The 40,936-nt window shown below is 48.1% G+C and carries 29 protein-coding genes and 1 tRNA gene (1 of these 30 cut by a window edge); 10 read left to right on the top strand and 20 right to left on the bottom strand.

Going from position 1 to position 40,936, the window contains the following annotated elements; translation table 11 throughout:
• From WCK19_RS01020 to WCK19_RS01075, 12 genes are all read right to left on the bottom strand, one after another.
• Positions 1 to 447, bottom strand: partial view of a PH domain-containing protein gene (locus tag WCK19_RS01020; RefSeq protein ID WP_342395483.1) — the beginning only. It extends 1,086 nt beyond the left edge of the window; 447 of the gene's 1,533 nt are visible here — the first part of the coding sequence; its start codon is at positions 445 to 447; the stop codon falls past the left edge of the window.
• Positions 444 to 1,091: a CDP-diacylglycerol--glycerol-3-phosphate 3-phosphatidyltransferase gene (gene pgsA / locus WCK19_RS01025; protein WP_342395484.1), complete on the bottom strand. Its 648-nt coding sequence runs from the start codon at positions 1,089 to 1,091 to the stop codon at positions 444 to 446. Before pgsA ends, WCK19_RS01020 begins: the two co-directional genes overlap by 4 nt.
• Positions 1,092 to 1,093: 2 nt before the next feature.
• Positions 1,094 to 2,485, bottom strand: coding sequence for a 30S ribosomal protein S12 methylthiotransferase RimO (gene rimO / locus WCK19_RS01030; RefSeq protein ID WP_342395485.1), 1,392 nt, complete (start codon positions 2,483 to 2,485; stop codon positions 1,094 to 1,096).
• 35 nt (positions 2,486 to 2,520) lie between these two features.
• Positions 2,521 to 3,012 carry a YajQ family cyclic di-GMP-binding protein gene (locus tag WCK19_RS01035; protein ID WP_342395486.1) on the bottom strand — a complete coding sequence of 164 codons (492 nt, stop codon included), beginning with the start codon at positions 3,010 to 3,012 and terminating at the stop codon, positions 2,521 to 2,523.
• Between the two features lie 143 nt (positions 3,013 to 3,155).
• Positions 3,156 to 4,475, bottom strand: a complete 1,320-nt coding sequence (locus WCK19_RS01040; protein ID WP_342395487.1) for a RodZ domain-containing protein — start codon at positions 4,473 to 4,475, stop codon at positions 3,156 to 3,158.
• Positions 4,476 to 4,764: 289 nt separating this feature from the next.
• Positions 4,765 to 5,781 carry an ATP-binding protein gene (locus WCK19_RS01045; RefSeq protein ID WP_342395488.1) on the bottom strand — a complete coding sequence of 339 codons (1,017 nt, stop codon included), beginning with the start codon at positions 5,779 to 5,781 and terminating at the stop codon, positions 4,765 to 4,767.
• 136 nt (positions 5,782 to 5,917) lie between these two features.
• Positions 5,918 to 7,579, bottom strand: a complete 1,662-nt coding sequence (locus WCK19_RS01050; RefSeq protein WP_342395489.1) for a glycosyl hydrolase family 18 protein — start codon at positions 7,577 to 7,579, stop codon at positions 5,918 to 5,920.
• A gap of 100 nt (positions 7,580 to 7,679) precedes the next feature.
• The gene (locus WCK19_RS01055) at positions 7,680 to 9,701 is read right to left on the bottom strand and encodes a glucosyl-3-phosphoglycerate synthase (protein WP_342395490.1); all 2,022 of its coding nucleotides are present in this window, start codon (positions 9,699 to 9,701) and stop codon (positions 7,680 to 7,682) included.
• A gap of 4 nt (positions 9,702 to 9,705) precedes the next feature.
• Positions 9,706 to 10,968, bottom strand: coding sequence for a glycosyltransferase family 4 protein (locus tag WCK19_RS01060; protein ID WP_342395491.1), 1,263 nt, complete (start codon positions 10,966 to 10,968; stop codon positions 9,706 to 9,708).
• A gap of 465 nt (positions 10,969 to 11,433) precedes the next feature.
• Positions 11,434 to 12,612, bottom strand: coding sequence for a class I SAM-dependent methyltransferase (locus WCK19_RS01065; RefSeq protein WP_342395492.1), 1,179 nt, complete (start codon positions 12,610 to 12,612; stop codon positions 11,434 to 11,436).
• Positions 12,609 to 13,694, bottom strand: a complete 1,086-nt coding sequence (locus WCK19_RS01070; protein ID WP_342395493.1) for a hypothetical protein — start codon at positions 13,692 to 13,694, stop codon at positions 12,609 to 12,611. The genes WCK19_RS01065 and WCK19_RS01070 overlap by 4 nt, the downstream gene beginning before the upstream one ends.
• Positions 13,691 to 15,151 (bottom strand): glycogen/starch synthase, encoded by a 1,461-nt coding sequence (locus WCK19_RS01075; RefSeq protein WP_342395494.1) that lies wholly within the window; start codon positions 15,149 to 15,151, stop codon positions 13,691 to 13,693. Before WCK19_RS01075 ends, WCK19_RS01070 begins: the two co-directional genes overlap by 4 nt.
• Before the next feature lie 246 nt (positions 15,152 to 15,397).
• On the opposite strand from WCK19_RS01075, the gene WCK19_RS01080 reads away from it, so the two are divergent.
• Positions 15,398 to 16,612, top strand: a complete 1,215-nt coding sequence (locus WCK19_RS01080) for a glycosyltransferase family 4 protein (RefSeq protein WP_342395495.1) — start codon at positions 15,398 to 15,400, stop codon at positions 16,610 to 16,612.
• Here WCK19_RS01080 and abc-f read toward each other — a convergent pair.
• Complete coding sequence (gene abc-f, locus WCK19_RS01085; protein WP_342395496.1) at positions 16,588 to 18,246, bottom strand: ABC-F type ribosomal protection protein; 1,659 nt, start codon at positions 18,244 to 18,246, stop codon at positions 16,588 to 16,590. The two genes, WCK19_RS01080 and abc-f, sit on opposite strands and share 25 nt — an antisense overlap.
• 257 nt (positions 18,247 to 18,503) lie before the next feature.
• Here abc-f and WCK19_RS01090 point away from each other — a divergent pair, with 257 nt between their 5' ends.
• The 5 genes from WCK19_RS01090 (at position 18,504) to WCK19_RS01110 (ending at position 25,216) form a co-directional block, all read left to right on the top strand.
• Positions 18,504 to 19,121 (top strand): hypothetical protein, encoded by a 618-nt coding sequence (locus WCK19_RS01090; protein ID WP_342395497.1) that lies wholly within the window; start codon positions 18,504 to 18,506, stop codon positions 19,119 to 19,121.
• 97 nt (positions 19,122 to 19,218) lie between these two features.
• Complete coding sequence (locus WCK19_RS01095; protein WP_342395498.1) at positions 19,219 to 20,109, top strand: dolichyl-phosphate beta-glucosyltransferase; 891 nt, start codon at positions 19,219 to 19,221, stop codon at positions 20,107 to 20,109.
• On the top strand, positions 20,099 to 21,886 hold the full coding sequence (gene metG / locus WCK19_RS01100) for a methionine--tRNA ligase (RefSeq protein ID WP_342395499.1): 1,788 nt from the start codon (positions 20,099 to 20,101) through the stop codon (positions 21,884 to 21,886). Before WCK19_RS01095 ends, metG begins: the two co-directional genes overlap by 11 nt.
• 63 nt (positions 21,887 to 21,949) lie before the next feature.
• Positions 21,950 to 23,278 (top strand): hypothetical protein, encoded by a 1,329-nt coding sequence (locus WCK19_RS01105; RefSeq protein ID WP_342395500.1) that lies wholly within the window; start codon positions 21,950 to 21,952, stop codon positions 23,276 to 23,278.
• Positions 23,279 to 23,380: 102 nt separating this feature from the next.
• Complete coding sequence (locus WCK19_RS01110; protein WP_342395501.1) at positions 23,381 to 25,216, top strand: DnaJ domain-containing protein; 1,836 nt, start codon at positions 23,381 to 23,383, stop codon at positions 25,214 to 25,216.
• Between the two features lie 56 nt (positions 25,217 to 25,272).
• On the opposite strand, the gene WCK19_RS01115 is transcribed toward WCK19_RS01110, so the two are convergent.
• Positions 25,273 to 27,819: a penicillin acylase family protein gene (locus WCK19_RS01115; RefSeq protein ID WP_342395502.1), complete on the bottom strand. Its 2,547-nt coding sequence runs from the start codon at positions 27,817 to 27,819 to the stop codon at positions 25,273 to 25,275.
• Between the two features lie 24 nt (positions 27,820 to 27,843).
• Complete coding sequence (locus WCK19_RS01120) at positions 27,844 to 30,705, bottom strand: hypothetical protein (protein ID WP_342395503.1); 2,862 nt, start codon at positions 30,703 to 30,705, stop codon at positions 27,844 to 27,846.
• Positions 30,706 to 30,880: 175 nt separating this feature from the next.
• Here WCK19_RS01120 and WCK19_RS01125 point away from each other — a divergent pair, with 175 nt between their 5' ends.
• Positions 30,881 to 31,510 carry a hypothetical protein gene (locus WCK19_RS01125; protein WP_342395504.1) on the top strand — a complete coding sequence of 210 codons (630 nt, stop codon included), beginning with the start codon at positions 30,881 to 30,883 and terminating at the stop codon, positions 31,508 to 31,510.
• Between the two features lie 2 nt (positions 31,511 to 31,512).
• Positions 31,513 to 33,186 carry an ATP-binding protein gene (locus WCK19_RS01130; protein ID WP_342395505.1) on the top strand — a complete coding sequence of 558 codons (1,674 nt, stop codon included), beginning with the start codon at positions 31,513 to 31,515 and terminating at the stop codon, positions 33,184 to 33,186.
• Between the two features lie 52 nt (positions 33,187 to 33,238).
• Here WCK19_RS01130 and WCK19_RS01135 read toward each other — a convergent pair whose 3' ends face one another.
• The 5 genes from WCK19_RS01135 to WCK19_RS01155 all read right to left on the bottom strand — a co-directional run bounded on the left by WCK19_RS01135 (position 33,239) and on the right by WCK19_RS01155 (position 39,951).
• Positions 33,239 to 33,460, bottom strand: a complete 222-nt coding sequence (locus tag WCK19_RS01135; RefSeq protein ID WP_342395506.1) for an Os1348 family NHLP clan protein — start codon at positions 33,458 to 33,460, stop codon at positions 33,239 to 33,241.
• Between the two features lie 104 nt (positions 33,461 to 33,564).
• Positions 33,565 to 33,786, bottom strand: coding sequence for a Nif11-like leader peptide family RiPP precursor (locus WCK19_RS01140; RefSeq protein ID WP_342395507.1), 222 nt, complete (start codon positions 33,784 to 33,786; stop codon positions 33,565 to 33,567).
• A gap of 112 nt (positions 33,787 to 33,898) precedes the next feature.
• Positions 33,899 to 37,585, bottom strand: a complete 3,687-nt coding sequence (locus WCK19_RS01145) for a tetratricopeptide repeat protein (protein WP_342395508.1) — start codon at positions 37,583 to 37,585, stop codon at positions 33,899 to 33,901.
• Positions 37,586 to 37,616: 31 nt separating this feature from the next.
• Positions 37,617 to 38,069: a response regulator gene (locus tag WCK19_RS01150; protein WP_342395509.1), complete on the bottom strand. Its 453-nt coding sequence runs from the start codon at positions 38,067 to 38,069 to the stop codon at positions 37,617 to 37,619.
• 121 nt (positions 38,070 to 38,190) lie between these two features.
• Entirely contained in the window at positions 38,191 to 39,951 is a 1,761-nt protein-coding gene (locus WCK19_RS01155) for an ATP-binding protein (RefSeq protein ID WP_342395510.1), read from the bottom strand.
• Between the two features lie 105 nt (positions 39,952 to 40,056).
• On the opposite strand from WCK19_RS01155, the gene WCK19_RS01160 reads away from it, so the two are divergent.
• Together WCK19_RS01160 and WCK19_RS01165 are read left to right on the top strand one after the other, a co-directional pair.
• Positions 40,057 to 40,815: a phosphatidylserine decarboxylase gene (locus WCK19_RS01160; protein ID WP_342395511.1), complete on the top strand. Its 759-nt coding sequence runs from the start codon at positions 40,057 to 40,059 to the stop codon at positions 40,813 to 40,815.
• Between the two features lie 46 nt (positions 40,816 to 40,861).
• A tRNA-Arg gene (locus WCK19_RS01165) sits at positions 40,862 to 40,934 on the top strand.
• Positions 40,935 to 40,936 lie beyond the last annotated feature (2 nt).

Consider the following 40,936-nt stretch of genomic DNA (forward strand, 5'->3'; position numbering starts at 1 on the left):
CAGCACCAGCAATACAAAAAGAATAATGAAGATGATGCTTTTGAGAGCCAACAGGAAAGCAAATCCGAGGAAAATTAACAAGGGTATGCCTAGCAACGGCAGCCATGCTAGATGCAGAAAATGTGTCCAATGGCGGTAATAGACCGTTCTGATTTCCTCATTACTCATCAGACCGCCTAGATATTCGGTGACTTCAACCGGGTCAAAAACGTTGTTACGCCGAACAGGGTTTTTTTCTTTGCTTCGCCAACTTCGTTTGGCTTTTGGGGGCTTTAAGTCAACCGCAACCGGTTCTTCAATATATTCTTCAAGGTTTGCTTCTTGTTCAGCCACACCTTTTTGAGATGCACCTTTAGCATGGGGAGTACCCCAGTGGTTTCGCGGTTTTCTCTTGTTATACGAATCCGAATGTTGCGCCTGTTGGCGAGAATATTCAAAAGGATTCATAAAATTCCTTCAGTTTTTTTTCCGGAAGCGCTCGCTGGTGGTTCTGTTCTTCTCTTTTGTAATTTGAGAAAGTCGCGAATATAAATGTAACCGCTATACAGGGTTAACCATGTAACCCAATATATCCAGAGCCAAGCAATTTGGAGGAACAGCCCTGCCGGCTGTATATCTGATATTTTCCATTCGTAAAGGCTATGAAGAATCCCGTTAGGATTCACACCGTCTGCCCATAAGATTAGCCAAGTCAAGGCGATAGCAGTAAAAACGGTTTTCAGCTTACCCGCTTTTCCTGCCGGAATTACGATACCGTTTGAGGCAGCGTAACTTCGCAAGCCCGTTATCAGAAATTCGCGCCCGATAATGATAATCGCGATCCATGCAGAAAGTATATTCTGCTGAACCAGCATTATCAAAACGCTGGAAATCATTAGCTTATCGGCAGTCAAATCAAGGAAGATTCCCAGATTTGAGACTGTCTTGTGTCGCCGCGCAAAATAGCCATCCAAAATATCGGTAATCTGTGCCAGTACAAACAGTACGGCAGCAATAAGATAGGAAGGAGACCAATCTCGCAACGCCAGCAGCACCAAAACAACCGGAGTAGCGGCAATACGTGACCCGCTCAGGAGATTAGCCAAAGGCATAGTTACACCAGTTTACCCCATAAATCGTATTCAGTAGCATCAGTAATACGGATACGAGCGATAGCCGGACGCACACCCTCTGGAAACAGGCGGCCTTTGGGCGGTTTAATAAACACCATCCCATCTACCTCCGGTGCGCTACGATAACTTCTGCCCACCCAGATTGGGCGGCTGTCTCGTGGGCTATAATCTACCGTTCCGCTACCTTCTACTATAACATCAAGTTCACTGCCAATCAATGATTTATTTTTATGTAGAGATACTTTTTGTTGTAAAGTCATCAAACGCTCGTAACGCTCCTGCTTGACCTCTTCCGCGATTTGCTCAGGCAACAGCGCGGCAGGGCTGGTAGCTTGGGGCGAGTATTTGAATGCGCCCACATTATCAAACTTCATTTCTTCCAGAAAGTTCAACAAGTATTCAAATTCTTCTTCGGTTTCGCCCGGATAGCCCACAATAAAGGTGGTGCGAATGGCAATATCAGGCATTGCCTCGCGCAGTCGCGCAATTGTGACGATAGTTTCGCTTTGGTCGCTAGGGCGGCGCATTCGGCGCAAGGTAGCTTTATGGGCGTGCTGTAGCGGCATATCAATATAATGCGCTACCCGGGGCAATCGCGCCATAGTTTCCACCAATTTCGGGCTTACGAAACGTGGGTAAGCATACATCAACCTGAACCACATGATTTCGGGCGCAGCCTCGCAAAGCTGTTCTAACAAAGCTGCTGTGCCTTCCTTCTCATCCAAATCACGCCCGTAGAAGGTTGTATCCTGCCCTACCAACACAACCTCTTTTACCCCAGCCGTGGCTAGTTCGCGCACTTCGCGCAGAAGAGTATCGCTAGGTCGGCTCAGGTGTTTGCCCTTCATTTGGGGAATTATGCAGAAAGCGCATCCAGCATCACACCCATCCGAAATTTTTAGGTACGCGCTTGTGCCTTGCTTCTTCTTGCGCCTGAGCAAGCCGTAGCTAAGGGCGTTGCTTGTATCCAGTTCAATTCCCAGATTAGAGAGCATCGGTGCGAATTCATCCCATTTCAACGCGCCTACCACACCATCGACTCCCGCCACTTCTGCTTTTATCAATTCAGATGCGCGGTTTATCAGACAACCCGCTGCCAGCAACTTTTGCTCTGTTTGTTTGCCTGCTGCAAGTTGGCGTAAAGAGTCGAGCGATTGTTTAGTGGCAGAGTCGATGAAACCGCAGGTATTTACAATCAGCAATTGGGCTTTTTCAGGTTTTAGGGTTTCTCGCATCCCATAGCCTTTTAAAAGTTGTCCCATCGCTTCGCTATCTACGGTATTTTTATCGCAACCAAGCGTGAGAATGTAAAAAGATTTGCTCTCTATATTTGTCCGCTGAACTGGTACATTTAGCCTAAAATTGCGCTTCATTTCTGTCCTTCCGGCAAACAGGTGCTACTTTTCGTTTACTGCCTGTAATTGGTAAACTGCAATGCTAACGGAAAATCCTTGCCTTTTAGCAATTGCATAATACCTTGCAACTCGTCCTTGCTTTTGCTGGTAACACGCACCGCGTCTCCCTGTATCTGGGGTATCGCTTTGGAGTTATCACGGATAAGTTTGCTGATTTCTTTAGCCAATTCTTGATTTAAGCCTTTTTTAAGCTTGATAACAATGCGCTTTCGCATACCGGAAGCGTCTTCGAGCTTGCCGTAATCGAATATTTTAAGCGAAAGATTACGCCGCACCGCTTTGGTTTCCATGATGTCTTTAATCGCATCCCATGACATTTCGCTGGCGGTATTTATCTCTATTTGTTCTTTTTCCAGTTCGATTTCGGTTTTACTATCTTTCAGGTCGTAACGGGTTGAAACATCGCGTTTAGTCTGATCAATCACGTTAACCATTTCCTGATAGTCGAAATCTGATACTACATCAAACGAAAAGCTCGAAGCCATAGCTATATCTCCTCGATTGTTGCTGTTAAAAAAAATCCCCTTCTAAAACAAGGGATAATATACCATATCTGTAAAAATAACTATAGGGATACGGTGTTCGCATCCCTACAAAAAATCTATTAGCTCTTTTTTTATGGAAGCTCTTAGCGGTTTACGATTTCCTCAGAGCCGTCTGATTTGAAGGCTTTTACTACCGTACCGGAGTTGGCAGGAGCATACTGTTTCTCTTGCCCATTGACCAGTAGTTTAACCGATACGGGTCTGCCGAGAACTATTTCTATCTTGTCCTTACCTTCAAAAGATATGGTTTTGCCTTTCACCAATTCATTCATAGTAGATTTATCATCTACCCACACTTGCACCCAGCTACCGTCATTATCTACTACCACTTCCAACTTTACTGGCGGTTTGGTTGGAGCAGTTACTGCGATTGTAGCGGCTTCAGTTGTAGTAGGCGCTGCCGAGCCTAACACTATTCTGGCAACTACCGTTGGATTAGGCACTATCGTCGTTGTCACTGCAATAGCGGTAGGTTTTACCATCTGGGTGTTACTAACAGCAACCGGAGTTCCCGCGATTGGCGTTACCGTTGGGGCTGAGTACACATTATGCGTTGCAGTAGCAGCCAACCTATCATTAGTAGGCGGTACAGCTACGCCCCGTAATAGCAACAAGGTTGCCGCTGCAAAGATAATTAACACTGCCAATAAGGGCATAAAATTTGGAATATAGAAAGCTGGTTTATTTAGCGGCGCCATAGCGGGTTTAAGCACATAGCGACCGGGTTGTCTCAGCATGCTTGTGGTGTGCTTAGGTCTCACCGACAAAAGTGCTTGCGAGGCGATAGGTTTCGAGAAAGTAACTTCGGGAATCACAATCGGTTGTGGTTCTACTACGGTTACTTCTACTGTCCCTACCTTTTCAACTTCCGTTTCAACTGCTACTTTGTTGCTTTCGGTGATTACAACTTCAGGCTTGCTTTCACGCTTTTCCTCAACCACTTCAGCAAGTGCAATTTCAAACTCTGATTCTTCAGCCGTTACGGCAAGAATCTCAACTGTATCTTTTAATGTTTGATTGTTTGTTTCTACAGGTGTTTGTGCTGTAATGGGGATACTAGGCTCGGTTAATAGGTGGAGACCACCAGAATCGGCACTTCCTGAATCAGCACTACCAGAGTCAGCAGCATGATAGGGTTCAAGACCCATGGCTACTGCTTCCAAAAGCTCATCAAAGCTTTGGACTATCTCAGCGCCTTCGAGACCTAAAAAAGCCGCATAATTTTTTAGAAAGCCCCGAATATAAACAGGGGGCGGCAAAACTGCGTAGTTCTCTTCTTCTAAAGCCTGTAGAAAAGATTGTCGGATTTTGGTAGCCATTTGAGCTTCCAATAGAGTTACGTCTTTTTGCACACGTGCTTGACGTAACGTCCGACCTATAATTCCCACATAACTAGATGGCATACATTCCTCCACCGCTCGACGGCAGGATACCTATGCCAGAACCACTATTATCTTTTGAAGTACTCAAGTTCTCGCTAACTCCTGCAAATCGACCCATTTCATTCAGCCATACATTGATGGTGAGATATTACTAACGACCCCACACAGTGATAAGCACTGGCTTATCTTACTCGGCTGAAGAAAAACATAAAAATACTCAGAGCAGTACTTGAGAAACCCTTTCTTCTACATTTACATCTCATTAGATTATATATACCACATAATTTTAATCGGTGCAAATTTAGTTTTATTAGCGTGGCAAATATGCAGTGCCGCGCTTGTCCCCAAACTTCATAAGGTAGTTTTTATCTACTAAGCCTAGCAAATCGGTACGTGCGGTTTCTTCGGTAATATCCGGGTTTATAGCGCGATAATCCCGGTTAGTCAGTCTGCCTCGTTCGCGGGCATAGAGCAAGCCTCGCGCCTGTCTTTCGTTTAAGCCAGACCGCATAAGGGCAAAAAATTCAGGTCTCAGCGAATCGCTTATCTCAAAAAGTGGAGCAAGTTCTGGCTTTGGCTCGGCTTTACGGTTTTCAGTTTCAACAAAGATGCGTGCGGGTAGGTAGGCAGTAAATGAATCTGCATCGCTGCTGAAGGTTGGGGGCGCACTGCCAAGTTCTGCTAACTCACGTCGCATTCGTAATATGCCCGTTCCCATTTCTTCTACCAATCTTAATTCATACATGATGCGGGCGAGCAGTGGATTACGGCTATAACGTTTTTTGCCCAAATTCTCTAAAGTTACCGGACCTGCCAGACCGCCGGGGCTTTCCACTTCCAGCCTGTCATCGAACATGCGTATCGAAATTTTCTGCCCGCTTATGCTGTAATCGCGATGCGCCACCGCATTGGTGATTGCTTCGCGAACTGCTACGGGCGGGTATTCGGGTATATCCTCTCGGTAAAGCCCTTGAATTGGGCTTGTCACCTTCATGTTGCGTAGCACAAAACGCGAGGCTTCCTCAATTATTTTATCAAGCGTACCGGACACTTCCACCCTGTCGATAATTATGCCTGTTACATCTTGTCCTTTGAAACGGGCTAATTTCATGTTCGCCTGTGGCAGATAAAGCTCCACATTTTTCCCGAAGATTAGCAGCGCCGCGGTGATGGGGTGTAGCGTTCCATTCTCGTCTTTGGTTAGTCCTAGTTCGAGAAGCCTTTCGCTGCGGTTCAATCGGAAGGGTGCGCCGCTTTGCTCAGCCAGCTTGTGCAGGTAAGCATCTATTTTTTCGAAATCAAGCTCGTCTAGAGTCGCGTTAAGCACAAGGCGACTTTCTGAACTCTCATTCTCTTCCCGATTTTGTTTGATTGCTTTTTTTTCAGCCATATAAAAATTTAAAAGCGTAGCCTTATATTACCAACTACGCCTTGCTTAAAGCTGTAGAAATTGCTGAAATCCTCTAGGTTTCAGCGCGTAGCCAGCCGTAATCTTTCATAATCTGATTGCCGAGCAAGCCCAGCAATACTTCGTAGCGAGTCCCTTTATTTTCAGGATGATACTCAAAGCGGTTACGCTCGAAATATTGCACTGTGTAGGTTTTCCCATCGGTAGGGCTGCTTTCCTGAAATTCCTCACTGATTGGGTAGCCATAAATTTCCAGCCCGCCATTTTTCAGCCAATATTGCAGGAAGCCATAGCTCAGGCTATGTCCTGTTTGTGGGATGTACCACACATCCGCTCTGCTCTGGAAAGGCGATAAAGCCTTAAAGGGCGCTTCTTCCGAGCGCCCTGTGGTTACTTGTCTTCCTAATAAGCCTAGCTGTACCTCGAAGGGCGTACCTTTCAAGTCCGGGTGATATTCAAAACGCGCCCGCTCGAAATATTGTACCACGTAATCTTTCCCATCCGAAGGGTTGCGTTCGAGAAATTCCTCAGTCCAAGGATAGCCGAACTGTGCCAACCCACCGTTTTTATCCCAGTAAATTTTGAACTGTCCACCTAAGCTGTGTCCGGTCTGTGCGAAATAAGTTCTATCCGGTTTGCTGGCGAATGCCGCAATGGGGTTGGTCGGCAAAGTGAAGCTGCGGACTACGGGCCAAAAGCTTGCTCCTTCTTGACCAAGCCTCCATGCTGCAAAACCGGCTAAATTATTTTTCTTCAGCAAATCGAGCTTGGCTTGTAGGGAGCGAGGGTTCTGAAACCACATGCGATGTGCTTCTCCGTTGTCGCTATAATCTGCGAAAGCTTCTTGCACTGTTTCGTCATACCCGGTTGTGCCTTTAAACTTACGTATTGTATCCTGAGTGTCGTCAAAGCTCCGTGCGGTCGCAAAGCCGCCTTTGCTGACATTCCAATCATAGCCATAAAATGGCACGCCCAACATAACCTTACCGGGACCTAATTGGCTGGAAGCAAACGCCACCACCGAGCTTGACCAGTTTATCGGCGCAACCGGTCCGTCCGAACCGCCCCGATAATGATAGTCGTAAACCATGATAACGGCTAAATCTAGGTAGGGTGCAAGCGAAGCATAATCATATACCCCACCGAAGCCGGTAGTCACATCGCGCGTTTTGGAAACCAGCGCGGCGGTTGTGAGTTTGTTCTTAGCTTTGAGGCGTGCATAAAGTTGCCCCATAAAATTGGTGAACTGAGGACGATCTGTGGCATTGAGATTTTCAAAATCTATATGGATACCATCATAACCGTTGGTATTTACTAGCCCCTCGATTTGGTCAATAATGCGCTTAACCTGCGCCGGGTCATTGATTACTTTGGTGAAATCATCCAGTACAGTGGCGCTGTTTTGAATGGTCGGAATCACCCGTACGCCTTTGCTTTTTGCTAGGTTGGTTACTTCCGCCTGATCGGTACCGATTAGAGAGCCATCGGGGCGCAAGTTGAAATAAACCGGCGAAATAATATTGAGCGAACCGATATTATTGCGAACCGATTCAAGCGATACAGGGGTTTTTACGTAGTAGCCCCAGCGCAACATTGCGGTTAAGGGGGTTGTTGTCTGTGCCTGAACTGGGTTTGTCTGCTGTGTCAGGTTAAAAAAGCCTACTGCCAGCAATAATGAAATTATTGACAGTAGCATTGCCTTGAATTTGAAAGTCATCAATCTTCCCGTAATATGCCTCTCTGAAAAATATAAAAACAGTATTACTTACAATATACTACCACATACTTACAACGTCTTGTAAGGCTGACGGTTTCTTTTAGGGACGGCTAAGACGCTCCCGGTGCTTGAGACGGTATTCGGGTACTTCTAGCATAGGCGGGCGCTCCCGGTCTTCTATATGGCGCAAATCTAATCGCAAACCTTGTGGACTTAGGTTAATCAGCTTCATGGTGCGATTTACATCATTGGTCAATTGCAATTTGTCGCGCTCCTCCAAGCGATTCACAATCACCTGAGTTATGGCAAAAGCCATTTGGCTAAGTGCGCCCAAATCTTGGTTGCGATGGCGGCGCTCTTTCAAATTGACCTGACCGATGGTAGCCAATCCGAATCTATCCAGAATATCAACAAGGTGTCCGGTTTCTACTCCGTATCCGGTGAAGAATGGTAATTGCTCAAGACATGTGCGCCTCCCGGCATATTCTCCCGAAAGCGGTTGAATAATACCGCTCAGTTCAGGGAAGAACAGATTGAACAGAGGTCGCACCGTCAATTCGGTGACACGCCCACCGCCCGTCTCGTGTATTATGTCGCCTACCTGAATCGGACGGCGGTAATAGCCTTTGACATATTGCAGACGCGCTTCTTTCAGCAGTGGCCCAACTAGCCCGTAAATAAAGCGCGGGTGCATATTGGTAACATCGGTATCAACCCACGCGATAATATCGCCTTTCAACTGGTAAAGGCTTTTCCAAAGGGCTTCTCCCTTCCCGCGTCTTATACCCTGCGTTGGCAGGATTTGCTGATGGATGTAAACCGGGATGCCCAATTCGGCGGCAATTTCGCGGGTACGATCTGTGCTATCGCTGTCTATCAATACAATCTCGTCCAGCAGTTTGTGGCGTACCAGTAGCTCATCCTTGATAGCGTGAATTACATCCCCGATAGTAGCTTCTTCGTTTAAGGCAGGTAATCCGAGACTGATAGTTAAACCTTGCGCCTTCTTTGCGGCTACCAACCGCTCTACATCTGCGAACTCATCTGCATCAAAGGTATTTTCGGCGAACCATTTATCTACCAATTCCGATACAAATTCATCGCTTGCGCTACGCGCTTGGAACTGCTGCTTCCTGCGCTGAAGCCGCGCAAAGTAGAAATCTTGGGGCGCACCTGCTCTGACCACTATTACGCCGGGTTTGCGTGCTTCATGCTCGTTTTGAGCTAATACTGCCCGCGCCACCGGACCGAAAGGATTTTGGAGTATTGCTTCAGTACGGGCAGGTGTCAAATTAGCAGTCGCGCCCAACAAAATCAGGTCGTGATTTTTCGCTTCCTGTACAATTGCTTCCTGTACATTCTGGCTGGCAACCTGCTTGCGCTTGATACGGTTGTAATTGCGATTGCCCCGCCCTAATACCGCATACGCCGATTCTTCTAGTTCCTCATCCAGATAACCTTCATCCCCTTCTTGAATGAATCTTGAAACATGCAGCAAGGTTATGTTACCGTCATTGCGTTCGGCGATACCGGAAGCCAGCCTTAACGCCAGTTCGGCAAAAGGTCCACCGCGGGCTGCCAGCAACATATTGCGGCTACTACTTACATCTACCCCCGGTCCTATTATTGCTAGGTCGCACAAGGGACGGCGCAAAATATCTTCAAGCGGGGAACGTGCGGTTGTACCCGCTATATCGCTTTCAAACCATCTTGAGCCAAGCAATAGCAGGGTTACTTGTCTTTCCAGAATCACATCATTTAATTCCTGCGTCAACGTGTTGGCGGCACATACCCGCACTACCGTCCGCAATTCAGGCAACTCATTAAGGTTATACCCGGCGGTAACTTCACCTACTACTTCATTCAGCAAGGTGCGCTGATACTGGGCGGGTAGCGCCCCTTCGCTCAGGCTTTGCCCCTCTGGAATTGGTACTAACCCCAACAAAGTGATGGCGCTGGCTTTCAGACCAGCGGCAATCTCCAGACTTGCCCGGAAAAGCCGTTTCATCTGCTCGCGCTCCGCTTTGCTGGCTTCTACTCTTTCTTCCAGCGCCAGTAGCACATGGTATTTTTCGCTGCTACTCTCGTTCTTGCTGGCATTTATTTGTAAATTTGAAATCATTTTATCACCGTAAAAGCGTAATAATTTGTCGTTCGAAAATTCCATCCCAACTAAAATTTAATATTGCTTCACGTCTAAGTTGGTAAAGCGGATTTTGAGTCAGCCCTTCTATTATCTTCCCTGCGATTATTTCCGGTTTTTCATCCGGTGCAAAACAAGTGGCGTAATTGCCAACCAATTGGCGAAGCGGTGGTATATCGCTACAAAAAATCGGCAATCTTGCCAACGCCGCCTCCAGAATGGGGATACCAAAACCTTCCTGTGCGCTAGGAAACAATAACGCATCGCAATACCTATACAGGTCAGCCACAACACTATCACTTACCGCTCTAGGTTTCTTCTCATCATCCTGCCAACGTTCTACCAGAAAAATAGTTTCGTCCTTGATACTTTCTTTATCCCGCAGCGCGAATAATTCGCGAACATACTCATCATTGCGGATATTGTGCGGTCCCGGTGGTCCGGTAACAATCAAGCGCGGGTTTTGACCGAGTTCTTTTAGCCTAGCCGTAACCATTATAGCCGTTTCAATGTTTTTCCGGCGGGTTATACGCGAAGGTAACAATAATAAAAGCGCTCCTTCACGCCTTGCTGCGCTTATACCGCTCTGCTCTAGCAGTTCGCTGGTTTCTTCGCCAATCGCTAGGAAATCTTCCAATCCAATCCCATTAGGCGCTATTAACACTTGCTCTGGGGTTAGCGCTGGCATAAAAATTTCACATAGGCTTTGTTGTCTCTGTGCCGAGACTGTTACATAGCTGACCTGTGCTACAGGCTGTTTTAGCATATTCCAAGGGTATCTTTCAAAAAGAACACTTTTATATAATGGGTCTGCCCATGCAAGGTCATGAGTCCAACCTATAAATTTAACTTTGAGGTTTTCGGCTGCTTTTATCAAAGCTAAACTGAGCGGCAAGTTTTTGTGCATGGTGAAGGCATTGTGAACTATGCAAAAATCGAAGCCTTCCAATAATTCTAACAAACGGCGGTAAGCTTCACGGGCATATACTTCAAAATCGGTAGGGACTTTGCCTTCATCCAATGCGCGGTTTATTTGGAGAAGTCTGTCATTTTTGCTGTCAAAGAGTGGTTCGATGATGGTTTGTACATCCTGAGAGGAGAATTGCTTGTCAGACCCGCGCCCTGCCAGTATAGTGACAGGATAACCGCGTGCTGCAAACAACCTTGCATGCGCTGCCATTACTGACTCCACCCCACCCACCACCGGAGGGCAAGTGTAATGAAGCATCGCTACTTTAGCTTGCACTATTCGCTTTTCCTTCCGCGAACCCGTTTATCCGGGAATAATAATCTATATTAGAAAGATTAAATCCTTTCTAATTATAGCTATATAACTTGTATTATGCATTCGGAAATTCCAATGAAACAAGTGGTACTTTAGGATATTTCTTTATGAAAGAAAATGAGTCCGGTGTGTGACCGAACTCACTTCTGTGTTGGGTATGTTAAGGGTCAAAGTGCAGACATTATTTTCAATATATCAGTTTGATAGCCATAAATAAACAGTGCGTTTACCTTGTAAGAACGCGCTAGAATTTGTTCAGGCGAGTCGGAAAATTTAAGTACAACTCCAGTAGAAATTTGTATTACTAACAAGTAAATTTGTTACACTCGTATTGTAACAATTTCCGCACAAATTTTACAAGGGAGAATAGTACCAGGAGTCCTAGTACTTAATGGTTGGTTTTTTAAATCACATAGCCATAAAGTACTAATTGCATATTACTACACAAGGTTTCCCCATAACTTTGGTAAGTATAATCGTTAGTTCTCGCGTGCCTTTCAAGTTCAGGGCATGTTCGAGGAATTGAGGGTCAATTGGCGAGCCGCGCTTTTTCACCACCACCTTTCCGGTGTCAAGCTCTTGCAAGCGGCGGTTCAGCTTCTTCAAGTTCCAGGGTAGGTATTCAAGCACAGGGAAGCGGCGGGCAAAAGGGGTTTCGAGAGCCTCGTTCGAGGTTAAATAGGCAATATCAGGGTCAATTTTGCGGGTAGAACCACCTAAAAGCAAGGCAAGCTCTTCTACCAGCCCCGCGCGTATCACTGCGCCATCGGGTTCGTACAAGTAGTCGAGCGGTTCACCGCAAGCTATTTCTGGCTTGTTCGTCTGGAAGGTAAGGGTATGCTTCCCCGGTAACAGCGTAGCCCGGCGGGTAGTTTGGCGAAATTTGCCAAACCATAGCGCCGCTTCTTTTACGTCTCCGTTTTCAGAGATAATTTCGACTTCGCAGTCGTATCCAGACAATTCGCTGTAATCCACTCCCGGCGAGATTTTTACTACAATGTCAGGTACTTTTTTAAGCCATTCCCGGATTGTCGAAAGCGGCGGTAGATACTGTTCCACCGAAAAAAGACGCTTGCCATTCACACGCCGCCCCGGATCAAAGAAGATTGCTGCAAAGCCCTCCACATCAAAGCTCTTCACATCTGCCGCACTGAACATGACGCTTACCCCGTTGGCTGCGCAATTAGCTTCCGCCAGCGTAAGGCGCGTTTCTTCCAGATCCACTCCGGTTACATTGAAATATTGTGCCAGTACCAGCGCATCTCCGCCAATTCCACAGCACAAATCGGCTACAGGCGTATGTTCACTGCAAACCTGTCGCATACGCTCCACCCGATAGCTTGCCACCGTTTCGCCGGAAGCTTGCTCCAATCCCTCTGGGGTAAAAAACATTTCTGCCGCTTTTTTGAACTTACCAGCTTTGGTAGCTTTACGGCGCAATAAAGCCTGCTCCACCAACGCTCCTGCCAATTCAGGGGCATAATTTTTACGTAAGCGCATCAAAACTGCCAGTTGGTTATTTTCGTTCAGTTCTTCGAGTTCAAGGTTGGCAAGCGCGGCTCTACCCTTTTCGCTAACCAGAAAGCGGGCAACTTCAGGGGTCATTTCTGGCGCAACCAAGCGCGGTAGCTTTCCGCTACCTTTAGAGGGTCACTGGATATAACAGTTGTTGCGAAAAGCTCAGTTCCTGCGGTATCATTCTGGCGATTCAAAGGATTACCTCGCGCCACCAAACGTGCAATAACCGGAAAGCCCGACCAGTTTTCGGAGACCGGGCGGATAGGCGGCATCTGTATTCCCACATTGAAAGAGGTAACTCCACTATGCAAATAGAAAGAAAGAGTTTTGTAAATTGCCTCACCCAATTCCGGCGAATAATTGTCGGTGATGAGCCATATTTCCCGGTCTCGCAACGGTGTGAGAGATACCAGAGCTTTAACCCGGTCTGCCGGGTCGGCAGTAAGACCGAGCGCACGGCTGGCATTTACCAGTTCCGCAAAATAATTACGGCGGTAGGTGGCTTCAAAACTTAGCGCATCCCTCCGTAAGCGTTCTACATGCCCATAGTGCATCCCGCGAGTCAGTAGCGCTTGGGCGTGTCCATGAATCTGGCTCGCGCCCGCTTTCCATAGGCAATTCCACAATAGGAAAAAATAGGGAGAGAGCGGGTCATGTTCTACCGCTTTTTCTGCCCAAGCGCGTCCGGTCATCAGGTAATCTATTACCTGTTCGCGTGAGAAACGGTGCGGGTGAAATTCCTTGAAAATAATCACCCCGCTCCAGCCGTCCACTTTAGCAATATTGCTGGCTGTAATAGCGTAATCGGTTTCTAGCCGTCCAAACACATCTGGCGCAGTTTCTCGCAAAGGGTAGGTGAATTGGTCGGTTGCACGCCCCTGTTCTATCAGGCTATCCAACGTGATATTTTCAATTGTCTGATGTGGGCGTGCAGCACGCAAGGGATTGAATAGCGAGGAGTCTAGCGTCACGAGATTAGTCACCTTCACTACAGGTTGGCGCAAACCATCCTGAGCAGAACCAAACAAACTCTCCAATTTTGGATAAAAGGAAGGTTCTGGGTTCATTACCCCTGTAGTAACACTAATATGGAATAGCCGCTCTACCGTTGCCCGGTCGGTTGGGGAAAGCGCTGCTACGAGATCGGGCAAATGCGCGATGCTGCTCAAAGTGATTCCACCTTTTGCCGCAATTCGATGGCACGCTGGAAAGTTTTGACATATTCAACTGCGCTGCTATCCCACGAATAATCCCGTTGCATATCTCGTCCCATCATTTTATACCACACTTCCCGGTTTTTGTAAGTTTCGAGGGCGCGTACTATTGTGGCAAAGAGCATCCAGTGGTCGTACTCTACGAAGGAAAAGCCGTTTCCCTCTCCGGTAGCCGGGTCGAAATCCTGTACGGTGTCGGCAAGCCCACCTGTTTTTCTAACCACCGGAATTGAGCCGTAGCGCATGGCAATCATCTGCCCCAAACCGCAGGGTTCAAAGCGAGAAGGCATCAGGAAAATATCGCTGCCGCCGTAGATTTTCTGCGCCAAAATCGCGTTAAAGGTTAAGCGCAAAGCCATTTTATCAGGATAACGCTGTGCAATTTGGCTGAAAAATTCATGGTACATTTGGTCTCCGGTACCCATCAACACGAATTGTATATTGAGTTGCAGCAGCGGGTTAATAATTTGCTCCAGCAAATCAAGCCCCTTTTGGCTGGCAAGGCGGGTAATCATACCAACCAACGGAATATCGGGATTCTGGGGTAGCCCTATCTCACGCTGCAAATCGAGCTTATTGGCGCTACGTTTATTCAAGGTTTTGACATCGAAATTAGCCGCTAGATAGCGATCGGTGGCAGGGTTAAAATGCCCTGTGTCAATCCCATTCAGAATACCGCAAAGCCTATCGCTGCGTTCATTTAGTATGCCGTTCATGTTTTCCCCAAATTGGGGTGACAATATTTCCTTAGCATAAGAAGGGCTGACGGTGCTGATAATATCGGCGTGGCGAATACCAAGACTCATCAAGCTAACCAGTTCCGAATGTTCCTGAATATTGCTATAGATAAAATCGTATTCGGCTATTCCGGCAATTTCAAGCACCCTGTAACCGAAAATGCCCTGATACGCTAGGTTGTGGATGGTATAAACGCTGGCTATATTGCGGTAGAAAGGCGTATTAGCGTATTGGGTTTTCAGCCAATTGGGGATTAGGGCAGTATGCCACTCGTGACAATGTATAACATCCGGTTGCCAATTCAGTTGCGGCAGCATTTCCATCACTGCACGGCAGAACAGAATAAAACGCTCATCATCGTCCGGGTAGCCGTAAATACCCTCGCGATTAAAATAGCGGTCATTATCAATCAGGTAAACCGGTACTTCTTCATTGAGATTACTTGAAAGCACAGATACAGGCTCGGTTCGTTCGTTTTTTAGCACTATATTTAGTTGATTGATAACGGGCTTAAGGTCAAATTTATTCGGGTTTATCCTGCCGTAGCGAGGAATTACCAGCCTAACATCATGCCCCAGCTTTGCCAGAGCTATGGGTAAAGAACCTATGACTTCCGCTACATGTCCAACTTTGGCAAACGGCGTTGCTTCTGCAGCGACTATCAATATTTTCAATTTTTATGAGAGCTTTCTGTTGGAATAGCGGAAATTTATAGAAAACTCTCTCCGCTCCTCAAATCCCAACGATTTCATTGCTGTTAAAACCACTAATTTTACCAATTTTAGCATAGAGCCATTTTAAGTAAAGTTAGGGAAGGTGGCAAATAAAAATCCATAGCCTTAAATTTGTGTAAACACCGTTCCTGTGGTACTACTTATACATTATCCTGTATCGTAATAATACATAGAAGAGATTAGATTTTGCTTAGAATCAGCCTTATTGCCCCGTTCGGTTTGAAGCTCAAAGGTACTGCCAGCGCCCGCATTCTGCCTTTGGCGGAAGCTCTGGTGGCGCTTGGTCATTCGGTGCGGGTATGCGTGCCGCCGTGGGATGACCCTGTACCCTCTCTACCCGGTGTCGAGCGCATCAATGGGGTGGAGATACTGACCGTTTCGTTAAAACCGGGACCGCTTGCTTTACAATTGCCTTGCAGATTGGCGCAAGCGGCGTTGTCTTTCAAGCCTGATGTAATCCATGTGTTCAAGCCCAAAGCCTACAGCGGGCTTACCGCTTTGCTGCTTTCCTTGCGCGGCAAACCTTTCGTGCTTGATACAGACGATTGGGAAGGCGCAGGCGGTTGGAACGATATTAACCCATATTCTCCCATGCAAAAAAAGCTCTTTGCATGGCAAGAACGCACTTTGCCGCGCCGCGCTATTGCCGTTACTGTTGCCAGTCGTACTCTGCAAACCCAAGTGTGGGGCTTTGGGGTAGCGCGAGACAAGGTTTTTTATCTACCTAATGGCGTTTCACTTACCAAATATGCCGGATGGCAGGGAAACGAAGCAGAAGAAGCGGCGCAACACTGGAGGGGGAAACTAGGACTAGAAGATAAAACGGTACTGTTGGCTTACACCCGCTTTGCCGAATTTAAAGCGCCTCGCCTGTTGGAAATCACGCGCCGTACTCTTGCTTTGTTGCCTTCTGCACAGGCTGAGAACACGCGCTTGTTGGTGGTAGGCGGCGGCTTTTTCGGGGAAGAAAAGGAGCTTCACGAACTGGCAGAACGCTACGGGTTGCGCGGAAAAGTAATTGCTATAGGGCAAGCCGCGTGGGAGGATTTGCCCGGTTTGTTGCGCTGTGGGGATGTAGCCCTCTACCCCTTTGACGATAATCTAATAAATCGGGCGCGTTGCTCTGTGAAATTTCTCGAATTACTATTGGCGGAACGCTCGGTAGTGACCGAAGCGGTGGGGCAACAAAGCGAGTATTTATGCGAGGGCGAGGGCGGGCAGCTGGTCACGCCGGGTGACACTGCCGCTTTTGCTGCTGCTGTCGCCAAACTTTTGCAGCTAAGCCCAGAATCGCGCCGCGAGTTTGGGGTAATTGCCGCCCGTCGCCTCTATTCCGAATTTAGCTGGTCAAAACTGGTGGAACAAGCAGAAGCGGCTTACCTAGCAACCGTTCGTTCGTAATCCTCCAAATCATAATAGGTTTTGAGTGAGCCGTCTTGAATAGCCCAAATCCGTTCGGCGAACCGTGCTACGAAATAGCGGTCGTGTGCTACCGCTAGGATAGTACCCTCAAATTGTTCCAACGTTTCCTCGAATTGCTCCCGCGATTTAATATCCAGATGGTTGAGCGGTTCGTCTAGCAGCAGAAAATTAACCCCGCTCAGCGCTAAACGCGCCAACGCCAATCGCGCCCGTTCGCCGTAGCTTAGGTTGCCTACGGGCGTGAACACTTCATCACCTGAAAATAAGAAATAGTGAAGGAAGTTACGCGCTTCGGTTTCGGTTATAGCTGCCATCTCGCGCACCGCTTCCAACGCAGTTTGTTGCGGTTTCAGCCCTTCCTGTTCCTGCGAGAAGTATCCCACTCGCACATTTGCGCCTAACCGGGCAATACCGCTGTCTGGCGCAAGTTCGCCCGCGATGATTTTCAGCAGGGTGGTTTTGCCCGTACCATTCGCGCCCAACAACGCCACCCGTTCGCCTTGCCTTAATACACCTGTAACCCGCTCGAACAGGCGCAAGTTACCAAAGGCTTTTACCACATTGTCTAGCGTAAGTACAATTTGTCCGCTGGTGGGCGTAGTCTCGAACTCCAACTTCATGTGCCAGCCCTTTTTGGGCTTTTCCAACCGCTCTTCGCTGTCGAGATACTTTTCCAACCTAGCTTTACGTACCACTGCTCGCCGCGCTACTTTCAAAGCGCGTTTGCGAACATAGAAATCAATGGTAGAGCCTTCGATATTGCGAGCGTGTTGCTCGGTGGCTTGCAGGTCGGCTTCCACTTTCCCGATATACTCTTGCTGACGCTGGTATTCGTCCTCGTATTTTCGGCGTTGCCTCTCCTCATCTTCCATATAGGCGCTGTAATTGCCCACGAACTCTTTTAGGGTGTGCGTTTTCTCATCCAGTGCCAGCAATTTCTGAACCACTTCATCCAGAAAAGCGCGGTCATGCGACACAATCAGCACTGCTCCTTTGTACTGACGCACAAATTCCTGTAACCATTCCAGCGCGGTGATGTCCAGATGGTTGGTTGGTTCGTCCAAAAGAAGCAGGTCTGGTCGAGAAAGCAACAAACGCGCCAATCCTAACCGAGTCTTTTGTCCTCCACTCAGAGTTGCCACCGGGGTATTCTGGTCTAGGTGTTCCAGCCCCAATCCGTTCAATGCTTCGGCTAGTCGCGCTTGCGCCCCGTAAGCGTCCAGCCTTTCCGCTTCTTCTAACGCTTCAGAATAACGCGCCATAAGCGTATCAAATTCATCGCTTTGCGCCACGCTTATGGCTGCACCCAACCGCTCAATTTCTAGCAAGATTTCTAAAGCCTGACCTATCGCTTTGCCGATTACTTTGCCGACGGTAGCACCCGGCGCATATTCAAGAGCCTGTTCGAGGTAGCCAAAACGCGCCGAGGGGTCGCGCCATACTTTGCCCGAATCGGGTTGTTCTTCGCCCACTATTATTTTTAACAGAGTGGATTTGCCTGAGCCGTTTGGTCCGATTAGACCGGCACGCTCGCCTCGATTGAGGATAAAGCTTACTTTTTCGAGGATAACGGCATCGCCAAAGCTTTTATTTATTCCAGAAACTTTAAGCATGATTAATACTCTTTCTTCTTGATTAAGGGCAGGTCAAAGCTGCCGCCGCAACCATATTTAGATAGAAAGAGTTCTTCTCATACTTACCTTAAATCATACAAAAACCAATGCCGGAGACGGAAAAAGGTTATACACCGCCTCACTTAAGATTATAGCATGCCGTAACCCGCCCGGCATATCGTTCGTTGGTATTAATTGTAGTGCTGCTTTTTCATGGTGTTTGAGTTTCTAACAGGAGGAATCGGATAGGTAAGTTATTGGTTTTTTTATTCGCGCTTACACTTTTACTCGGTGCGTGCGGCACTCTCGCAGCCACTCCAGAAACGTTACCCGCTGCAACTCTCGCTACTACGCCTGACCCCGCTAAAATTGATCTGCGTTATCCCGGCGCAACTTATTTTGATGCGAAAGTAATCTTGCCACAGGGTTTATTATCAGTACCCTTGCAAGGGAATAATATTGTAATCTTTTCTTCCGGTGATAGTGTTGAAAAAATTGCTCAGTTCTACCGTGAGAAATTTGCCACTGCCGGGCTTGGCACTGAGTCGAACTATACATGTAAAACCGAAACCGATTGCCAAGAGCTTTACCCCTTTAGCGCGTTCAAAGATGAGTGTGTGTTAGACGGGCGGGGTAGCAAAACCTGTTATGCAATTTACCAGTACGAATTTGTTCTGGTTACTGCAAATGCCTCGACTTCAGAAATGAATAACTTTAATATACCGGACGAGTTAAGAAAACTGCTGAAGGCTGGAACTACACTTGTTTGTTACTATGGCAGATCAATGACACCGCCTGTTATCTCTCTGGCTCCAGTGGTGACTACCGCTGCTGCGCTCTGGACTAGTACCCCTGCACCACAAACGACACCCTGATTTTTATTGCTTGACGCTGAGTTTATAATGCTATAGACTTCAAAAACGCCATGTCCTATTAGGTGGCGTAAATATTTATACAGGATAGGTTTTTAGAATGGGATTTTCTAAGGAGAACGAGCAAGTGACTTCACAAGCGCTCGACTCTAAATCACCCAATAATCAGGCAGAATCCGGCAAGGGCGATTCAGTACGCCCTGCTTCTGCTACTAAGCCCTACCTGTCCGTAGTTATCCCCGCTTATAATGAAGAGAAGCGCTTACCCGGCACTCTTGCAACGGTGCTGGAATACCTCGAAAAGCAAAGTTATTCAGTGGAGGTGATAATCGTTGACGATGGCAGCGCCGATGATACGGCGGGCATCGTTCAGCGGTCAATGGCGGAGCGTTCGGAGCAGCCCAACAATTGCGAATTGAAGCTTATCGCCAGCGAACATCGCGGCAAAGGCTACACGGTGCGACGAGGTATGCTGGCAAGTAAGGGCGAGTATGTGCTTTTTTCTGACGCGGATTTCTCTACTCCTATTGTGGACGTAGTAAAGCTGCTGCAATGGCTGGAGCAAGGCTACGATGTGGCAGTAGGTAGCCGCGAAGGACAAGAAGCGCACCGCTACGGTGAGCCTTTCTACCGCCATCTAATGGGGCGCGTGTTTAATCGTCTGGTGCGTTTTGTTACTGGCGCGAACATGCAAGATACCCAGTGCGGTTTCAAAGCTTTCCGGCGTGAAGCCTGCCATGACCTGTTCCGCCGCCTCAAGCTTTACGGGGATAATGCAAAAACGGTCAAAGGCGCAATGGTCACAGGCTTTGACGTGGAAGTGCTTTTCTTGGCTCGCAAGCGCGGCTACAAGCTGAAGGAAGTGCCGGTTAGCTGGTACTATGTCGGCGGAAGCAAAGTCAGCCCCCTCAAAGATTCAATTCGCATGTTGCGTGATATAATTCAGGTGAAATTGAACGACTTGAGAGGACTTTATAGAGATGAGCGATAATTTCCCTTCTAGCTACGATCCCGACACAATTCTAGTCAGCGTAGCGTGGCCCTATGCAAATGGTCCCTTCCATGCAGGGCATGTGAGCGGGGTATATCTTCCCGCCGATACTTTCGCACGATTTCAGCGTACACGTGGGCGTAAGGTTCTGATGGTCAGCGGTAGCGACTGTCATGGCACGCCCATAACTCTGCGTGCCGAGCGTGAGAATCGTACCCCACAGGAAGTAGTAAACGAGTTTCATACCAGCTTTTTGAAAACCTTCAATCGGCTTGGCATCGAGTTTGACCTGTTCACCAAAACCCTGACCGAGAATCACTATGCCGTGACGCAGGATATGTTTCTGCGCTTGTTAGAGCATGGCTATATCTACCGCGAAAAGATGATCGGCGCCTATAGCCCTAGCTTGTCGCGCTTCCTTCCCGACCGCTACGTGGAAGGCGAGTGCTACAATTGCCATTTCGGCAGGGCGCGTGGCGACCAATGCGACAACTGCGGCATCTTGGTTGACCCTCAGAAGCTGATTAATCCCTATAGCGTGGTTGACCGCCAGTCTATCGAGTTCCGCGAGACCGAGCATTTCTTCCTCGACCTTGCCAAACTTGAACCCTTTTTGCGCGATTGGATTAATAGCTATAACCGTGACTACTGGCGCAATAATACTACCCAATTCACCCTTAATTGGTTGAATCAGGGCTTGCGTGGACGCGCCATTACCCGTGACCTAGAGTGGGGTGTACCTATTCCTTTGGACGACCCTTCGTTCAAGGACAAGCGTATTTATGTTTGGTTCGATGCGGTTATCGGCTATTTCTCCGCCAGCAAAGAATGGGCGCAGCGGCAGGGCAAGCCAGAACTTTGGGAAAACTGGTGGCATTCGGGCAAGGCTGGCAAATTGCCTGCTCGCCAGTATTATTTTCTGGGTAAGGATAATATTCCTTTTCACACCATTATTTGGCCCGCTATGCTTATCGGCTATGGCGAGTTAAACCTGCCCTTTGATGTGCCTGCCAGCGAATTTATGAATCTGGAAGGCGACCAGATGAGTACCAGCCGCAACTGGGCTATCTGGCTGCCCGACATCGAAGAGCGTTATCAGCCTGACGCTATTCGCTATTACATGACTGCGATTGCGCCCGAAACCCGCGATAGTAGCTGGAGTTGGAAGGATTTTGTCGCCAAAATCAACAATGAGCTTATCGGCACTTACGGGAATTTTATCAACCGCGTGTTGAACCCTCTTCAGAAGAATTTCGGCGGTCTAGTGCCAACGCCCGGCGAACTGGACGAGAGCGACCACAAGTTGCTTGCAGCCGCACAGGAGACTTTTGCGCGAGTAACCGAATTGCTGGAAGGTGTACACTTGCGCGATGCCCTGAAAGAGGTAATGGCGCTGGCATCGCTTGGCAACGGCTATCTGGAGGAAAAATCGCCTTGGAAGGTTATCAAGCAGGATGTGCAGCGTGCCGGGACGACTTATTATGTGGCAGCGCAAATTGCCAATGCCCTAAAAATAATGAGTTACCCTTTCTTGCCATTCTCTGCTGAAAAACTTCATGCAATGTTAGGTTTTGCGCCGGGCAATCCTGAAGTTTCGAGCTATAGCGGTGTGGCGGAAGACGGGGTTATCAAGATTCCGGCTTTCGCAGATTGGGCGCTTGAGCCTGTACCTGCCGGGCAAGTTTTGCCGCCTCCCACCGCGTTGTTTATCAAACTTGAGCCATCCGTAGCAGATGAAGAACTGGCGCTGCTCAACGCCAACAAAATCGAGAAGTAACCCGGATTTACCCCCTCTATTTCAGCCAAAGAGGGGGTAAGCCTAACCGTTCCTCGCAAAATTATGAAACCAACCTTCCCGCCGTTTAATCATAATGACCCGCATGCGCTAGTAGAGCAACTTCGTAAATTACTGCCTGATGCTCATTTCTATGCGGTTAATCAGGTGGCTGATGTGGCGGAGCGTGAAGGCGTAAACACTTTGTTGGTGGGCGGTATCGTGCGCGATTTGATGCTGGGTCGGCAAAATCTTGATTTGGACTTCATGACACTCGATTATAGCCATGTTCTGGCTGAACATTTGACTAACCATTTCAAGCGTGCGCCGCATGTTGACCGAGTGCGCTTGCACAAGCACAAAGCTTTTGGTACTGCCAAAATCGAGATTTTTTTTCAGAATGGCGATTACCTGCATATAGACCTTGCTACTGCCCGTCTTGAAACCTATGAACACCCTGCTGCCCTTCCCACCGTTAGTATTGACCCACCAGCCCCGGTTGAGTTGGATTTAAAGCGGCGCGATTATACCCTCAACGCTATGGCGCTTTCGCTTAGCGGTGGTTTGGTTGACCCTTACAATGGACTAGAAGACCTACGCGATGGTTTTTTGCGGGTACTACACCCTCGCAGCTTTATAGATGACCCTACCCGGTTGCCGCGTGGTTTGCGCTATGCTGCCCGTTTCGGCTACCAATTCGACCCTGAAACCGAAGAATTATTTCGAGAATCGGTGCGGGCGCGACACTTTGAATTGCTAACGCCTGTTCGCAAAAGCAACGAACTGGTTAAAATATTGCGCGAGGCTGCCCCTGAGCGTGGCTTGAGTTTGTTGCACAAATATGACTTGCTGGAGCAATTTGACCCGGCGTTCCTCTGGTATTACGCTACGCTAGAGGAGTTCAGGCGTATCAAGGAATATCGGTTTGCCGATTTGCTGAACCGCGTTCCAGCTTATCTTTCTGCGCTGTGTTGGCGGAGGTTGCCGGAGCAGGTAGAGCATGCGTTGGCGGTGCTTGCATTTTTCGACCAAGAATCCAGCATTCCGCCACAAGTAGCGCGGTTGCGGCAAGAGGTTTTTCCTCTACTTCAACCCAACCTGAAAAATAGCCAGCTTTACGCGCTGCTAAATTCTTACGAGCGTGGCGCAATCGAAACAGCGGCTATTCTGCAACCTTCATCTGCGCCTGTATTGCGCTATTATCTGGAAGAAGTCAGTCGTTGCAAACCACACCTGACTGGCGGCTATCTTATACAATTGGGTTTGAAACCGGGCAAACAGTTCAAAGCGTTGTTGGAAGATTTGCTCAATGCGGTTCTGGATGGTGAGCTAAAAACCCTTGAAGAAGAAGCGCTCTTTTTAAGGCAAAAAGCCCTTGATAGTAATTCCCTATGAATTGACTTGTGACTCAATCTGAACGTATAATCTATAAACGCACCAAGTTTAACTTTAACCGTTTTGCGGTAAGCGGACGGTTTTTTATATGAAAAGAGATTAATGGCGGAAGTTCGACGCAGACAGCAAATAGATTATTACCGGGTGTTACAGGTTGACCCTACCGCCGAAACCGAGGTAGTAGAGGCTGCCTATAAAGCGCTGGTCAAGAAATATCACCCAGACCGCAACCGTGCGCCCGAAGCCGAGCAGCGTATGGCGCAGATTAATATAGCTTTTGATGTGTTGCGAGACGCTGAGAAGCGACGCGATTATAACCAAATTCGGGATAGTCTTGACCGCTACAATCGCAATCCGCCTGCGCAAACTGCACGCCCACGCCCTACTGAGAAGCCCAAGGAAAGCGCGTCTGTTTCCCGTACTCAGGAAGAACCGCCCCCGCGTACTAAACCACGCCCTAATTATTTTGTAGAGCGAGAGGCATCTCACGGGTTTAACCCTTTGCCTTGGGTTATCGCAGGGATGGTTTTTTTAATCCTGTTGACAGGGTGCCTGTTGTTACTTGAAACAGCATTTGGCAATCCGCTTGCTACTAGCTTTATAACTACAAAAAACCCGAATCTTCCACAATCCGGCTATCTTGTAATTACTGCTCCTCCATCCACTGTGGCGCCTGCTCCGGTGGGGGTGCTTAGTCGCGAAGGAGCTTCCGCTTTTCTGCTAACGCCTGATTTGTTTGACCGTCGCGTACTCGACCTGACTATCACCCAGCCTGATACGATGCGGGTCACTATTCGTTTGAGCGAGAAAGGCGGTACGACCAATGCCGAAACCGTTGCCACTTCCAATAAGCCAGACGCGCTCGACCTGTTACGCCAATCCGAACAGACCACTTATGTGCTAATCTATACCCTTTATCGCCAATATCCTGATTTAAACCGTTTGGCTCTTACCCTTACTGACCCGAAGGATGAAAAACGCCAAGTTTACCGCTCCGATACCACGCGCAACTCCGCTTTCAGCTTTTTCAACTGGCGCGGCGAAGTGAACCCTCGTCAACAAAGTGTTCAGGACATGGCGCGTTTTGCCTTTGAAGATAGGTTCGCCTACCATTACGGCGCCCCTCTCGATGACCAAACCCATAAGATTATTAGCAACCCTACTTCTGAGAATATCCTAGCAGAAATAGGCGCGTGGCTTCCCTCCGATGGTATTCAGGTGCGGGTAGAAGGTAACGGGGCGGTCAATATCGGCTATCTTATCAGCAAAAACGAGCAAGAGATGAAAAGCGATTGGGCGAAGATTTTCTACGCGCTCTATACTCGCTTTCCCTATCTTGATAGAATCAGCATAACCAAAGGGGTTGTAGGCACTTCTGGTACTGAAATACGGGTCAATGAGCGCAGCCTCTTTAACCGGGTTACACAGGCAGGGTGGGCGCAACGCCTTTTCGCTAAAGGTATTGCCGATCCCAAGAGCCTGATAGACAGTCTTCCCAACGACCCCTCTCTCAGCTTTCAGCCACCCCAGACTATTCAGGTGGAAGTAAAGCCCGGTGGTAGCGGGAAAGGCAAGAATTGGGAAATTTCAGACCCCAGTCGCTATCTTCTACAGGCTCGCATCGGCAACCTAACCAGCGAACGCGGCAAGTTTATGCTGCTTAATCTGAAACTAACCAATATTAATTCGGTGCGTGATTGGCCCAATGTGTCGCAGTTGTTTACCCTGCTAGATGGTCAGGGCTATTCCTATCGCGCCGATGTAATCGCCGCGTTGGCGCAATATCTCACCCCGCCTAGCAACGCCGCTCCCTACGGTGCAATCGAACCGGGCAAGAGTTTTACTATTCTTCTGGTTTTTGATATTCCCGATAATTCCTCAAACCTGCGTTTGATAATGCAGGATGATAACTCCAGTGTGGTGTTGCCCTTGAATTAAAAAGAGGCAACCATTTTCCGGCTACCTCTTTTTGATGTTTTTATTGTTACTCTTGCCTATGCCGGGTTCATGGTCAGCTTGCCTTCAGCATTATCCAGAATCGCAGCGCGGTTGAACAGGTGCGGGTGATATGCGCCAGCCAACCATTCCTCTATTAAATCGCTGTAATGCGGACTCATCGGTGCGCCGCTCTGACCGCTGGTACAGCCAAAGCGGGTATTCTCCCAATCGTTCAGGTCTGTGACAAGGCGAATGGCGCTGGTAGCCCCGTTAAAGCTGAAATTATCGTCACTGCCGTTGTAACCCGCTTGCCATACTGTATCCCAATCACCCCCCAGCGGGTAAGGTCCGCGATTGAAAATACGGTTTAGCGGTTTTACCATTCCTAGCGGGTGTACATAGTTGAGCGTATGTAGCTTGCCCCATTCCCAATCGTTCATATCATCGCCTAGCTTTTTGCGTAAAAGCTCAATCGCACGGCTCAAGGCTTCCAATAGCAGGTCGTCCCAGCTTTTGCCTATCGGCAGCAAATCTTGGTCATTAGCTTCAATTCTGCCTAGCAGGAAGGTAGTAGTAATGCTCTGCAAACTATTGGGGTGCGCTCCCAACGCATCCTTGCTGTTTCCCAAATAGCTTTCGGTAAGGCTACTGCCCATAATCGGTTCAAAAACCAACCTACCCAGTTTTTGCAATGTGGCATGGTAAATGCTTCCGGCTACACTATGCGCTGTCAATACCCCGTCCCATGTGGCGAGATAGCCGAGCGCGCGTCTTTGCCAATCGTTCCCTTTGGTAGCGTCTGCTTGCAAAAGGCGGCGGGTGAGTCGCAAGCCGGGAAGGCAGAGATGGTCTTTCTGGAAACGCGCCACATCATCCAGACTCAGCTTTTCGCGGCTGTTGATTAACTGGCGCAAGCGGATGGCGCGGTTCTCGCCCAGATAATCGCTGCCAAGCCAATAAGGGTACTCGTTACCTACCACTTTTTGGTTGGTGGTAATCAGATAACCCTGCTCAGGATTGTAGGAGTGGGGCAATTCCTCAAAGGGAATATAGCCCTGCCAGTCGTACTCTCCGGTATTTCCGGGGCTTGGAATCAGTCCCAACCCTTTGCCTCGTATAGGAATAAGTCCGGTGAACTGGTAGCCGATATTGCCTTCTACATCGGCATAAACGAAGCTAAAGCAACCCACATCCCAAGTGTTCAAGGCTTCCCTGAACTCTTTCCAGTTGGTAGCCCGGTTTAGTTTCAGTAGGGTTTTTATCCCTTTTGAAGGTTCGTAGATGTTCCATGAAACGGCAAGAGGCACTTCGATTTTGCCACCCGCATCGGCAGCAGGAGTCCCATGTAATTTGAGCGAACTAAGCAACGGACCGTGTACGCTACGGGCGCAATCCATAAAAAAGCTGGCTTTGCCCTTAATCTTGATTTCTTCCTGTACCACCTCAAACTCGCGCCATTCGCCTTTGTACTCATAGCGCTGTGGATTGGTGGGGTCTATTTTCTCGATAAAGCCATCTTGGGAATCAGACATAGTGTTGGTGATACCCCACGCAATATGGCGATTATGTCCGATGCCGATTAGCGGAACACCCGGAATGCTTGCCCCTATCACATCGAGTTCAGGTGAGTGCAGGTGCATTTCATACCATGTGGAAGGCATCGTAACCGACATATGGGGGTCGTTGCACAGCATCGGTTTTCCGGTAATGGTTCGGCTACCGCTCACCACCCAATTGTTGCTGTTACCCCCCGCAAATGCGCCTATCGTAGCTTGCATCTTGCGGTACTCTTCTAGGATAAGCTCAAAATCCAAACCGCTATAATCGGCATCCGACGGTATAATCAGGGGTGCGCCCGTAATCATTTGGGTGGGTTCAAGTTTGGCGGCACGTTCTGCGCCAAGCTTTTGTACCATCTGCGCCCTAACCAATTCCGAGTCTAGATTGGTGCTTTGCTGCACCCCTATAATTTTTGCCCATGTCAGGCTGTCAATCGGACTCCAAGGTTCGGGCTTGTAGCGCACCAGCGAAAATTCAAGCGGCAATTTCTTGGTATCCAGAAAAGCGTTTACCCCTTCTACGAAACGCTCCAGTGCCATTTTTTCTTCGCTATTGCTTTCCATATGGGCATAATCATTATGAGCGGCGCGGCGCAATTGTAGGCGGCGCATCATTTTATCGGCTTCGAGAGTGGCATTCCCAAAGACTTCAGATAAACGACCGGAAGCCACCCGCCGCTGAAATTCCATTTGCCACATGCGGTCTTGCGCTTGTACAAAACCTTGCGCGAATACCAGATCGGACAAGCTTTGCGCGTATAAATGCGGGATGCCCCATTTATCTCGTATCACTTCAACCGAGGCTTTCAAGCCGGACAGTTTAAGTTCACCGTTTATTTTACTATTGAAGCGCGTTTTGCTTGCCTGCCACGCACCGTAACCAACCGCACCCAGTGTGCCTGTAGCCAACAACAGGTTGCGAGAGGTTCGCCCACGCTTATGAGGTTTTCCCCTGCCGTTTTCTATAACATCGGTTATATTATTTGAAATGGCTTCAGCTACTTTTTGTATATCTTTACGGCTTGCGCTTTTCTGCCCCTTCATAAAGCACTACTCCTCTGCTTACCCTTATTGCTTGTTTTGTATTGCTACTTTTAATAATTTAACTCCCAAGCTGCGGCTATCGTTACCAAGACCGTAGCTACTTGGCTTCCAAGTTTTGTCGGCTACAAGTTGCAAGATTAGTGAGTTCGCGCCGGGTTTGCAAGTCAATTGGCTTGCTGGAACGCTTGCCGGTATATCAAGGGTATAGGTTTTAGCCCCCGGTTGCAAGCTTAAAACGCCCAACGCTGACAACTTTTCCAATCTGCCCGAATCCCAATCATAGGGGTCGTTGCTGAGATAAACCGAGAGATTAAGCGGTGAGAGGCTTGCCGGTCGTGTAACGCTAGGGTCAATCGTCAGTTCAAGGCGATAAGGGCGTGTGGGGTCAAGGCAGGGTACGCGCAACACCCCGTCCTGAGTAGTCCAGCGGTAAGTGGCGCCGTCTTTTTCGTTTTCAAGGTTGGAGAAGCCCAATACCAGCGCGGCAAAATCTTTTTGACCGATTTCCAGTTTCCAGCCTTGCGCCTTATCGGGTGCGCCCGTGCCTACATCATTGATGCTGGCATCACTGGTTAGACGATAGATGCCGTAGGTCAGGGTATTATCCTGAATATTGTAGGGTTTCTGGGTCTGAAGGCTTTCAAATTGCCGGAAATGTAGCGCTACTTCGCTTTCCCATTTAAGGTTATAACCCTGCGGCGCGAGTCTGCCGCCATCAGGACCTAGCATCGCCTTGACGGTATAGCCCTGTTTTTCCCACTCTGCAATTAATTTGCTGAGTACGTCCCCGGTAGGAGGGGCAGCGGTGAGCAGGAAGGCAGGACGATTAAAGGCGTAGGTTAGGATGGTAGCTGATTTGGCATCCGCATCTCGTTCCCCGCTGTAAATAATGATGTCTTTAGGACCAAACTTATCGGCTAAATTTTCCATTTGCTGGAGCAAACCGGGTGCATTAGTGCCTGCCCCATATTCAGAGAGGGTGTAGATAGTGCGGTTGGTATATAGCATGAAGATTATCAATCCCACCGCCGAAAGCAAGCCTAGTGCTAGCCCGATTTTATAGCCTGTGCGTTTTTCAGTACGCTTTTTAAAAATTCTTCCTACCAACCCCCCAAGATAGGGCAATGTTTCCAGCGCGGCATAGGCAATAAACAGCGAAAAAGCCGGTATAGTCAGGTTTACGTAGCGGCGCAGGCTGTAGATATACCCTTCCTGAGTATAGTTTTCGTCCAGAAAAAAATAACTCACACCCAGCGTAAAGGCAAAAAACATCGCGCTCCGCCATTTTAGCTTTCCTGCCAGTAGCGCAGTTACCCCGATAATCATTAGCACAATTCCAAGCGGAGAGAAATACCAGCCTAATCGTAGCAAGTTGCGTTCCGGTCCAAGGCTGGTGGGCGCGCCGATATAACTTTGCCAGTTCATCATGTACTCGAACGGATTGCCCTTGCCGTCCGTACCTACCCGGTAAATTCGGATGAAGTAATTGAAAATCAGGTAAGCTGCCACTATCAGCGCCAACCCAAGCGAGACCCACCGCCAGTGCATCGCCAACCAACTTTCAAATCGCTGTACTTGTCGAGGAATTGCATTCAGGAAAATGACCACCAGCAAACCGAATACTGCTGCCGGAATTATTATAGGCAACGCTTTGGTGAAGTTTATAATTACGTGGTGATAAATGCCTTCCCAATAAGCCAGCGCAAAAAATCGGATATGCAGCGCCATGTGTATAAACAGTAGCCCGTATGCACCCAATAGCCACCAATGACCCGCATTCCAGCGGCGTGATAGGCGTATCCAAATCAGGTAGGGGATTACCAGCAGTAGGGTGAATAACGCTTGAGAAGCATGTGCCAAACATAGAATCCCCAAAGCACTGCCTGTTACGAAACCGCCCAACGCCCTTAGCCCGTTATCTTCCTGCTCTTTTTCTGTCTGATTTAGCGATACTGGGTTGACCAGCAAGCAGAAGGCATAAATCGCGGCAAATGCCAGAAACTCACCTAGCGTTTCCCAAAGAGTCTCGCGTGCAAACCAAACCTGTATCCCGTTTAACGCCAACAGCATGGCGGCTAGTACCGCTACCAATTCCCCACGCTTACCGGGCAAGAGTCTTCGCGCCGTCAGGTATAAGCCGAAAACTGCCATCAGGGCTAAAAAAGGATTAACCAGCACCCCACCGTATAAACCGAACAGGCTGACTCCGATTGCCAGAAGGGTAGGGTAAAAATGGAAGAATTGCGGAATAACTTTGCCCGTAGTTAATCCTTCCATGTTATCCATCACGAAGAAGCCGTTCATGCGCTGGAAGTCCACAAACAAGAAACGTCCTGTGCCTCCCGGCAAGCCCATCATCAGCACAGGGTAAAGCTTGCTATTCTGGCTACCGATGGTTTGCAGCAACGGGTCTTGAATCACCAGCGAACCGGTGCGGGCAATATTAACCCCGGTGTTGTAATACACCCCGCTATCCTGCGCTCCTGCCACAGTTTCATGCGGCGCAAGGAAAAATAGAACTGCCGTCCCCGTCAGCAAAATTACCAATAGCCAATCTCCAAGCGTCGCTTTCTTACTGAAGTGCGGGATTTGCCAGTGATAGCTGCGCCTAGAAAGCCAGAAAGCCCCTGCCAGCGTCCACGCGGCGGCAATCGCCAGCAATGCCCCTATCGAGAAAGCGCCAAGCGAAGCCAGCAATAGCCCTATCCACCCGCTGAACATTACTCCCAGTGTGACCGATAGAAAAATTTGCTCACTTGTTTTTAACATTCCGGGACGCGCTTTCCCGAAAGCCAGCATAAGTTGTAAGGTAACGAAACCGGGCGCAAGTATTAGAAATGGCGCGGCGGATATAGCTAGAAAAAGGGGTATAGAGATAGAAGACAAAGGTGAAAAAAGCCCTCCTGAATTTCCTTTTAAAGGAATACGCTGCTGCAAATTATACCACAGCCGCTTGAGCCTGTTCCCTACGCAAGTTGGGTTGAGGCTGTCGTCTGTTTTTTCCTCTCTCTCGATATGTTATAATCTGCTTAGTACCGTTGTTCTTATTTGGGGAGAAACTATGACTGATACTTTTCTGAATATTGCTTCTAGTATTGGCGAGGTGGTGGAAACCAGCCTCACCGGATATACCGCCCAAGCTTATGAATTGGACAACCCTCCGCCTTTTGGCGGTCTGGTACAGGTTAAGGATAAGGGCGGCAACAACCTGATTTATGGCGCAGTTTACCATATTGCAACGGGTGGTATTGACCCCGGCAGACGCGCCTACGCCCGTTCGGTTGAGGGCGAGCCTCGCCAGATAGATGAGCAAGTTTATAGCGCCAACCCTCAGCTAACCCGCTTGCTGCGTACCGAATTTGCAGTGGTGGTGTTGGGTTGCCGCAAACTGGAATCCGGCAAAATTACTTATACCTATCCAGATTACCCTCCCCCCTTGCATTACAGCGTGGCACTTTGTAATGATGATGAATTGATTGATTTTACCGCCACCCCGCTTTATTTACGTACCCTACTTCAAGCCAGCCAAGCTCCGGTAGAGGAATTGACTGCGGCATTGCTAAGACATGGGTCAGCAGTGCGCGGTTCGAGTGGGCGGCAATGGTTGGTGGATACCGGGCGGCAACTGGCGCGTTTGCTCAAGGAAGATTTTGACCGTCTGCGTACTATTCTGGAAAAATGTGAGAATTAGTTATGTCAACTAACTTTAATCGTAAACCTGAAAAATACCTAGGCTTGGTCACAAGCGGTTCGCTTTCTAAAGGTTTGCAGGTGCGTATCCGCAGTTCTGCCCCGCTTGAGCATATCCAGACCGGGCAATTCGTGGCGATAGAAAGCAACGGCGTGCGGTTCTTTGGGATGTTGACCGATGTAGCCCTAGAAGCAACTACCGATAGCATCTTGCTCGACCCTCCCGGTGATGATACATCCGCGCTGGTGCGTGAAGTGTTGCAGGGCGTTTATACTTATGGAGACGCACATGTGGACAACCGCCTTGCGCTGTATCAGGGCGATGCTAATCCGCGTCCTGTTCGCAGTATTCCAGCCCATTTTACCTCTGTTTATATTGCCGAAGAAACCGACTTTGACGCGGTTTTTGGCAGCGAAGACTTGTTTCAGGGAGGCAAGAATTTCGCTATCGGCAAGCCGTTGGATATGGAAATTGATATTTGCATTGACCTTGAGCGTTTTGTAGAGCGTTCCAACGGGATATTCGGCAAGAGCGGTACTGGTAAGAGCTTCTTGACTCGCCTTTTGTTGGCAGGGCTTATTCGCGCCGATATTTGCTCGAACCTTATTTTCGATATGCACAATGAATACGGCGAACAGGCGCAAGCCGAGAATAAGAAATTTGTTAAAGGCTTACGCTCTCTTTTCAGCCAGAAGGTGCAGGTTTGGTCATTAAAGAATACGCGCTTGGGTGGGAGCGGCAGTATAGATGGCGAAATCTTTATCGGCTTGAACCAAATCGAAGTCGAGGATATTTTGCTGTTACAGGACGAACTGAATCTTAATGCTACCGCTTCCGAGTCGGCTTATATCCTCAAAGAAAAATACGGCGATAAGTGGATTGTAGAATTGCTAAACGGTGACCCGGAGCAAATCGCCACCGATAGTAGAGCCAATATCCAATCTGTAAAGGCATTGCGTAACAAACTGCATGCTTTGAAAAATTTGCCTTTCGTAGTTGACCATTCCAGTATAGATTCGGTTAACCAAATCGTGGATAATTTGGCGCGAGGCAAGCATATTGTCATTCAATTTGGTAAAAGCGATAACATGCTGAGTTACATTCTGGTAGCAAATATCGTTACCCGCATAATCCATGAAAAATACAAAGATAAAGTAGATCAATATCGCCAATCTCAAAAAGCTTCGGACGAGCCACGCCGCGTTATGATTACCATCGAGGAAGCGCACAAGTTCCTGACTCCGGCGGTGGCGGGTCAAACCATTTTTGGCACTATCGCCCGTGAAATGCGTAAGTATTATGTGACGCTGCTGGTGGTAGATCAACGTCCTAGCAGCATTGACAGCGAAATTATGTCCCAGATTGGTACGCGGGTGGTGGCTCTTATCAACGATGAGCGCGATATTGATGCGGTTTTTACCGGAGTGAGCGGTTCAAGCGGTCTTAAAACGGTGCTGGCTTCGCTCGATAGCAAGCAACAAGCGTTGGTGCTAGGACATGCTGCGCCGATGCCAGTGGTAATCCGCACCCGTCCCTACGATGAGGCTTTTTACAAACAGATTATTTCAGGTCTGGAACTGGCACGTAGCACGGTGGATTGGGATGATTTAGACCCGGATTCGCAGGAAGAAGCACGCCAAAAAGCTATCGAAGAGGTAAAAGACCTTTATGGATAAAAAAGGACGGGTCATCATGCGCCCGTCCAACGTTATGTATTAAAGTCTGTGACTACGGACCAAGGCGGAAGAAACCGCGACTGACCCGCTTTTCCAATTCTTCATCGTTTAGCCGTGCTTGTCCTTGGCTGGCTTTAATCATTTCGACTTCTTGCTCGGTCAGGTCGTAGCCACCGATTTTGATAGCATCATCTGGGTTAGATAGTAATAAGCGCAGGAAATCTTTATCATTATTTGCTCGCGCTATCACCGCTTTCATAGCTTCGATAGACATAATTGACCCCTTTCATTTACGCCCAATACTCACTATATCTATTTTAACACCATTTGGTGGGTTTTGCGGGTATAAATTTTTCTTATTACAAGTCCGTTCTATATTTATGGACCAAGTCTAAAGAAACCATAACTGACCCGTTTTTCGAGTTCTTCATCATTAAATTTGGTACTTCCGCGACTGGATTTGAGCATTTCTATTTCTTCTTGAGAAAGGTCATAGCCTGATGCTTTTACTGCTTCTTCAGGATTTATCAGCAAGCGGCGCAAAAACTCTTTATCATTATTTGCTCTTGCCACTACTGCTTTCATCGATTCCATCGACATAGTGTTTATTACCTCCCTTCCTTCGGGCGGAGTTATATTCACTGACGAAACCAACTCTGTTACCCCTCAAGAACATTGTAATTCTAGTAGCGGTCAGTTGGTATGATTTTCGTCACACGGTAGCAGTTTGTTCAAATTTTTCCAATAGCTGCATCGCCCCATTGTAAGCCGGGCGGGCTTCGCAAGCGTCAAAGGTAAAACTGGCTTGCATCAGGAAACGCTGCGCTTTTTCGATTTCTTCCTGCTGGCGTTCAGGTTCGATTAGCCCTTCCGATAATTCGTGGAGTATAAGTTCTGCCCAATAAAATTTAGTGTAGCACATTTCTAGGTAGGCACGCATCGGATCGAGCGTTTCAAGGCTTTCCTTGTAGTATTGCTCGGCTTCCTTGTATTTATGCTGGTTGGAAGCTAATCTGCCCATGCGCCGTTTAATCTGTCCCAACATAACCGGGTCGCCTAATTGCCCCTCGATTATCTTGAGACACTCGTCAAAATATTCGTTGCACTTGATGTAGTTGTGGGTTTCCAATTCAAGCATACCCCGATACATATAGTTATTAGCCAGAGCTTCAGGGTTCGCGCTTTCCATTCCCTTGACATAGGCGCGTTCGAGCCACTCCTCGGCTTCTGCCAAACGCTGGTCAATGATGAGCGCCCAGCCGATATTGTTGCTGCCTTCCGCCAGTATTGCGGTTGCGCCTATACTCTCCGCCATTTTCAAGCTTTGCTGGAAATATTCAAGCGCGTTTTGCACATTTCCCTGCTGTAAAACCACGCGCCCGCAGTTCTGAAGCGCCATTGCTGCTAATACTTGGTTGGCGGCGCGTTCAAAAATGCGTCGGGCATCTTGGAAATATTTAAAAGCGGCTACCAGTTGCCCTTGACGTTCTGCTACAAAGCCCAGATTGCCGATAATGCCGCCGAGGGTTTCCACATCGCCGACCTTTTCAGCGTTCGCCCGCGCCTGTTTCAAGTAATTGGTTGCCTGTGTCAGGTTTCCAATCAGAATCATTACTACCGCAAGGTTGGTGTAAACCCGTGCTACCTGTTGGATATTAGAAGCGCGTTGGTGCATTTCGATGGCGCGTTGCAGGTTAACTTCGGCTTGATCCAATTGCCCAATATCGCTAAAGATTGTGCCAAGCATGTTGTAAGCTCTACCGGTTTCAACTTGTACATCTCGGCTCGTATCGGGCAAAGATTTGAGGGCTTGTAGGCTTTCTTCATTTGCGCGGAGGGCTGCTGTATGCTTGCCTTGCAGATAATAAATCCAGCCTATCTGAAGTAACTGTTTGGCGCGAAGGTGTGTCAAGCGGTTTTCCGGGTCTGGCGCGTTGGCTGCTTCCCTGATTTCTCTCTGGGCAATTTCAAAGCTTCGTGCTGCTCCCTCAAACTCGCCGCGTTTGCCCAACACTTCGATGATTCTTACCCGCAGGTCTATGCGCTCAAAGGGGTTGGTAGTTTTTCCTAGCGCTTCATCGTAAGCCTGAAGAGCCTCGCTGTAATCGGCTTTCAAGGCGCGAATATCCCCGATATTGCTATTTATCTCAACCAGTTTCTGCTCTTCACCAGCCGCAGGCTTGCGTTTAAGGCGTTCTCGCGCTTCGTAGAATGCTTTCAGCGCTTCATCATTGCGGTAGAGGGTCTTACGCATATGTCCAGCCAGCATGAGATAGTGAACCGCTTTTTCATCGCTATCGCTATTTTCATAATGGTACGCTAAATCATCTATCACAGTGTAGTCGTGGAGACGGTCAGCTTTGAAATGCTCTATAGCGCGTCCAATTTGCTCATGATAGCGTCGCCGCTCCGTACCGAGTAGATTGTTGTAAGCCACTTCACGGGTAAGAGAATGCCGGAAGCCATACTCCGGTTCTGGTTCTTGCCGCTCGGTATATATAAAATCCTCTTGATGCAAATCGGTAAGGGCTTCTTCCACCTGCACTTGCTGATTCTGTAGGTCTTCGGTTGCCAGTAACAAGCGTTGTTCAAAGCGCAAGCCAATAACAGACGCAACTTGTAGTACGCGCTTATCGCGTCCACCCAGTTTATCTACACGCGCCAGCAATATTTCTTGCAGGGTTTCGGGCAACTTGAAATTCTCAAGGTCTCCTACGATTTTCCAACTGGTTGTTTCGGTTAGGTCTTGTACAATTTGCTGTGCATCCAGCAGGGCTTTTAGAATTTCTTCGGCAAAGAAGGGGTTACCGCCGGCACGTTCCAGTATCCTGACCAATGTATTTGGCAATTCTGGCGCTTCTTCATGGTCAAGATTTATTGGAGCAGTCACATTGCCCATGCTGGCATCGAGCAATTGGCGTGTTAACACTTTTATCTGAGCAGAATTCAGGCTTTCAAGGGCAATTTCTTCGTAACGTTCTTTAGGCACGTTCCATTGCCTGCTAAAATCAGGGCGATGCACCAGCAACAACAACGCCGACATAGTATTGCTTGAACTGGTAACTTTCTGTACCATCAAATCCAGCACTTCAAGGCTACTGTTATCAGCCCAATGCAGGTCATCCAGCACTATTAGGAGCGAGTTGTTGTCGGCTTTTTTGAGCAAAAAGTCGCTGATTGCATCATTCAAGAGACGACTTCGTAATAGTGGGTCTAGGTTATCAACAAAAGAGTTTGGGAAATTAATACCAACGGCACGCCCAAGCAAGGAAGGTATTTCTCCGTATTCGCCTTCTTCGTTTTGTTCGCCTTCTCCAACCAAAAGATGAATTTGCGCCAGCAATTTTTCCTGCACCGTTTCTTCATCATCATTATCGTTGATGTCGCACATTTTGAAGATGGCGTTCCGCACTAGGCTAAACGATTGGGTGTACGAGTAGCTAAAAGCTGCTCCAGAAATATAGCGCACGTCTTGGTAGGTGATGGTGGCACGCCGTTTAAATTCGCGCAGAAGGCTGGATTTACCCACGCCCGCCTCTCCCATTACCGAAACAACCTGTCCTTTGCCCTCTATTGCTTGCAGCAAGCGGCTTGCCAGACGTTGCAATTCCGCTTCACGCCCCACCAATTGCAAATCTTTTCCGGCTAATCCTCGCCTATTGGCACGTTGCGGTTTATGTCCTATTACTTCGTAAGCGCGAACTGGCTCACGCTTGCCTCGAATCTGGCGTTCGCCTGTATCCAGAAATTCAAAAGCGTGCTTTGCCAGTTTATATGTTTCTTCGCCTACCAGAATTTTGCCAACCCGCGATTCGTGTTCGAGGCGTGAAGAAAGATTTACAGTATCGCCCATTACGGTATAGGCTCGGTAGCTGACACCCTCTACTTCACCGCCCACTTCAGCCGCGCTAACCCAACCTGTATTAATGCCGATACGCATTTCCAGCCCCACGCCCTCTTCTTTTTGCAATTTCAGGCTAAAGCGGGAAAGTTGGCGTTGCATGCCTAGAGCCGCGTGAATCGCACGCTCTGGGTGGTCTTCCAGCGCTTCGGGCGCACCGAACCGCGCCATAATGTTATCACCGGCGTATTTATCTACACTACCGCCCACCCCAACGATTTCGGCAGTAAGGAGACTAAACACCTCATTCATGATGTTCGTCACCTTTTCCACGTCCATTTTTTCGGTCATAGCGGTATAGCCGTGAACATCCGCAAAGAGGATGGTACAGATGCGGCGGTCGCTTGGGTAACGCTCTCTACGATTGCCACACTCTATGCAAAACGAGGCTTTTTCAAGTTTGGCAAGGCTGCGTTGGTCGCGCAAGCGTCTCCCACAACGCCCACAATAGTTGGCATTATCAGGGTTATCGTTCCGGCAATAATTACAAATTAACATTGTTGCAAATGAAAAAGGGATACTTTAGAGTCTAATGCTCCATTAACTTTTTGCGTTTGGCAACTAGATTGCGCCTTCGTTCATCACGCATACGTGGGTTAAGTATCATCAAAGTGATTTTGATACGATTGATAAGTTCTTGTGGGAAGAACGGCTTGGTCAGATATTCTACTGCGCCCTCTTCTAATCCATAAATGTAATCTTCATCGGCGGCTTTGGCGGTTAACATGATAACCGGGATACCGGCAGTCTCCGGTTCTTTTTCCAATTCGCGGAGTACTTGCCAACCATCCATTTCCGGCATCATCACATCTAGAATCACAAGATCAGGAAACTCGCTGCGGATTTTATCTAGACCTTCCTTACCGTCTTTGGCAGATATGACCTCGAATCCTTCACCCAGCAAGTTGGTTTCGACAATATCAACAATGCCCGGTTCGTCGTCAATAACCAGAATCTTGCGTCCCGCAGTTTCGATATTCATAAACCACTCCTGAAAACATAAGAGTTAGAGAAATACCCCCGCTATTTACTTTAAATTATAGTAATGATACGGCTTCGGTAAGATTTATTCTACTCTTTTATCAGATAAGCCGCAATACCTGTCACTCTGCATCCACTTTCCACACCTGTAGCGTGATGACAAAGGTAGTGCCTTGCCCTATAACGCTTTCCGCCCAGATTTCGCCGCCATAACTGGTAATGATATTTTTGCAAATATACAAGCCAAGCCCGGTTCCCTGTGTTTTGCGGGTTAAGCCTGTTTCTACCCGATAAAACTTCTCAAAAATGCGTGTTAGGTGTTCTTGTGCAATTCCGGAACCTTGATCACTTATCCTGATTTCGAACTTCTCACCTTCGTCAATTCGGCGTACCCCAACGCTGATTTTTGCGCCCTCTGGGGAATATTTGATGGCATTGGAAACAAGGTTGATAATAACTTGCTCAAACTGGTCGCGGTTGCAGCGAGCGCGGGCTTCATCGTGTGCTAAATCAATTTCAAGCTCGTGATTACCCAATTGCTCCTGAAAAGTAGATATGGCGTGATTAATCGCTTCTCGTATATTGACGGGCTGAGGATTTATTCTGAAACGCCCGGACTCTATACGTGATACACTCAGAAGATTATCAATTAAGGTAATTAGGCGGTTAGAAGCTTCATCAATACCGTTGATAAAGCGTTGCTCTTTTTCTGGACTCAACTTTAATTGTTCTGCTCGCAGCAAGGTGCTGGCATAGCCTTTTATCAGCGCGAGCGGGGTTCTGATTTCATGGCTGGCAATGCTTACAAACTCGTCTTTAACCCTATCCAGTTCTTTTAATTCCACATAGGCGTTTTGTACTTCCGTATAAAGGCGTGCATTTTCGATTGCCAATGCCGCCTGATTGGCAAAGGTCAGTAACAGGTTTACTTCGTGTGGGCTAAAATCGCGCACGATATAATCCGCCCCATACATCACTCCTACAATTTTATCGGCAGTTTTGAGCGGAATACACAATAGTGAGCTAACTCCGAAAGCTACTGCGTTACTGAAGCGTGCATCATCTGCCACGCTCATTATCACCAACGGACGTTCTCTCTCCACAATCTCGCCGCTAATTTCTACAAATAAGGAGGAATTGAGCCAGTTTATAATTTCATTGGTGCAACCGTGATGCCCGTAATCAGGGTGAATCTGTGGATGTCCAGCCTTTTGCTCATGCAAAGCCACCGCACCTGCGCTAAGTTCCGCCATTTCGCATAGCGCTGCTGCTGCCGAATTCATTACCTTTACCATATCGAGCGTTTGTCCGATGCGGTTGCTAAGATCGTTTAGCTTACCAAGTTGGTAATTATGAAACCGCATTGTTTCCTCACGGTGACGGATAATAGAGTCACGGGCTGTCATATACGCCTCCGCTACTGCGGCTACTTGAATATCCATAGCTTCGTTAATGCGCTTCTCCATCTGCATTACGCTGGCAGGAAAGGCTACCCACAGGCGACTTTGCAACATTCGCTGTACAGAGTCTAGCACGGCTCTGCGGAAAACCGCCAACGACATGAGCAAATCCTTCATCTGGAAACCTTGTCGCAACCGCTCACTTGCCATTTCCCGCGCCATCCGGTTAACCTGATCTAGCAGGGTATCTTGTTCTTTTCGGGTATATGCCATCAGGGCTTTGATGATTAATTCTAGGCTTTGCTCGTGGTAAAGCTCCGGGTTGCGTAACTTTTCCAACTCGGCGAAAGAGGGCGATTCTTTTTTTATCGCCTCCCACCATTCATTGAGAATGCGCTGCGAATCCTTTTTCAGGTATTTCGCCACGTTTGTAAGGGAGGTAGCATTATCTTTACTCTGGCTGTATCCTGAGTTTTGGTTCATAATGGCAGAATTCCGAAACGGATAAGGTTGGTTAAAACGCTCAATTGCGGGTAAATACCTTTCGATTATAGCACAGGAATTGTAGCTGAGCTCCTCAGTTGACAATTGCGTAATGTCGCACTATTCTATTTCAGCATGAAATATTTTATTGAGCTTATTGTTGATTTATCTCCACGCCCTCGCGTAATACGTGAAGGTTATTTACGTATTGGGTTGGCTACTTTGCTTTTAGCGATGGCAACTTTCCTGCACAAGGCGCTTAGAAAAACTCCCTTGAGACCATTTTCTACAGCCTTGCTTAATTCATCACTGGCTACCCTCTCTTTTATGCTTTTCTATTATCGTGACCCAATCCGCGAACCTCTAGGCAGTGACCCGAATTATATCTATGCGCCTGCTGAAGGTCGCGTTGTTTCTGTAGAAGAGGTTCTGGAACCCAAATTTATCGGAGGTAAGGCTCTTCGAGTCACGATTGCGGTGGGCTTATTTAACGTGCAATTACTACGGTCGCCCGTTTCTGGGCAATTACGTTACCATTTCATCGAAAATTTACCCGCAAGCAGCAATAATTATCTTGGTTTTGTCACTGATGATTCTCACAAAGTAATGATTACTCACATGTGGCGTTTCGGTAAAAACTTTTTGCCTGTTCCGCTTGGTTCAAAAAGAGTTTCTACCCTACGAACTGATGCAGGTGCGCCTGTAAAGGTAGCTCAAAAGATAGGGGCATGTGGCTTTGGAACTGGCACTATCGTTGAGCTTTATATAGCAGCAGATGGTATTGTACAGCCTGTCCCTGTTATCGGCATGAAAGTTCGCGCCGGTACAACTGTGTTAGGTCGTTTTACGCCAAAGAACGATTGACAAAGATTTAGAGGCTGGTTATACTCAAGTCTGCAAAAAATGTTTTGCGCCCGTAGCTCAGTGGATAGAGCATCCGCCTTCTAAGCGGATGGTCGTTGGTTCGATCCCAACCGGGCGTATT

Origin of the sequence: Candidatus Chlorohelix sp., assembly GCF_037138995.1 — a bacterium.
Taxonomy (GTDB): domain Bacteria; phylum Chloroflexota; class Chloroflexia; order Chloroheliales; family Chloroheliaceae; genus Chlorohelix.

What these genes read in the sequence shown, in the direction of transcription:
- WCK19_RS01140 (WP_342395507.1), bottom strand. Translation starts at nt 33,786, where the DNA reads ATGTCGATGGAATCGATGAAAGCAGTAGTGGCAAGAGCAAATAATGAT.
- pgsA (WP_342395484.1), bottom strand. Translation starts at nt 1,091, where the DNA reads ATGCCTTTGGCTAATCTCCTGAGCGGGTCACGTATTGCCGCTACTCCG.
- WCK19_RS01145 (WP_342395508.1), bottom strand. Translation starts at nt 37,585, where the DNA reads ATGTTAATTTGTAATTATTGCCGGAACGATAACCCTGATAATGCCAAC.
- WCK19_RS01125 (WP_342395504.1), top strand. Translation starts at nt 30,881, where the DNA reads ATGACTGATACTTTTCTGAATATTGCTTCTAGTATTGGCGAGGTGGTG.
- WCK19_RS01105 (WP_342395500.1), top strand. Translation starts at nt 21,950, where the DNA reads ATGAAACCAACCTTCCCGCCGTTTAATCATAATGACCCGCATGCGCTA.
- WCK19_RS01055 (WP_342395490.1), bottom strand. Translation starts at nt 9,701, where the DNA reads ATGATTTCAAATTTACAAATAAATGCCAGCAAGAACGAGAGTAGCAGC.
- abc-f (WP_342395496.1), bottom strand. Translation starts at nt 18,246, where the DNA reads ATGCTTAAAGTTTCTGGAATAAATAAAAGCTTTGGCGATGCCGTTATC.
- WCK19_RS01150 (WP_342395509.1), bottom strand. Translation starts at nt 38,069, where the DNA reads ATGAATATCGAAACTGCGGGACGCAAGATTCTGGTTATTGACGACGAA.
- WCK19_RS01095 (WP_342395498.1), top strand. Translation starts at nt 19,219, where the DNA reads ATGGGATTTTCTAAGGAGAACGAGCAAGTGACTTCACAAGCGCTCGAC.
- WCK19_RS01135 (WP_342395506.1), bottom strand. Translation starts at nt 33,460, where the DNA reads ATGTCTATCGAAGCTATGAAAGCGGTGATAGCGCGAGCAAATAATGAT.
- WCK19_RS01040 (WP_342395487.1), bottom strand. Translation starts at nt 4,475, where the DNA reads ATGCCATCTAGTTATGTGGGAATTATAGGTCGGACGTTACGTCAAGCA.
- WCK19_RS01050 (WP_342395489.1), bottom strand. Translation starts at nt 7,579, where the DNA reads ATGACTTTCAAATTCAAGGCAATGCTACTGTCAATAATTTCATTATTG.
- WCK19_RS01110 (WP_342395501.1), top strand. Translation starts at nt 23,381, where the DNA reads ATGGCGGAAGTTCGACGCAGACAGCAAATAGATTATTACCGGGTGTTA.
- WCK19_RS01035 (WP_342395486.1), bottom strand. Translation starts at nt 3,012, where the DNA reads ATGGCTTCGAGCTTTTCGTTTGATGTAGTATCAGATTTCGACTATCAG.
- metG (WP_342395499.1), top strand. Translation starts at nt 20,099, where the DNA reads ATGAGCGATAATTTCCCTTCTAGCTACGATCCCGACACAATTCTAGTC.
- WCK19_RS01065 (WP_342395492.1), bottom strand. Translation starts at nt 12,612, where the DNA reads ATGACCCCTGAAGTTGCCCGCTTTCTGGTTAGCGAAAAGGGTAGAGCC.
- WCK19_RS01155 (WP_342395510.1), bottom strand. Translation starts at nt 39,951, where the DNA reads ATGAACCAAAACTCAGGATACAGCCAGAGTAAAGATAATGCTACCTCC.
- WCK19_RS01115 (WP_342395502.1), bottom strand. Translation starts at nt 27,819, where the DNA reads ATGAAGGGGCAGAAAAGCGCAAGCCGTAAAGATATACAAAAAGTAGCT.
- WCK19_RS01130 (WP_342395505.1), top strand. Translation starts at nt 31,513, where the DNA reads ATGTCAACTAACTTTAATCGTAAACCTGAAAAATACCTAGGCTTGGTC.
- rimO (WP_342395485.1), bottom strand. Translation starts at nt 2,485, where the DNA reads ATGAAGCGCAATTTTAGGCTAAATGTACCAGTTCAGCGGACAAATATA.